The sequence below is a fragment of the Pseudoalteromonas tetraodonis genome (assembly GCF_002310835.1).
Taxonomy (GTDB): Bacteria; Pseudomonadota; Gammaproteobacteria; order Enterobacterales; family Alteromonadaceae; genus Pseudoalteromonas; species Pseudoalteromonas tetraodonis.
Genome location: NZ_CP011041.1, coordinates 840172 through 897842 on the forward strand (window position 1 = coordinate 840172; position 57671 = coordinate 897842).

Sequence of the window (57671 nt, forward strand, 5' to 3'; positions counted from 1 at the left end):
GCGATTAAACCGCCCCTAGTTTGAACCGATTGTAATCGGCAAAGGTCAACAGACCCTAAACGTATTAAAAGCCGAGCTTATACGCTCGGTTTTTTACAGTTTTCTAATAATTGTTGCCAAAAATCAATGCCTTTTCGGCGTGCTAAGTTTATATTATGCTCAGGAATAGATTCTGGTTCGTCATAGTTTTCAAGTGCTTCACTCATACTTGCTTCACGAATTAGGTGCAAGGTAGGAAACGGTGCTCTATTTGTGTAGTTGGCCGGATCGGTTTCATCGCTATCGGCAAATACATAATCAGGATGAAAGTTAGCAATTTGATATTTACCTTCAAAGCCTTGTGCAACCAATAGCGCATTTGCTAAATCGACTAAATCTAAAAAGTCTTCAAAGTCACTAAAACCGTTATCGAACATGATTAGCGTGGTTTCTCGTTCGCTCTCGCGGTCAAGCTCGATACATTGCTCAAGCATATCCATTACAGCATCATCGATAGTCTTAGCGTTACTTACAATGTAATGAATACAGTTGTTTTCGACTTCTTTACGGGCAAACGGGCAAAAGTTATATTTTACAATAACGGATGAAACCCATTCTCGGGTTTGGCTAATAGCTATGTTAGTCACTGTTTTGGCTCTAAGTATTGATTAATAATAGTGAGTGTTTTTTTTATGGCGCCTTGGTTTTTAGTAACACATTGCGCAGCTTTTGTGCCGAGCGTTTGGCATGCCTTTTTATTTTGGCTAAAAGTAATGAGTTGTTGTGCCAGTTCATCTGTATTTTCTACCACGCATGCCCCTTTAAGCTTTGTTAACTCAGGATAGACATGATCAAAGTTATACGTGTGAGGGCCTGTTATTACACCGACCGAAAATGCGGCTGACTCAAGCGGGTTATGACCACCACGACGAATCAAACTACCGCCAATATAACTAACACTAGCCGCGCCGTATAAACACTGTAATTCACCTAGCGTATCGGCAAGTAAAACGTGTTCGTTTTGGTAATTATTTTGGCTACGACGACTAAAGCTTAAAGTACTTTGTGTGAGTAGTTCAGCCACTTTATCAAATTGCTCGGGGTGTCGCGGGGCAATAATCAATAAAGCATCAGGCTGCTTTTTTAACAACTGCTGGTGGGCATCGAGTATTAATTCATGCTCTATAGGGTGAGTAGAACCTGCCACCCATATAAAACGTTCTTGGCTATTATAGTACTGTTTGAGCGCGCTCACCTTTGTTAGTTGCTCTTGAGTAGGGCTAATATCAAACTTGATTGAACCTGTAACATGGCTTTTTGAAGGCTCAAGCCCAAGTGCAATAAAACGCTCTGCATCTGTTTTGTTATGACTGGCTAACGCAGTAATAGAGTGCATAATACGGTGAGTTAACTGCGCAACCTTTTGATAACCCTGCTGCGACTTTTCAGAAAGTCTCGCATTAACAACCAATACCGGGATTTTTTTGTTATGCGCATTAGCCATAATATTTGGCCACAATTCAGTTTCTAAAATACACAGTAACTGCGGTTTTACGCGTTTTAAAAATCGAGCAGTGGCAAAAGGAAAATCGATAGGTAAATAACTAGTAGTGACGGTATCTTTAAATTGTGCTGTTATTTGTGCGCGGCCAGTCGGGGTATTACAAGTGATCAGAATATTGAGCTGCGGGTGCTCATTTTGCAACGCTTTAATTAATGGCGTAGCTGCTAATACCTCTCCTACAGAAGCACAATGAATAACAACAGGTTTAGTGTTATTAGAAAATAAACAGCGGCGTACAAAACCAAAACGTTCTCTAAAATGCGCGCGATAACCCGAATTTTTTTTACCACGTAATACATATAAATAAAATATGATTAAAGGGCTAATAATGATTAGTGCAAGTGAATAAAAAGTGCGTGCCATACTGAGCTTTGTTTAAGGTAATTGTAGCTAGTTTATCGTGAAACGGCTTATTTCTAAACATACAAAGTATAAAAGTTGGTTTGAGTTCATTTACTAGGGTATAAACTAAATCAATGTCATTCAAATCACGCTATTGCATCAGTTTCATGATTTTAGGAAATGCTTATGGTTACTTTTATAACAAAAACGATTTCCATGCAGTAAGCCTTTGATTTTAGTTTCTGTGAAACATCTAATTTAGTTATATAGAGGTGATTTGGCTATAAAATTATGGAATAATGAAATTAATTTTTCCTGCCATTTCAGTTCCAAGAGGAATATCTCATGTCAATTATAGATTCAGTGGCAACCAGCTACCTAGAAAGTTTAAACCGTCATCAAGTATTGTTTGAAACAATGGAGGCGTATCATCAAGAGGTAATGCAGTTGCTAGAAGCATGTCATAGTGCTTTACAAGCTGGTGGTAAGGTTGTTTGGTTTGGTAATGGCGGCAGTGCTGCCGATGCTCAGCATTTAGCTGCAGAGTTTGTGGTGCGTTATAAATTAGAGCGAGGTCCATTAGCGTCTATTGCTTTGACCACAGACACGTCTATTTTAACAGCGCACAGCAACGATTATCATTTTGATACTGTGTTTGAGCGCCAAGTACAGGCGCTATGTAAGCCTGAGGATATCGTGATTGGTTTAACTACATCAGGTACCAGTAAAAATATTAATTTAGCATTAGAAGCTGCTAACAAAATAGGGGCATTCACGGTTGCACTTACTGGCCGTGACGGCGGGCAAGTAAAAGATATTGCAAAGTTACCTATTATTATTAAAAACGACGAAACCGCGCGTATTCAAGAAGCACACATGTTTATTGGCCATTGGTTATGTGAAGCCATGGATATGGTTGTTGCGGAGCAGCAGTAATGGATTTATCTTTACTAAAGAACTTATCAGCAGCACGTATTTTAGTGGTGGGCGACGTGATGCTCGATCGCTATTGGTATGGTGATTCAGGGCGTATCTCACCAGAAGCGCCAGTACCCGTTGTTAAAGTAAGTAAATTTGAAGACAAGGCTGGCGGTGCGGCTAATGTGGCTAAAAATATAGCCCGTTTAGATGGTAAAGTGGGGTTGTTAGGCCTTATTGGCGAGGATGAAAGTGGGCAAATTTTAGAAAATATTTTAGAAGGTGAAAAAATAAATTCACAGCTTGTCAGCGTGTGTGATTTACCGACTATTTCTAAAATGCGTGTAATTAGCCGTCATCAGCAAGTGGTACGTTTAGATTTAGAAGAAACTTTTAACGAATCACATAGCCAGCTTTTATTGAATCGATTAGAGCTTGTGCTAAATGATTACGATTTTATAGTGTTTTCTGATTACAACAAAGGCTCGCTATCGCTGATAAAAGAGATGATAAGTGTGGCCAAAAAAGCAGGTAAAACGGTACTTGTTGATCCTAAATCATCAGATTTACAGTTATATCGCGGTGCTGATTATATAACACCTAATTTAAATGAATTTAAATTAGCAGGCGGGCAAGTGGGCTCAGAAGAGACGCTTGCAAGTAGTGCACGAAACCTCATTAGTGATGCGGGTATAACGGCGATGTTACTTACCCGTTCAGAGCAAGGTATGTCGCTTATAAATGCCACTGAAAAATATGATTTTGCAGCTCAAGAGCTTGAGGTCAGTGACGTAACTGGCGCTGGGGATACTGTTATTGCAACCCTTGCCGTTATGTTAGGTGCGGGCATGACTGCCAAAGATGCAGTCGAAATTGCAAACTTAGCAGCCGGTATTGCGGTGAGTAAATTGGGCGCGGCTACGGTTTCTCCAGAAGAGTTGAGTCGAAAGCTGGGGCAATACTTACAGGCAACTGGCGAGCATTATCAAACCCCGTTTGATGACGTATTGCAGCATATTGAATTTGCTAAGCAAAATGGTGAAACGATTGTATTTACTAATGGTTGCTTTGATATTTTGCATGCAGGGCATGTGCGGTATTTAGCGCAAGCTAAAGCCCGTGGGGACAGATTAGTGGTTGGTTTAAACAATGATGAATCTATTGCTCGTTTGAAAGGCCCAGAACGCCCAATAAACCCATTAGATGAGCGCGCCATGGTCCTCAGTGCACTTGCCTCCGTTGATTGGGTTATCCCGTTTGGAAGTGCTGATGAAAATGACACGCCGGCAAAACTTATCGAGCAAATAAGCCCTGATATTCTTGTCAAAGGCGGCGACTATACGGTAGAACAAATAGCCGGTGCTGAGCATGTGCTGCGCCATGGCGGAAAAGTCGAAGTGCTTGAGTTTTTAGATGGCTGTTCAACATCAAAAGTGATTAGCAAAATAAAAAGCTAGTTCGCTAATCAATAAAGGGGATAAACTGCAGTTTATCCCCTTTTTTAATGTTATTAATGAAACTAAAAGTTGTATTCGAACTTAGCAAATGCAGACGTATCGTTTTCTGCTCCATCGTTATTAGAGGCAAGTCCGCCAAGGGTTAAGCGCCCCCCCATGGCAAGCATTCTGTAACGTACTTCAAGCTGTTTAGAGCTAAATGCTGTTTTGGTAATCGAGTTACCTAAGTCTGGGTTATTTGGGTATCTATCACGGTTGTCGCTGTTGTAGTCAATATCACGTAATTTTACTTGCCAGTCAGTTCCGCTTGAGAGTTGCCCAAGTACGGTTAACACTAGCGATTGCGCATCATTATCATAGGTAGAGCCGATAGGGCGACCATGGTAACGATACCCTGATTGGTAATCAGTGTGCTCATAATAGCAGTTTTCGGTCGTTGACCCCGCAGAGCAAGACACACCTGTATCAATATATTCTAAGTTGACTAGTAAATTCTGCTCGTAAACGCGATGTGTTGTTTGTAAGCCAAATAAGTACGCTCTATCAGCTGGTTTAAACTGTGAGCTCGCATCTTCACCAATCGTGCTGGCATAAACGGCATAAGGTTGGTTAAATAATGTGTCTGACCAACGAATATCAATACCTGCTAATTGATTACCTATTTTTGATTCTAACTGGCTATCACAATTAGTAGTGCCATCAACACATTTTGTATCACCGGTAATCATATCAATAAAGTCACTAGCCGAGCTTGGTTGTCCTTTCCCTGCCCATTGTGCTGACCAGCTTAATGCTATTTCTAATTGTTGAACGGGGCGAAAGTTAACACGAGTGCTCCATAATAACGCATCAGGAATAACGCGGTTTGATTCAAGTTTAGCCATTTGTGCAGTAAAGCTCCACTGACCAATCCAACTCAGCCAAGGTGTTTCAAATGCACTGCTTTGTTCTCTGCTGATACTTATTGCAGGAAGTGGTTTGGCGTTACCAGACATAATTAGACTGTTATCAACGCCTGGTCCCCAAAACTGTTCAACCGCACCGGCTCTAAATATCCAATTACCCAAACGATACGCTAAATAGCTATCATCAAGTGAGGTATCATTGCAGTCAGTCAGTGCTTGCTCATTGTTAACTATATCGTCTGTTGTTTTACCGTTGACTAAGCAGTTTTTGCCATCACTGCGGTGATTAAGCGCAATTTTAGCTGCAAAGTTATGTCCTAGGTAAGCATAGGCTGCTGTTAATTCTGACTCTTGGGTATTCGTTGCACCAAAGCTGGTGGTCGCTAATGGGTCTGAGCTGGCAAATGCAGAAAGTTGAACACTATGTGAACCACTGTTTTCTGACTTATAACGATGTTTTACACGCAATAACGCATCTTGTAAGCGAGGTGATAATTGCTCTAGTCCGGCATTATCGATATCAGCAATAAAGCTTTTCCACATTAACGGGTAAGTCGTTACCGGGGCTAAAATAACACCTGCATCGGCAAGTTGCTGGATATCAGCTCTTAACCCAAAATCATCAGGTTTAACCCAGGGTTCAGCATAAACAGGGGTACTCATTGCACAAAAAAGCGAAGAAAGTATAAAAATTTTGTTTCGCAAAGCTCAGATCCTTGTGATTGAAATTGCCGGTAAGTTTAGCAATCTAAGCATCTTATTGCAGTAATTAAATCTAAATTGGTATGTTAAATCATATAGAAAAATGCTTACCATCTATCGCTAAAAAGTTGCCATTGGTATACTGCAGGTCAAATAAGCCAGTGAGATTGTAATGAGCAAAAAACGACTTTTATTTATTCCTGTGTCATCACCAGAAGGTATTGGTGAATATATGCGCTCATTACAGCTGGCTCAAACTTTAAAGGCTGAGTATGGCAAGCAGTTAGATATTCATTTTATCTTAAATAAGCATACGGCTTATGCTAAAAGCTGCCCGTTTTCTAGCTTACTCTTAAACCAATCGGCAACAAAAGAAAATACGCACGTATGTCAGTTTATTGATCAATACAAACCAGATGCGGTGCTTTTTGATTGCGCAGGACGCGCTGAGCAAATGAAAGCGGCAAAAAAAGTGGGTGCTAAAGTTGTTTTTATTTCGCAGCATGCAAAAAAGCGGGCAAAAGGTTTAAAGCTTAATAGGACTGGTCTTATTGATACTCATTGGGTTGTACAACCGGATTACTGTATTGAACCTCTTTCGTGGTATGAAAAGCTAAAATTGAGCATGTTGCCTTTGGCCTATCCTGCTAATGTTGGGCCATTTACAGTATTTGCATCAGCGCAACAAAAATGCGATGCACTAAACCGTTATCACTTGAAAGAAAAAGAATTCTTTATTGTTAACGCGGGCTCTGGTGGTCATACAGTTAATGGCGTGAATTGCGCAGATATATATTTTCAAGCAGGGCTTGTTATTGCTAAACAAACAGGCTTGAAAGGTGTGGTGGTATTTGGCCCTAACTACACTAAGTTGTTACCTAAAACCGATGAGTTAATTTGTTTGCCAAGCCAAGAGGGAACTGAATTTTTAGCCTTACTCAGTCAGGCTAAAATTGCATTACTGAGCGCGGGTGATACTTTACTACAAGCTATTGCTTTGCAAACCCCAACCATTGCTTGTGCTATTTCAAAAGATCAGAGTGATCGAGTCGCACGTTGTGCAGCCACTGGCGTTGTTAAACAAGCTGAGCTTGATATTTTAGACATCACTCAAAAAGTGCAAGGGCTACTTACTGAGCCAAATTATAACAATACACTCAGCCAATATATGTTGTTAGAAAATGTACATAGCTTTGATGTTATAACGAATGGTGTAAAAGTACTGTTGCAGGGGAATAAGCTATGAATATTGTCATTGTAATTGACTCTCTTGTTGGTGGTGGCGCTGAAAAGGTAATGCTTACATTAGCGCAAGAGATGGTATTAAAAGACCACAATGTGACTATCTTGTCATTGGCGCAAAATATTGAATATGACATTCCAACCACTTTGAACGTTGAAAGTTTATTTTCAGGTCGAGCAACAAAAGTAGATCGATTTTGGCAGATAAAAAAGAATATCAGAGTGTTAGAGACATGGTTTGAGCAAAAGTTACGGCAACTTGGGTCTATTGATATAGTACTTTCTAATTTAGATCGTAGTAATAACTTATTAGCGCAGAGTAAAATAAAAAATATCCATTTTGTTGTTCATAACTCAGTTAATGCAGAGCTCGCTAGGCAAAAAAAACTAGGCCCGCTTTCATACTTATATCTTAAAAAGAGTAAACAAAATCTTAATGGTAAATCACTGATCTGCGTGTCCAAAGGGGTTGAAGAAGAAATACAACAAGGCAGCTTAATAACCCCAAGTGCTATTACCACTATTTATAATCCATTCAATTTTAAAACAATCAATGATAAAGCTAATGAGGTGAATACAAATATACCCGATTCTCCCTATCTTATTCATGTGGGACGTTTAGCTAAACAAAAACGCCATGATATTTTATTTTCTGCATTTGCCAAGTTAGATAAAAAATACAAATTAGTGCTGTTATGTAACAAAAAAGAAAAGGCATTAAAGTTAGCCAAAGAATATGGTATTGAAAATCAGCTTATTGTTCCGGGATTTGTACAAAACCCATATAACTGGATAAAGCAGGCAAAAGCTTTATTGTTAAGTTCAGACTTTGAAGGGTTTGGTAATGTGCTAGTCGAGGCTTTAGCAGTAGGTACGCCTGCTGTCAGTACTGAGTGCCCTCATGGTCCAAGTGAAATACTTACGGGTGAACTAAGTAAATATCTAGTACCTATTGGCCAAGGTGAGCTCCTAGCGCTCGCAGTTAAGCAAGTGCTCGCAGATAACCCAAATGTAACCAACGCAGCTATTTTAGAAAAGGTGTGTGCCGATAGAGTAACAGAGCAATACTTAGCGTTAGCAAACTAGTTTTTATTAGGTTAACCCATTATGGTAGTGTTTATTTAAACTTTGCCAATCGTTTTCTTGCCAATGAAAGCTGCTATTGCGGCTTTGCTCTTTTAAAAATGAGCGCTGTAGGCGAGACATGTTGCTTTGTTGCCATTTTTTATCGGGTGTTTTTATTTCGCCGCGGTCAAAATCGATAATAAAAACGTTGCCACTGTCATCAAATAAAATATTATTAATATTTAAATCAGCGTGATACACCCCTTTATTATGAAATAACGCAATTGTGCTGGCTATTTTTTTTATTTCAATATCATTCAATGCGCGTTCAATCAGTATATCTAATACGCTTTTAGCGCCGCTAACTGCTTCAGTAATAATATCACCTCGGTAAATAAAACCATGGCGGCTCACTTTAGCGGCAATAGGTTTTGGTACATTTAAACCTAGCTCTATTAATTGTGTCATCAAGCTAAACTCTTTATAAACACGGGTATGTTCAAGCCCCCAGTACAAATACTGATCACTGAGTAGCTTTCCTATCAGGCCGCCACGCCAATAATGGCGCAACACAGCCGTTAAATCTGCGTGTTTAAAAAACCATGCGGTTGCACGTCCCTTTTTAGCGCCAACAATTTTTTGCTGTTGCTGCCAAAAGTCGGGGCTAAACCAATCTAGCGATATCTGCGTGCTATATTGAGGATGGCTTAAAATGACATGGTTATTTTTGATGTGTTGATTAAACATAGCTCATAGGATTCGCTTTAATATGTGCATATATTAACGTGTTTTCAGGCTAAGGATAAGTACTTGCAATGACGCGATTATAATTTAAGATCAGGTTTTATTATTTTACCTCCAAGGAAACGTGTGACTTCAGCGCCTACTTACACTTCAATTTGTATTTTACGTCTTTCTGCTATTGGTGATGTATGCCATGCAGTAAGTGCGGTACAAGCTATTCAAAAAGCACACCCAAATGCCAAAATTACATGGGTGATAGGGAAGGTCGAGGCGAAGCTGTTAGCTGACTTACCAGGCGTTGAGCTTGTTGTATTTGATAAAAAACAAGGTAAAGCGGCACTGAAACAGTTAAAGCAAACCTTTAAAGGGCAGTGTTTTGACGTACTGCTTAATATGCAAGTGGCTTTAAGAGCAGGTTTTGTTGCTCGCTGTATTCCTGCCAAAGTTAAAATTGGTTTTGACTGGGCTCGTTCAAAAGAGCTACATAGTTTATTTATTAATAAACGCATTAAAGCCCAATCTCAGGCGCATGTTTTAGAGGGATTTAAAGGCTTTGCCCAAGCGATTGGTGTTGATGATTATGTCCCTGTATGGAATATGCCCTTTACCAACAAAGATCAAGCTAAAGCTGATGAGCTGTTAGGTGACGATTATTTATCAAATAAGCTATTTGTTATTTCGCCAGCAGCAAGTAAAGCACAGCGTAACTGGTTAGCCGAACGCTATGCTGCGCTTGCGGATTATGCACATACACAGGGGTTTAAAATAGTATTAACTGGTGGACCGACTGAACTGGAAATTAATTTAGCAAATAACATCATTAAACACTCTGATTCACCCATTCTGAACTTGGTGGGTAAAACAAAACTCAAAGAATTATTGTGCGTACTTAAGCGTGCAGACTTAGTACTGGCACCTGACACTGGCCCAGCTCATATGGCGGTGACTGTGGGCACACCGGTTATTGGCTTATATGCGCATTCAAACCCAGCGCGAACGGGGCCTTATTTATACCAAGACTACGTGGTTGAGGTTTACCATCAAAACTTAGTAAAGCAAACAGGTAAAATCGCCGAGCAATTGCCTTGGGGTACTCGTGTTAAAGGCGATGATTTAATGAGTCAAATAACCACCGATGCAGTAAAAAAAATGTTTGATCATGTTGTTAAAAAAGAGTCGCTGTTATGAATCAAGAAAACACTAACAAGGCGCTTTTTTTAGATCGTGATGGCGTAGTAAATGTTGACCATGGTTATGTGTTTAAAAGCGAAGAGTTTGAATTTATAGACGGTGTGTTTTCAACATGCAAAGCGTTTTATGATGCGGGCTATAAAATAATTATAGTGACTAATCAGTCAGGCATTGGCCGTGGTTATTATTCTGAGAGCGAATTTTTAGCGCTTAGCGAGTGGATGAAAGCGCAGTTTAGCGCACATCAAATTGAAATTACGGACGTTTATTTTTGTCCTCATCATCCTAAAAACGCATTACCAGATTATTTAAAAGAGTGCGATTGCAGAAAACCAGCGCCTGGCATGTTACTTCAAGGAATAGAAGATCATCATATCAACCCTGCACTTAGTGTGATGGTGGGTGACAAATTAGGTGACATGCACGCTGCCATTAGCGCTAATGTACGTACCAAAGTACTGGTACGTTCAGGGCAAAAATTTGATGACAAAGCTGTAAATTTTGCTGACTATGTTTGTGACTCAATCAACGACCTTCCGGCTTTATTTGCTGATCTAACGTAGTACACACCTCAAGCCTGTAAACTGGCAGCTTTTCCTGCCAGTTAGGTAATTTGCGACGAATGACAAACAGTGCAATTTGGCGCTTAAACTTTTACAATACCTGCATTATAAATAGCAGCAACACGTCTGCTGTTTAACCCGTTCAACCAAATGGAGATCACAGATGAGAGCATCTGCTTTTTTTAGCCAATTACAACAGCAAATCGAAGACGTTAAAGCGGAAGGTTTGTACAAGAATGAACGTGTTATCACTTCGCAGCAGCAAGCTCAAATTGAAGTGGCATCAGGCGAAAAAGTTATTAATTTTTGTGCTAACAACTACTTAGGTTTAGCTAACAGCCCAGAGCTTATTAAAGCGGCGCAACAAGGCTTAGATGACCATGGGTTTGGTGTGGCGTCTGTGCGTTTCATTTGTGGTACACAAGATATTCATAAAACGCTCGAGAAAAAAATCAGTCAATTTTTAGAAACTGAAGACACCATTTTGTACTCATCATGTTTTGATGCCAATACGGGGTTGTTTGAAACCATATTAGGTGCAGACGATGCGATTATTTCTGATTCATTAAACCATGCTTCTATTATTGATGGCGTACGTTTATGTAAAGCAAAACGTTTCCGTTATGCAAATAACGATATGGCTGATTTAGAAAAGCAATTAATTGCAGCCGATGAAGCCGGTGCTAAAACTAAATTAATTGCAACCGATGGCGTGTTCTCAATGGATGGCGTTATTTGTAACTTAGAAGCCGTATGCGACTTAGCTGATAAATACGATGCACTTGTTATGGTTGATGACTCACATGCTGTTGGTTTTGTTGGCGAAAACGGTAAAGGTACACCTGAGTACTGCAACGTGATTGATCGTGTTGATATTATTACTGGTACCTTAGGTAAAGCACTAGGTGGAGCCTCGGGTGGTTATACCTCAGGTAAAAAAGAAATTGTTGAATGGTTACGTCAGCGTTCTCGTCCTTACTTATTCTCAAATTCGTTAGCGCCTTCAATTGTAACGGCGTCAATTAAAGTGTTAGAAATGCTTGAAAATGGCGGTGAGCTTCGCGCTAAGCTATGGTCAAATGCTAAATACTTCCGTGAGCAAATGGAAGCGGCTGGTTTTACCTGTGCAGGTAAAGATCATGCGATTATTCCTGTGATGCTAGGAGACGCCAAAGTAGCGTCACTTATGGCTGATAAGTTATTGGCTGAAGGGATTTATGTAACCGGCTTTTCATTCCCTGTTGTACCAAAAGGGCAGGCGCGTATTCGTACCCAAATCTCTGCAGCGCACAGCAAAGAACAGCTTGATACAGCCATTGCAGCATTTACCCGTATTGGTAAAGAGATTGGTGTTATTTAATTTTCTTGTTAAATCGCGGCTAAAGTCGCGATTTTTTAATTGAGTGTGAATTATGAAAGCATTATCAAAGTTAAAAGCAGAGCCAGGCATTTGGATGACAGATGCACCAAAGCCTGAAGTGGGTCATAACGATCTGTTAATTAAGATTCGTAAAACGGCTATTTGTGGCACCGATGTGCATATTTATAAGTGGGATGAGTGGGCACAAAACACCATACCGACGCCTATGGTGGTTGGCCACGAATACGTGGGTGAAGTAATCGACATGGGACAAGAAGTTCGCGGTTTCGAAGTTGGCGACCGTGTATCAGGTGAAGGTCATATAACCTGTGGCCATTGTCGTAACTGTCGTGCTGGGCGCGTTCACTTATGTCGTAATACAACAGGGGTCGGTGTAAACCGCGAAGGCGCATTTGCAGAGTATTTAGTGATTCCTGCATTTAATGCGTTTAAAATCCCAGATAATATTAGCGATGAACTTGCCTCTATTTTTGACCCATTTGGCAATGCAGTACACACGGCTTTATCGTTCGATTTAGTCGGTGAAGATGTCTTGATCACCGGTGCTGGCCCAATTGGTATTATGGCTGCAGCTGTGGCTAAGCATGTGGGTGCACGCCATGTGGTTATTACTGATGTAAATGAATACCGCCTAGACTTAGCACGTAAAATGGGCGCAACGCGTGCTGTAAACGTCGCGAATGAAAAGCTTGAAGATGTAGCTAAAGAGCTGGGCATGACTGAAGGCTTTGATATTGGCCTAGAGATGTCAGGTGTACCAAGTGCATTTAATGCCATGCTAAATAACATGAATCATGGCGGCAAAATTGCCATGTTGGGAATTCCACCTTCAGATATGGCGGTCGATTGGAATCAAGTTATTTTTAAAGGCTTAGTGATCAAAGGTATTTACGGTCGTGAGATGTTTGAAACTTGGTACAAAATGGCCAGTTTGATTCAATCAGGGCTTGATTTAAAACCAATTATTACTCATCAGTATTCAATAGATGACTTCCAAGCTGGCTTTGATATGATGATTTCAGGCCAATCGGGTAAAGTAATTCTTAACTGGGATTAATTACCCCTTGTTAAGAGAATTAAAGGCGGCATTTGTCGCCTTTTTTGTAATTATAAGAGAGTACTATGGCATTTAAACATATATCAATCGCACAAACCCTTGAACTACTCGATAAAGAAGATGTAGTGATTGCTGATATTCGCGATCCTAATTCGTATCAAGCGGGTCATATTCCGGGTTCAGAGGCATTATCTAATGCGAATATTGCCCAATTTATGATGGAAAAGGAGTTTGACCAGCCGATTATTATTGTCTGTTATCACGGCATGAGCTCACAAGGCGCTGCCAGCTACTTAGTAGAGCAAGGCTTTGAAGATGTTTACAGTATGGATGGCGGTTTTACTGCATGGGAAGCCGCTTACAAGGATAAAGTAGCACGATGATAGAGCTAGGCAGCCTAACTAACCCCCGTGCTGCACAGGGCTTTATAGATTACCTAAAAAGCCAAGGGCTTTCAGGGCAAATTCGTACTGAGGATGGCCATACGCTTGTTATTAGTGTGGCACCTGAAGACTTTCATGCAGTGCAGCCTTTATGGAACGAATTTGCTAAAAACCCTAATCATGAACGTTATCAACAAGCATCATGGCAAGTAGGTACTACGCAGTCACCGTTAAAGTATCAAGGGCAGTCGCTTAATTTAGTTGCCCGTTTTAAAGCCTTAAGCTGGCTTAATCAAAGTGTTAGTATTCTCAGTATCGTTGTTTATGTTGCCTTTTTATTTGGTGCATTTGAGCCTATTTACATGGCGTTGCAGTTCAATCCTGCGTCACCACTTACCTGGTTAACACCTGCTATTGTGCATTTTAGCGCTATGCATATTGTGTTTAACTTAATCTGGTGGGTATCGCTGGGTGATAACATTGAAAAGCAATGCGGTAAGTCGAGTTTAATCGGACTTTTTTTAGTTACCGCTTTAATAAGTAATTGGGCACAATACTTAATGGTCGGTCCTAACTTTGGTGGGCTTAGCGGTGTTGTATATGGGTTGTTAGGCTTTTGTTGGATTTACAGCGCGCTTAACCCTAAACAGCCTGCACTGGTTACAACCGCGATTGTTGGTTTTATGCTGGTATGGTTAGTACTTGGTTTTGCAGATGTATTATTTGTTGGAATGGCTAATTGGGCACACTTAGGTGGGCTTGTTAGCGGTATGGCTTTTGCCTATACCGCTCAGCTTTTTAAAACAAAAAGCGCCTAGTGATATAAATATTTAGTAAATAACAGGTCTCGGATTATTTCTTGGCCTGTTTCTTCCTTAAGTAAGCTTTTTAGTTTTTCTGCGCTCTTAAGGCGAATTTGCTCACGCCCTGTTAAAGACTTTATTTTGTTTTCAGGCTCTTTTGATAATATCTCTACTAGCGCATCACGTAACAGCGGGGTGTGGTGTTCTACAATGGCAATATCGGATGTTTTATTTAGCATTAAATCTACCGTGACGCGAACGTAACCCATTTTTTTACTCGATGGACCAATGTAATTAGTAATAATGTCTGGCTCAAACCCAAAATAACCCACAGTAGACTCAGCACGTGCTGATAAGCTAGTTAGGCTGACTAAAAGAATAAAAAGGCCTGTAAATACTGTTTTTTTCATTTCAAAAGCATTTCCGTAAACTGGTTACAAATAGTTTATACTTATTAGTAAATAAGATACAGCAAGATGCTGTTATTTGTTGAGTTATGTAAAGGCACTCTGTACTCAAGTTTGGGATAGGCAATAGCGAGAGTCAAATGTTGATTAGCTTTTTATAATAACAGGGTGTGCTTGGTAGTGAGTAAATCGCCCTTTTTCAAATCTCTTAGCAATGTTATGATCTTGCTGATTTTTATCAAGTAGAGCTATTGTGATTACGTTTCCTCTTTCTTTATCTGCTGATTGGCAGAGTACTTCTCAAGTCTGTGGCTTATCTAGCGCTGAGCAAGAGTGGCTATTTGAACCGCGTTCTTTAACGGCTAAATTAAAAAGCCAGTCGCAGCGTTTTGCAGTAAAGGTGCTGAGCGAGCAAAAAGTTAACCTCTCGCAACCTCAGCAAGCTTTATTAAGTAATGAGGTGAACACCGTACTTAACCGTGAGGTTTTATTGTTGTGTGATGACAAACCGGTTGTATATGCTCAAAGCTGGTTGCCAATATCAAACAACAATACAAATAATCAGCTGCATAATATGGGTGAACGTCCGTTGGGTGATGTCATATTTCAAGACCCTGCGTTAAAGCGCGCTGATATTGAAATTGCTCGCTTTGATGATAACCACTCATTGCAATCACTGGTGAGCGAACTTAATTTACCCATACACATATTATTAGGGCGACGAAGCGTGTTCTCTTTGCATGACTACAAATTTTTAGTTTGTGAAGTTTTTTTACCAGGAGCCTATTTATACTCATGAAACTAGCCCCTTTATCAGTAAACCATGTACCGTATTACGTTCAGTTAATGCGAATAGATAAGCCCATAGGCACCTTATTATTACTTTGGCCAACTTATTGGGCGCTGTGGATAGCAAATGAAGGGATACCAAGCCTAACAAACTTCATTGTGTTTACCCTTGGGGTAATAGTTATGCGTAGCGCAGGATGCGTTATCAATGATTTTGCTGACAGGAAAATAGATGGCTCAGTAAAACGAACCTGTCAGCGCCCTTTAGCAACTGGGGCTGTGAGTAGTGGGGAAGCAGTTAGTTTGTTTTTGCTGCTGGTTAGTATCGCTTTTATTTTAGTAATAATGCTAAATACCAATACTATCTTGTTATCGTTTGGGGCGCTTGGGCTCGCGTTTTGTTATCCCTTTATGAAACGTTACACACAACTTCCACAGGTTGTATTAGGGGCTGCTTTTGGTTGGGCAATTCCTATGGCATTTATGGCATCAACAAACTCATTGCCTGTGCAAGCTTGGCTATTATTTGTCGCTAATATTTGCTGGACGGTGGCTTATGACACTATGTATGCCATGGTTGATAGAGATGATGATTTAAAAATAGGGGTTAAATCAACCGCTATTTTATTCGCCAGTTATGACCGCCACATTATAGCGCTACTTAACTTTAGCTTTTTTGCGCTGATGGTTTTAATTGGATTGATGAATCAAATAGGATTTAGTTTTTGGTTGGGATTATTTGTTGCAGCAATTTTACTGGTGTATCAACAGCGTTTGATTCATTTACGCCAGCGAGATAATTGTTTTAAAGCATTTTTAAATAATCATTACGTAGGACTGGCTATTTTTATTGGCTTATTATTTTCTTACCCCGTTTTTTCTTAACGGGGTGGGTCGATAATACCACTAATTGACGCATTTTTTCTGAACCAACCAGCAATCGAATAGCGGTTATCAAAAGCCGGAAGTACTTCATGCACAAAGCGTTCGCTTTCAAATAATACCAAAGTGCCTGCAGTGGGTTTTATAACCACTTCTATATCTTTACTTTTTGGCTTGTAAATAACCAGCTCCCCGCCTTTCTTAGGAGAGTTTAAATACAATACGGTGGTAAAAACTCGATTTGAACGACCTTTGAACGCATCTACATGTTTTTTGTAAAAATCACCCTGCGTATACTTTGCATAGTGACATTCATAATCAAACAAGCCCATGAAAAAGTTACGATTAAGGGTAGTGCGAACAGCTTCCATTATTTGTTGATAGCTAAGCTGTGCATTTGAGCTGCCATCAAACCAGTAGGTTTTATCTTTACGAACGGAATCATCAATTTGTAAATTGTTTAATCGTCCAATACCGGCAAGGCTAAAGTGAGGATTTATTCTATAGCAATCAGCCATCAACTCGGATATTAAGTCACTATCAATGGCGTTTTCAATAATGGCATAGCCATGCGTTTCAATGTGCTCTAGGTAAATTTCAGCAGCTGTAAAGTTATTCATTAACGCTAGTCATAATATAAGGGAGCGTTAGTGTAGTGAAAAAAAACTTTAATGCCACTAATTTATAGTTGTTATAAAACGCATGGAGTCATTTTTTATGCTCTTGAAACTTTCTTAATTAGCGAGAGTAGGTGGTCAACATGCTCACCTGCCTCTATCTGCTGGCTTGTTTGCACCACAAGTTGTTCATGGCTAATATCGTTATTCGTTTTAAGCTGGATTAAGTTATGGTTTTCTGCCACAGAGCTGGTGTGTTCAATACCTGCAATAGCAAAATGATCTGACTTTTCAAGTCCAGCCATTACCTGCTCAATACTACCTACTTTAATAGTTGAAACTTTATTTAACGAGTCTATTACTTCAGTAAGCATTGATTGCACTTGTTTTGACTGCGAAAAACAACTGAACATTGGATAGCTTTCGAGCTCTTTTTTACTAATATCGCTTTTATTTGCTAAAGGGTGTTGTTTTGAACAAAATAAAATAAGTTGATCAGGTAATTGTATATCGCTACCAATGCTATTGACTATTTGCGAGCATACACTAATGTCAATTTCCCCTTGAAGCAGTTTTCTATGAAGCTCAGTTTTATTTTGCAGCTGCATTTCAATTTTAATATGCGGGTACTGACTCAAAAATTCGCCGCAGGTGATTGGTACTATGCTGCTGGTTGTTGTGGTGTAGCCAATCACTAATTTTTTTTCTTCTGTGCCATTAATTGATTGAAAAGCGCGATGCTTTATTTGTTCTAGCTCATTGAGCGTATTTTTAGCAAAGTCGAGGAAAAGTTCGCCTGCTTGAGTTAACTTAACCGAGCGAGTAGAGCGGGTAACTAGTTCGTAGCCAAGCTCCGTTTCAAGAGTTTGAATGCTACGGGTTAATGCAGATGTGCTAATTTGGGTTTGTTCAGCAGCTTGCCTAAAATGACGAAGTAGGCCAAGTGCTACAAACTGTTCTAATTGTTCAAATCTCACTATATAGTCCTTTTTTATAGGTAAGCTAGGGGAATTACAGATTTAATACTGACTTTATATCCCTACAGATCAGTTGAAATAAGGTTTTTAACCACTTATTAAGATTAACTTTCTTTTAATCGTATTTAAAGAGAATAGTTGCAAAATGTTGTTATACCTTTGGGTAATGTTAAATTACTGTAGTGTTTTATTATTGACCAAATTTATGCAATTTTATAACAACTTTACTAAAGTCTCGTTTGGTTAATTGCTGTTTTTGCTTTTAGGATTAGGCTCAATAAAGTTTTTACTAACTCGGTTACTTAAAGGCTTATTTTCAATGTTTTGTAATTCAATTTCTATGGCATCACAAGAAATATGAATTTCAAATAATGAAGTAAGCAAAGATAAGCTCAAGCAGCTTAAACTGACACCAAATAAAATAATGCCCGTGGTATTAAATTCTATAAATAATGCAAACATAGATAACGTACATAATAAAAAAGAGGCCACTCCGTATACTTGCATGGTCCTTATTAGTTTTATTCGCTTTCTAAGATTAGTTATTTGCGCCACTACAACAGGACGAATAGACTCACCTTCACGGGCATTCAATTCTCGTATTAGTTGCGCAAGTACTAAAAATCGGTTTGTATAGGCAAGTAATAACAATGAGATGGCTGGAAAAAGTAAACCTGGGGTAGTTAGCGTCATAATGTGTCCTTAAATCATATTATTTGCTTTAGGTTACGCGGGCTTATTGTACACATAAAGTAAATGAGGTGGATATTGCAAAATACTAATAATAGCCAATCAAATGTAACATCATTTGATTGGGTGACGCTTTATAATGCAGAAAATAGTTTAGAGGCCAATATAATAAAAGGACTGATTCTTAATGCGGGAATTGAGTGCCAAATAAAAGGTGAAATACTGCAAGGCGCAATGGGCGAGATCCCATTTGAACAAACACAAGTAAGTGTGCAGGTTTATGCGATAAAAGAGCGCCATGCACGTGAAATATTGGTAAACTATCAGCAAGTAAAACAATCCGCTCCAGATTGGGTGTGCCCTAATTGTAATGAGCATAATGGATCAACATTTGATTTTTGTTGGTCATGTGGGACCTTAAAGAATGACAAAAGCGAATAATTTTCAGCGTATTAGAGAGTTAAATTATTTACAAAAAGCGGTATTGGCCAGTGCGTTAATAGAGCGTATGTTGCCTAATTATGGGCTATTTAGTGAGGCTACCGGCTTTGGCGATGAGGTTATTTTACGCAATGCTTTAAATGTATGTTGGGAAAAAATACTCCTTCCTAAAAGTAAAATTGATTTAGAAAAGCAAGTTGAAAAAATAGAACCTAATGTTCCTGAACTTGCCGATTTTGATATGTTTGGTACCTATCCTGCAATCGATGCTGCCACCTCATTACTGAGTTTAATGCATGGCCTTTTAGCACAAGATGAGCAAGAGTTTGTTAATGTAAGTAAAATATCACAGGCCACCGTAGCTCGCTTTATTGAGTACCAAATGACGGTTGAAGGTGATGTTGCCGATAACAAAGCGGTGCGTGAACACCCACTGATGCAATACGAAATAGAGGTATTAGGTGAACTAATTGATTTTGTAGAAGCAATGGGGCGTATCACTGCTGAAAATGTGAAAGCATTGAAAAAGCATGTCCTTGCTGATGGCCAAACAAACATTGGTTTAGCACTGTAATTTATTTGTTTTAAACACCTTGTTAGGTGGCAGGAGAATTAACAATGCGAATTTTAGGCATTGAATCGTCATGCGATGAAACTGGTATTGCTATTTATGATGACGAAAAAGGGCTGCTAGCCCATCAATTATATAGCCAAGTAAAAGTACATGCAGACTATGGTGGTGTAGTACCTGAACTTGCCTCGCGCGATCACGTACGTAAAACATTGCCGCTTATTGATGCGGCATTTGCGCAAGCGGGTTGTGGGCCTGAAGATTTAGATGGTATTGCTTATACGGCAGGGCCAGGTTTAGTAGGGGCTTTGTTAGTAGGTACCTCAATTGGTCGCTCTTTAGCATATGGCTGGGATATCCCAGCGGTGGCAGTGCACCATATGGAAGGGCATTTATTAGCGCCAATGCTTGAGGAAAACGTCCCCGAGTTCCCATTTATTGCCTTACTGGTTTCTGGCGGTCATACCATGATGGTAAAAGTTGCTGGTATTGGTCAATACGAAGTATTGGGTGAGTCGGTAGATGATGCTGCTGGTGAAGCATTTGATAAAACAGCCAAGTTACTTGGGCTTGATTATCCAGGTGGCCCTCGTTTGGCTAAAATGGCTGAACAAGGTGTTGCAAAGCGATTTGTTTTTCCGCGTCCAATGACAGACAAACCTGGCTTAGATTTTAGCTTTAGTGGCCTAAAAACCGCCGCTTCAATTGCTATTCGTGAAAACGACAGTGATGAGCAAACAAAAGCAGATATTGCTCATGCATTTCAAACGGCCGTTATTGATACTTTAGTAATTAAGTGTAAGCGCGCATTAAAACAAACCGGTATTAAGCGCTTAGTAATAGCCGGTGGCGTAAGTGCTAATACGCAATTACGTTTGCAATTAGAGCGTGTGATGCAAGGTATGAAGGGCGAAGTGTTTTACCCTCGTACTGAGTTTTGTACTGACAATGGTGCAATGATAGCGTACGCCGGTATGCAGCGTTTAAAAGCGGGGCAGTTTGCTACGCTTGATATGAAAACTAAACCGCGCTGGCCAATCGATAGCTTAGAAGCAATATAGTTAACCAGAATTCAGGTTAGTTATTACTTCTTATCATCTGTAGGGGCTTGTTTAGTCCCTACTTTTGGTTCTTCCCCTTTAAATAAACGCACAATATTAGTGCGATGCCTAATAATGATCAGTAGCGTAATAAAGGTCACCGGTAAGGTGTATAACGGTTTTATCCACCATGTGTATAAAGGGGCTAGCGTAACGGCCACTAACGCGGCAAGTGATGAGTAACGAGTAATCGCGACAATCAGCAACCAAGTACCAATCAATAACCCTCCTAAAGAAAGCCCTATCGGTAGTAACGAGCCAAATGCAGTTGCAACCGCCTTACCGCCCTTAAAACTAAAGAATAACGGGTATATATGCCCTAGGCATGCAGCAACGGCGATTAAACCAAGCTCTAATGGCTCGAGTTTTAAAAAATAAGCGCCCCAAACAGGGATTGTGCCCTTTAAAATATCGAAGACTAAAACTAAGCATGCAGGAAGTGACCCGCCTAAGCGGTAAACATTGGTTGCACCTGGATTATTGGAGCCATGCGTGCGTGGATCGGGGAGTTTGAATAGCCGCGACACTAAAATGGCCGATGAAATCGAGCCGAGCAAATAGGCTAAAACAAACATTAAAATGACTAACACGCGCTTCCTTATTTTTTAATCATTACTTTTAAGCTATTATTGGCGTCAAAATTTACGGGCTTCTTAAATTACTCGCAATTTTGTAACGATTCTATTGTAGAAGTAATTTTAGTATATTTAAACACTGATTAAAGTATATACAGTATTAATTTGATTGATACAATATGTAATTAACTCAGTGACTTGTTACAGTCATTTGGAGTATCAATGGACAAGGTATTTATATCACAATTGCATGTCGAAACGATTATCGGGGTGTATGATTTTGAAAAGAAAAGTAAACAAAGCCTGTACTTTGATATTGAAATGTTAAGCGACATCAAGCCCGCAGCGCAAAACGACGATATTAACTTGGCACTGGATTACGCTAAGGTAAGTGAGCGTGTTATCGAACACAGTACGGCTAAACCGGTAGAGCTTTTAGAAACACTGGTGGAGCAATTAGCGCAAATCATTTTAACCGAATTTAATACCCCACAAGTGACAATAAAAGTAAGTAAGCCCGCTGCAGTTGCACAAGCGCAAACCGTCGGTGTAGAAATAACGCGTAACAAGGCTCTTGCTTAAATGGCGCAAATATTTATTAGTTTAGGGTCAAATATTAATAAAGCAGAGCATATCAGGCGTGCTTTAGTGGCGTTAAATAAACACTTTAAAAATACACAACATTCTTCGGTGTTTGAAAGTGAAGCGGTGGGTTTTGCCGGTAATAACTTTTACAACTCCGTACTCGCTGCCACTACCGAAATGGCGCTTGAAGATGTGTGTGCGTTATTAAAACAAATAGAGCGCGATAATGGTCGCAAAGCAAATGATAAAAAATTTAGCCCGCGCACCTTGGATCTCGATTTACTCTTTTACGATGATGTCATTTGCGAGAGCCCAGCTCAACTACCACGTGACGAAATTACCAAAAATGCCTTTGTATTGCAGCCTTTAGCAGAGGTGGCTCCTGATTTTTATCACCCTGTAGCAAAAAAAACGATTGCCCAAATATGGAATGCATATAACAACCCTCAACAAAAACTATGGAAGGTGGAGTTTTCTAACCCATGAGTATTATAGAAATAATTGTTTTAGCCCTAATTCAGGGATTTACTGAATTTTTACCTATATCGAGTTCTGCACACTTAATTTTACCGTCGCAAATTTTAGGCTGGGAAGATCAAGGCTTGGCATTTGATGTTGCCGTTCATGTAGGAACGTTAATAGCTGTTGTTATTTATTTTCGTAAAGAAGTGGCCGATATACTCGGTGCTTGGTTTAAATCGTTTGGTGCACAAGGTACAACAGATGACAGCAAACTAGGCTGGTGGATAATTTTAGGTACTGTGCCTGCCGCTATTTTAGGGCTATTGCTAAAAGATTTTGTTGAACTGTATTTGCGCAGTGCATGGGTGATTGCAACCACAACCATCGTATTTGGTTTGTTGTTGTGGTACGCCGATGCTAAAGGTAAGCAAATAAAAACAATTTATCAGCTTAACTGGAAAACCGCACTCATCATTGGCTTTGCGCAAGCCGTTGCGATGATCCCAGGGACTTCTCGCTCAGGTATTACCATGACCGCGGGTTTAATGCTGGGTATGAATAAGCAAAGTGCAGCCCGTTTTTCGTTTTTGCTGGCTATTCCGATTATTTCAATGATGGGCCTTTATTACACAGCAGAGCTAGCGCTTGGCGATCATATTGTTGATTGGACTGCTTTATTGTTGGGTGTAGTGCTGTCGTTTTTATCAGCTTATGCCTGTATTTTTATGTTTTTAAAAGTGATTGAACGAATGGGTATGCTGCCATTTGTTATTTATCGTTTGTTATTAGGCATAGGCTTAATATTCTTTTTAATGCTATAAGCCATTAATCTTTAAAAAGCCTCCCACCTTGGGAGGCTTTTTTATTTGCGCCAAACATCGCATCGGCGCTGTCTTGTCGAAATACCAAACATCTGCTGCAAATTTACCTAGAAAGCTCAACAGACCCTGATGGTAACTTGATCTAAATTTTGGCATTATAGCGCCATTAAAGTTCGCCTTAGAGCACATTCCGCGCAGGATGAAAGGATAGTAAATGCATATACATATTTTGGGTATTTGTGGCACATTTATGGGTGGTATTGCCGCTATAGCTAAATCATTAGGTCATCACGTTACCGGGTCTGATCAAAACGTTTACCCACCAATGAGTACCCAATTAGAAGAGTTAGGAATCGAGCTAACCCAAGGCTATGATGTATCTCAACTAGAACCGGCACCCGACATAGTCGTCATAGGTAATGCTATGAGCCGAGGGAATCCGTGTGTTGAATATGTATTAGATAAAGGCTTGCCTTATACCTCAGGCCCAGAGTGGCTTAAGCATAATTTACTACAAAAATCATGGGTGCTGGCGGTGGCAGGAACCCATGGTAAAACAACGACTGCCAGTATGCTGGCATGGATATTAGAATATGCAGGTTTAAAACCAGGCTTTTTAATTGGCGGGATCGTGCAAAATTTTGGTCTTTCGGCTCGGGTTGGGCAAACGCCATTTTTTGTCATAGAAGCCGATGAATACGACACCGCCTTTTTCGATAAACGTAGTAAGTTTATTCATTATTTACCGCGAACACTCATTTTAAACAATCTTGAATTTGATCATGCTGATATTTTTGAAGATTTAAATGCGATTAAAAAACAATTTCACCATTTGATACGTACACTACCGCAAAGCGGGAAAGTATTGTGGCCAAAAGATGATGAGGCTCTGAGCGATGTTATAGCAAAAGGGCTGTGGAGCGAGAGCGAAACATTAGGCGATGATTGGGATTATCAGCTACTTAAAGCGGATGGTTCTCAATTTAATGTGTTATTAAACACGCAGCTGCAAGGTGTAGTTAACTGGCAGGCAATTGGTGAGCATAACGTTAAAAATGCCATGATGGCCATTGCAGCAGCGCGCCATGTAGGAATTGCTATTGAGCACAGTATTGCGGCTTTAGGCGAATTTATCAGCCCAAAAAGGCGTATGGAGCTTAAAGCGGATATAAATAACATTAAAGTGTATGATGATTTTGCCCATCATCCTACCGCGATACAAACAACGCTTGCGGGGCTGCGCGCAAAAGTGGGCAATGACAAAATTATTGCGATTTTAGAGCCGCGTTCTAACACCATGAAAATGGGAGTTCATCAATTTACATTGCTAGACTCATTACGCGATGCGGATGAGGTGCTACTGTTTGAACCAGAAAACTTAAGCTGGTCGCTTAAGGAGCAAGCAGAAAAAGCCGGTATGCAGTGTTTTGATTCTACAATCGCCATTATCGAAACTGTGCTTGAAAGTATTGAGCCAAATCAACATGTTTTAATTATGAGTAATGGTGGTTTTAATGGCCTTCATCAACAATTTGTTGATGGCTTGGCCAATAAATACAGCGGAGAATAATGTGCAATTTAAAGATAAAATCACCTTAGCATATAGTGGTGCATCAGGCGCTCCATATGGATTGAGGTTGCTAGAAGTGTTACTTGAGCAACAATTTCAAGTGTATGTGCTTATTTCAAGTGCCGCGCGCGTAGTTTTTGATACCGAGTCCAATATAAAGTTATCAGGGAATGAAGACAAAGCCACAGAGCAATTAAGCCTGTTATATAACGCAAAACCTGGGCAGTTAAAGGTATTTGGTAAAGATAATTGGTTTAGTCCGGTAGCTTCGGGCTCTGCAGCCCCCAAAAAAATGGTAGTATGTCCATGTAGCGCAGGCTCTGTGTCTGCCATTGCAGTCGGCGCATCAGATAATTTATTAGAGCGCGCCGCCGATGTGGTGATAAAGGAGCGAGGCCAGCTTATTTTAGTGCCACGCGAAACGCCATTTAGCGAAATTCATTTAGAAAACATGCTTAAATTATCGCGTTTAGGTGTAACAATTATGCCTGCAGCACCTGGGTTTTATCATCAACCGCAAAGCATAGAAGACTTGGTTGACTTTATGGTGGCGCGAATTTTAGATCATTTAAATATTGAACATAACCTCACAAAGCGTTGGGGTTATGGTGAGGGTAAGAAATGAATAAGCAAAATATTGCTTTAAATATTGAAGGCCTTACCAAGGTTTACAAAAATGGGGTAGAGGCAGTAAAAGGGGTTGATTTACAAGTTCACGAAGGTGACTTTTTTGCATTACTTGGCCCGAATGGGGCGGGTAAATCAACCACTATTGGGGTAATTTCTTCACTGGTTAATAAGACCAAAGGCAAAGTTGAAGTATTTGGTCACGATATTGATACCGACCTTGAGGCGGCTAAAGCGAATTTAGGCCTAGTACCACAAGAGTTTAACTTTAGTCAGTTTGAAACGCTGAGCCAAATACTCGTTAATCAAGCAGGTTACTACGGTGTACCGCGCGGCGAAGCACATAAACGTGCAGATAAATACTTGGCGCAGCTTGGATTAATCGAGAAAAAGGATAAGCAAGCGCGTACCTTATCTGGTGGTATGAAACGCCGTTTAATGATTGCACGTGCCTTAATGCATGAGCCCAAATTACTTATTTTAGATGAGCCAACAGCGGGGGTTGATATAGAGCTTCGCCGTTCAATGTGGGACTTTTTAAGGCAAATTAACGAACAAGGTGTGACCATTATTTTAACAACCCACTACCTTGAAGAAGCTGAACTGCTTTGTAAAAACATCGCCATTATTGATACTGGGCGAATTGTTGAAAACACTACGATTAAAGCCCTGCTTGCTAAATTAGACAAAGAAACCTTTGTATTGGATCTAAAACAACCGTCTAAACCCGTAACGCTAGATGGATACAAATTTACTATGGGGGATGATCACACCATTGAAGTTGAAGTGGCTAAATCTCAAGGATTAAACGCGGTGTTTACAGCATTGACTGAACAAGGTAATACCGTGCTGAGCATGCGAAACAAAGCGAATCGATTAGAAGAATTATTTGTAGGTTTATTAGAGCAAGGGCGGGGCGAATAAATGTTTAAATATGGCGTAGCCTTAAAAAGTATTTGGATTAAAGAGTGCATTCGCTTTTTGCGTATTTGGGTGCAAACCTTAGTACCGCCAGCGATCACGATGAGTTTATATTTTGTTATTTTTGGTAACCTAATTGGCTCACGTATTGGTGACATGGGCGGTTTTAGCTACATGGAGTTTATTGTCCCTGGCCTTATTATGATGTCAGTTATTACTAACTCTTATTCAAATGTTGCCTCTAGCTTTTACTCAACTAAGTTTCAAAAAAGTATTGAAGAGTTATTAGTTGCACCTGTGCCTAATTACATCATTGTACTGGGTTATATGGGCGGAGGTATGACCCGTGGCATTATGGTTGGTTTTATCGTAACGTGCGTTTCTTTATTTTTTGTTGATATACAAATACATAATATTTTTGTGATTATAGCCACTGTTATTCTCACCTCGGCGGTGTTTGCCTTGGGCGGGTTAATTAACGCTATTTATGCAAACAGCTTTGATGACATAAGTATTATCCCTACCTTTATTTTAACGCCGTTGACCTATTTAGGCGGGGTGTTTTATTCAATCACTTTACTGCCTGATTTTTGGCAAATGGTGTCGAAAATAAACCCAATTATTTATATGGTTAACGCATTTAGATATGGGTTTTTAGGTGTTTCGGATGTAGATTTATCGGTCGCAATGGGTGTGTTGTTGGTGTTTATCAGCGTCCTATTTACTTTAGCACTGACGCTAATTAAAAAAGGTGTGGGGCTAAGACACTAATGAGCGATGCAAATTCACGTAGTATTGTATCTAATCAAGCGGGACTTCATGAAAAGCTTGATGAAATAGTTAATAAACACTTACAGGCTGAGTTTAAAAAGCCAATTGCAACGCATACGCAAACCGCATTTGATGAAGTTAATGCTAAAGTGCAAGCCTTTAATGGGCCGCTTATTTTAGATTCCTGTTGTGGGGTCGGGGAGAGCACCGCTAATTTAGCAAAACGTCATCCTGAAGCGTTAGTCATAGGCATTGATAAGTCATCTCATCGACTTGATAAGCATGATGTTGAATATAAACAAAGTGAAAGTGGTCAATACATTTTAGTGCAAGCTGACTTAAATGACTTTTGGCGTTTAGCGGTGGCTGCTAATTGGCAGCCTACGCATCACTATTTGCTTTACCCTAACCCTTGGCCTAAGTCTAAACACATACAAAGGCGCTGGCATGGGGCGGCTATATTCCCGTTTATTGTAAAGTTAGGCGGTTTACTTGAGGTGCGCAGTAATTGGGATATTTATGTTAAAGAGTTTGCCAGAGCGCTTGAATTAGCGGGGAATCCATGTGAAACCGAATTGTTTGAGTCAGACGAAGCAATTACCCCTTTTGAACGTAAGTACTGGGCCAGTGGCCAGCAAAGCCACCGGCTTGTTATAAATCTTAAATAGCTAATTGTTGCTTAAAGTGAGTCACATGTGGCGTTGGTTTACCAAGGTAACTACCTTGCATCAGCGTCACATTTAGTTTATTGAGTAGCTCGGCAACCGTGTTATTTTCTACCGCTTCAACAACCAATTCAAGTTCAAGCTGCTGGGCTATATCAGCAATATAGGTGATAAATAGCGATGTATTTTCATCATTTACCAGTTGCTTGGTGATCGCACCATCGAGTTTAATACCATCTACCTCAATCTTTAACGTATTGAGCGTATTAATAAACTCATTACCCCAACAATGCATCACTATTTTTGCCCCTTTACTTTTTACCATCGCAATAAATGATTTTATTTCATAGTAGTGTGTAATGACCTGCGACTCTAATATTGAAATAGTAATGTTTTCAGGGTTGGGGTAGCGATGAAGCTCATATGCTATGTGATCATAAATAGTGGGATCTGCAATATTTTCAGCGCACACAGTTAACCCCCAGCTGATTGCTGATTTGCGAAAGCGCGAAATGCATTGAGTAAATAAGGTACGTGTTAACATCCCATCCATACGCAGCCTATTTACTGCATTAGAAAAGGTATCAGGGGTTAAAATCTCCCCATGTGAGGTCACTATTCTTGGTGAGCAGTCATACCTAATAATGGCATTGGTATTGGTATCTATAACAGGTTGAAAATAAGGAACAACGCGATGGGCATCAAACGCTTCACGAATTTCCTTTGCTATTTCTACATTGTATAAATACAGAGATTTATTGTCGTTAATCGCTTCTGAGTAGTTTACTATGGGTTGAACACCTTGCCTTGATTGTAGCAAAGCAATGTGGGCATTCTTAAGCAGTAATGACTTATTCCCTCTTGCGACTCCAGCGTTGAGCGTAATATAAATAAATGGGTCTGTAATAAAAGGTGTATTTTTATTATGGGATTGAATAATGCTGTAAAGCTCATCAAAAGGTGTTTCTTTACTGGTTAAAATGGCCAGCTTGTTGGTCGCAATACGATAAATACGTGATTGCAGACGGTTTTGCTGCTTAAAGTGACTGAGTAGTTTTTTCATCACTTCATCGGCTGTTTTTGTGCCAAAAAAACGACTGATACTATCAATTTCGTTAACCAAAATAATCGCGATTTGTAGATGATGCTCATTACTTTTTTTTAGCTGCTTTTCCAAGGCAATATGATTTTCAAACCCCGTAGCATGATCCCTCATTAGTGAGCGGCGTACCCCAAAACAATAAAGAATATAAACCAGTAACAATATGAACAGTACGCAACTAAAATGAAGCAGGGCTTGATTCAAACGTGTTATTAAAGCCGTATTGATTTTATCGACGCTAATATCAGCTGCAGTTAAATAGGTTCTGCCATTTTTTGCTATATGAGGAATATACACCGTTTTAGAATGACCACGATGCGCCGTTGACACTTCAAAAATAGGGGCCGTTGATAAAAATGCCGCCATATTAATTGGCGTCGCTTCAGGGTAAAGATCTAAATACTGGGTAACTTTACCGTTATTTTGATCATCTTGGGTGTAACTGGAGGCAGTAAAATAAATATTTTCATCAATTAATATCATTGAATATAAATAATCTATATTTAAATCATTGGCTAAAGCAGAAAGCTGTTCGGCCTTATTTTGATAGCTTGCAAAGCTAATTTCTTGCGACGTTTTGTCGTGGTAATCACTACCTAAAATATACTTTACGCTGGTGGCTGCATTTATTAAGCGATTGTCAATGCTGCGCATTACATCACTTTGAATGGCAGAGTAAGTGTAGTAACCATAAATGATTAAGCTGACCAAAAAAAAGACGGTTCCAAGCGCCAACCGTGTTAATTTTAGATTTCCTTTGAGCATGTATTATCCTTATTTTTGTTGATTTTATTATACTTAAAAATTATAAATGCCCAATATTTTAATTACCCTTTGTACTAAATTTAAAAAATAGTGAAATGTTATCTATTTAGTATTGTCTTTTATGGCTTAAAACGAGACATTTTTGTCATATTGCAGTAAAGTTAGCGCAATTTTTTAGAAATGCCGTTGCTTAAAAAACACCTTATATTAGCGTGTTTTACAAACTAACAGGTGTTTTAGTCACACACTAGGTATGAAGATGGATCAAAAGCGTTGTGCCGTCGCCTCTAAAGAAAGCCTTAAACGGATATTCACCGTTCCAGAGGCGCCAGACTCAACTTTGAGCAAAATAGAGCTTGAAATTTCGAGTAATTTAGCAGGTTTCTTAAACGAAAATATCGCGGCAATTGAAAAACCATTACATGAAATAGAAAAAGATTTTCAATCGGCGGCAATCCCTGAAGAACCGACGTTTGTGTCTTGCTATGCTCAAGATATTATGGAGCAGCTGGTTGCTCATTCTGTTCATACCGCAGCGCCAAGCTTTATTGGCCATATGACATCGGCTCTGCCTCATTTTTTACTACCGTTATCGAAATTAATGGTTGGGTTAAATCAAAACCTAGTAAAAATTGAAACCTCGAAAGCGTTTACCCCATTAGAACGTCAAGTTTTAGGGATGATGCATCATTTAGCTTATAGCCAAAGTGATGGTTTTTATTCTAAATGGATGCACAGTGCAAAAACTTCGTTAGGGGCATTTTGCTCTGGCGGCACCGTGGCAAATATTACTGCACTTTGGATAGCTCGAAACCGCTTATTAAAAGCGGATGGCAATTTTAAAGGCATTGCTGCACAAGGTTTAGTTGCAGGAATGCTTCACTATGGTCACAAAGGGCTGGCAGTTTTAATTTCTGAACGAGGTCATTATTCGCTTGGTAAATCGGTTGATTTATTAGGTATTGGTCGTGAAAATTTAATTGGTATCAAAACTTCTGCCGATAACAAAGTCGATGTTAGTGCAATGCGAGAAAAAGCGTTAGAGCTTGAAGCACAAGGCATTAAAGTGATGGCAATTGTTGGGGTCGCAGGAACCACTGAAACCGGTAATATTGACCCACTTGAAGATATGGCTAATTTAGCACAAGAGATTAATTGTCATTTTCATGTTGATGCAGCGTGGGGTGGAGCTACTTTACTGTCTAATACCCATAGGCATTTATTAAAAGGTATTGAGCATGCAGATTCAATCACCATTGATGCGCATAAGCAAATGTATGTGCCGATGGGGGCCGGTTTAGTCTTATTTAAAGACCCTGCTGCAACTGATGCCATCGAGCATCATGCTGAATATATTTTACGTAAAGGCTCTAAAGATTTAGGCAGCCATACGCTTGAGGGAAGTCGCCCTGGGATGGCGATGTTAGTGCATGCTTGCTTACGTGTTATTGGTCGTAAAGGCTATGAAATGCTTATCGATCGCAGTATTAAAAAAGCGCGTTATTTTGCTGATTTAATAAAAGCCGATGAAGACTTTGAGTTAATATCAGAGCCAGAACTTTGCTTACTGACCTATCGCTATGTACCAAAACAAATTAAACACGCGATAGCCCAAGCTGATGCACAAACCCGTTTAGACATTTTTGCCGCGCTTAATCGTTTTACTGCCAGCATGCAAAAACGCCAACGTGAATCGGGTCGCTCATTTGTATCGCGTACGCGTTTAACGCCAGTTCAATATGATAACCAACCAACCGTGGTATTTAGAGTGGTACTGGCGAACCCGCTTACCTCAGGTGTTATATTAAAAGAGATATTAGAAGAGCAGAAAGAACTGGCACAAACTGATCCGGTGTTTAAAAAGTATTTACGAAAATATATGTAACTACAATTACAAATGCAATGACAAAAAAGACGCGATTAAGCGTCTTTTTTGTTGCTGATTAAAAGCAACTCGCCTTTATAAGGTTGCTGATAATTTGTTGAGAAGGTTTGATTTTTTCCATTGCTAAAAACTCATCGGGCTGATGCGCTTGGTTAATAGAGCCTGGTCCCATTACGATGGTTTCACAACCGAGTTGCTGTATAAATGGCGCTTCGGTACAGTAGTTAACAGCCACTGCTTTTTGCCCTGCTATATTTTCGGCTAATTTGACTAACGCGCTATCTGTGCTTCCCGTAAATGCTGGAATTGGCTCATGCAAATCAATTACGCTCACAGAGTTAGGGTATTGCTGGTTTATATCGTAGGTTGCATCAAGTACCATTGCTTGAAGCTCTTGCACGCTTAAACCTGGAAGAGGGCGCATATCAATGTGCATTTCACAGCAGCCACAAATTCGGTTGGCATTGTCACCCCCATGAATATTGCCTAAGTTGAGTGTTGGATAAGGAATTTCAAAGTGGTTTATTGAATATTTATTCTTAAGTTGTTCTTTTAAGATCAGTAATTTTGTAATCACTTTATGCATTACTTCGATGGCATTAAGGCCCCGTTCGGGATCAGAGCTATGTCCTGAGCGACCAACGACTCTGATTGCTGTAGTCATATGGCCTTTATGGGTAAATACTGGTGTCATATCAGTGGGTTCACCAATAATACAGCGGCTTGGCTTTAAATTTGGGTGCTTACAAATTTGCTGTGCGCCAGCCATAGTGGTTTCTTCATCGGCGGTCGCTAATATTAAAATAGGTTGAGTTTGTTGCTTTTCATCAAGCTCACTAATAGCTTGCAGTACAAAAGCAAAAAAGCCTTTCATATCAATACTGCCTAAACCATATAATTTGTTATCAAGTTCAGTTAATTTAAATGGGTTTTGATTCCAGCGGCTATCATCAAATGGCACCGTATCGGTGTGCCCCGCAAGCATTAACCCGCCATCGCCTTGTCCGCGTTTTGCTAATAAGTTGTAGCGGCCTTTACCACCTTCTAACTCTATTATTTCACAGGTAAAACCTAAGCTTTCACACCACTGAGCGAGTAGTTCAATCACGCTTTTATTGCTCATACACAAATGCTCTTCAATAGCGCTAATAGAGGGGGCAGCAATCAATTGCTGATACATCGAGATAAATGACGGCAGAGACATAAAAAAATCCAAAATAAGTATTCAATTTAATTGCATAACAATATAAAAGTATTTATGATGAATATCAATTCACTTTTTAAGCATAAATATATTAAAGTTACACCATGAAAATAATACGACGATAGTTATCACTCATTAATTTAATCAGTTTAGCTAGGTTGCAACCTAGTGTAAGTAAATAACATGGAATGTAGTCACTAATTTTATATAAAGAGTAAATAATGAACGTAGTAATTATAGGTGCCAGCGGTTATAGCGGCGCAGAATTGGCTAGCTTAGTTGCCAAACATCCAGCATTAACATTATCAGCATGTTATGTATCAGCGCAAAGCTTAGATAAAAATAAACTGCTCAGTGAATTATACCCTGAGCACTTAGGGTTACTTGACTTACCTTTGCAACCACTTAATGAGAGTGCATTGAGTGATATAGCTCATTCAGCAGACTATGTGTGTTTATGCACTGACCATAAAGTAAGTGTTGATTTAGCCCCTCAGTTTTTAGCGATGGGCAAAAAGGTATTTGACCTTTCGGGTGGTTACCGTCTTGAAAGTAATGAAGATTACGTCACCTATTATGGTTTTGAACACCAGCATCCAGAACTTCTTAATGAAGCTGCATATGGCCTTGCAGAGTGGAATAGTGAGGCCATTGCAAAGGCGCAGTTAGTTGCTGTAGCTGGCTGCTACCCAACTGCCGCATTAAATGCATTAAAACCTCTTCAGCAAGCTGGGTTACTTAGTGATGAGCGGATTATTATTAATGCTGTATCGGGAGTAACTGGGGCTGGTCGTAAAGCCAGTATTGGCACGCATTTTTGCGAAGTATCGCTAGCTGCTTATGGTTTGTTTAACCATCGTCATGGGCCTGAGATACAGCAGTATCTTGGCCATAACGTGTTATTTACTCCTCATTTAGGTAATTTCCCGCGCGGTATTTTAGAAACCATTTATGTACAGCTAAAACCGGGTGTGACCAGTGAGCAAGTAACTAAAGCGTATCAAGTATTAGCAGATGAGCCGTTAATTCGATTGCTTGGCAGTAAAATTCCCTCCATTAAAGGGGTAGCAAAACAACCCTATGTTGATATTGCATGGCAGCAGCAAGACTCACAATTAATAGTGATGGCAGCGATTGACAATTTACTAAAAGGGGCGGCTGGTCAGGCTCTGCAATGTATTAATTTGTCAATGGGTTTGCCTCATACTACAGGTTTAGTAGGAGCGTTTAAATGAGCAGTAAAACGTGGGTTATTAAACTCGGTGGCGCAGTACTCAATACTGAAAATGCCGCTAAAGCGCTTTTTGAGGTTCTTAATGAACAACATGATGCACAATTTGTCATTGTTCATGGCGGTGGCTCATTAGTTGACCATTGGCTAGCAGAAGCCGGTTTTGCCAGTGCTAAACACCAAGGTTTGCGTATCAGCCCTAAAGAACAGATGCCTTATATTGTAGGAGCATTAGCGGGAGCAGCAAACAAACAATTAATGGCGCAAGCAATGACTGCTGGGCACAAACCCGTTGGCTTGAGTTTATATGAAGCTGGAATAACAGCATCACAAAAATTAAAAGCGCTAGGGCAAGTAGGTCAATGCCATAGTAATGATGATTCTATTATTAATGAATTACTCAGTGGCGGGCGTTTACCTATAGTCAGCTCCATCGGTTTTGATGAGCAAGGGCTTTGGTACAACGTTAATGCTGACGAAGCAGCAGCCGCGATTGCGAGTAATTTAAACGCCGAACTTATTTTTATGACAGATGTAGAAGCGGTGCTTGATGTGAATAAGCATCCACTACATCAACTTGACACAAAACACATTGATACTTTAATTGCAGAGGGAGTAATTGTGGGCGGGATGGAGGTCAAAGTTAAGACCAGCCTTCACGCTGCCCAACATTTACGACGCGGTGTGTACATTTCCAGCTGGCAAAAGCCAGAAAATTTAACGGCTTTGCTGCAAGGCGAGCACGTCGGAACTAAAGTGACACCATAGGTTGAATATGTTTAAAGATTTTATAACGGGTCTAGAATTAGACCAACAAGGCGCCCTTAATTTATTAAAATTAGCGCAAGATATTAAAGAAAGCCCTGCAAAGTACAGCCAAGTGTTAGCTGGTAAGTCAGTGGTTACTCTCTTCGAAAAGCAAAGTTTACGTACGCGTTTATCGTTTGATATTGGTATAAACCGTTTAGGCGGTCATGCGGTTTATCTTGATCAACAAAACGGCGCGATGGGAGCTCGTGAATCAATAAAAGATTTTGCCTTGAATATTTCAACTTGGGCTGATGGTATCGTTGCCCGGGTTAATCAGCACAGTACGTTAACTACCTTAGGTGAGTATTCGTCTGTTCCGGTGGTTAATAGTTTGTGTGATTTATATCACCCATGCCAAGCCTTAGCTGATTTTTTAACGCTTCAAGAAGTGCACGGTGATGTTAGTCAGCTAAAGTTGGCTTATTTAGGTGAAGGTAATAACGTAACGCATTCACTGATGCTACTCGCAGCAACTTTAGGTACTGATTTTGTTGCTGTGACGCCAAAAGGCAGTTCGCCCGATTCGCAAATTCTTAAAAAAGCGGAGCAAATTGCCGCAATGAATGGGGCGTCTGTGATGGTAAGTGACAGAGTTGAGGCTGCGGTAGGTGCTAACGCAGTTTACGCTGATACCTGGGTTTCTATGGGAGACACCACACCGCTTGAGCAAGTGAAAGAAAAATACATGCCTTATCAATTAAATCAGGCATTACTTAAAAAAACTGGGGCTACCACGGTATTACATTGCCAACCGGCACACCGTGAGTTTGAAATTACCTCTGAGGTAATGGATGGCCCCGCATCAAAAATTATTCAACAAGCAGAAAATCGTATGCATGCGCAAAATGCTCTGCTTGTTACATTATTAAATCCAAATTTTGTTAAGGAACACCTATGAGTTCAATTAAAAAAGTCGTTTTAGCCTATTCAGGTGGTCTTGATACATCGGCTATTGTGCCATGGTTAAAAGAAAACTACGGCTGTGAAGTTATTGCCTTTGTTGCCGATGTTGGCCAGGGCGCAGAAGAACTTGAAGGCGTAGAAGCAAAAGCCATTGCATCGGGGGCATCTGAATGTTACGTAGTTGATTTGAAAGATGAAATGGTAAGTGATTACATTTACCCAACACTTAAAACAGGCTCTATATACGAAGGAACCTACTTGCTAGGTACTTCTATGGCACGTCCAATCATCGCCAAAGCCCAAGTTGAAATTGCCCGTAAAGTGGGTGCAGATGCACTTTCTCATGGCTGTACGGGTAAAGGTAACGACCAAGTACGTTTTGAGTCATGTTTTGCAGCACTGGCTCCTGATTTAAAAGTGATTGCGCCATGGCGTGAGTGGGATTTATCAAGTCGTGAATCATTGCTTGATTACCTAGCCGAGCGTGATATTCCGTGTTCTGCATCAGCAACTAAAATTTACAGTCGTGATGCTAACGCATGGCATATCTCCCACGAAGGCGGCGAGCTTGAAGACCCTTGGTGTGAGCCAAGTGAGCAAGTATGGACATGGACTAATTCACCAGAGCAAGCGCCCGATAAAGCTGAGCATGTCACTTTATCAGTTGTAGAAGGTGAAGTGGTTGCTGTAAACGGCGAACAATTAAAGCCTTACGACTGTTTAGTTAAACTAAACGACATTGCAGCTCCGCATGGTATTGGTCGTGTTGATATTGTAGAAAACCGTTTAGTGGGCATGAAATCACGCGGTTGTTACGAAACACCAGGCGGTACAGTGATCATGGCTGCGCTTCAAGCAATTGATGAGCTCGTTCTTGATAAGTCAAGCCGTAAATGGAAAGAGATACTCGGTGGTGAATTTTCGCATTTAGTCTACGACGGTCGTTGGTTTACGCCGCTTAAAGATTCTATTTTAGCCGGTGCAGAAGCGCTTTCTACGTTAGCGACAGGTGAAGTGGTACTTAAACTTTATAAAGGGCAAGTAACAGCGGTTCAGAAAAAATCACCTAACAGTTTATACAGCGAAGATTTTGCTACTTTTGGTGAAGACGATGTTTATGACCAATCGCACGCAGAAGGCTTTATTCGTTTATTCTCACTATCAAGCAGAATTTCAGCATTAGCTAAAAAGTAATTTTTTAAGCCCCTTGGAATTAAGGGGCTATTATCGGGTTTGGAGAGATTTCATGGCATTATGGGGCGGGCGTTTTTCTACGGGTCCAGATGAAGCGTTTAAACAATTTAACGATTCACTTCCCTTCGATTATCAATTAGCAGAGCAAGATATTATTGGCTCTGTTGCATGGGCTGGCGCACTTGAACAAGTGAACGTGTTATCTAATGACGAACACCAAAAGCTGGTATCGGCATTATATGAATTACTTGAAGAGGTAAAAGCAGATCCACAAGCTGTTGCCACCTCAGGTGCTGAGGATATTCACTCGCATGTTGAAGCCGCGCTAATTGAAAAAGTGGGTGATTTAGCTAAAAAATTACACACTGGACGCAGTCGTAACGACCAAGTTGCTACCGACTTTAGATTATGGTGTCGCGATACCGCCGATCACATTTTAAAAGCGATTGCACAATTAAAAGCTGAATTTGTTGCCCTTGCTGAGCGTGAGTTAGGCACAATATTGCCAGGCTACACCCACTTACAGCGTGCACAGCCCGTGTTATTTAGCCATTGGTGTATGGCTTATGTAGAAATGTTAGAGCGTGATGAAAGCCGGTTGCAAGATGCCCAAGCACGAATGAACTATTGCCCATTAGGCAGTGGCGCTCTTGCGGGAACTGCCTATCCTATTGACCGTCATGCACTTGCGCAAGGGTTAGGGTTTATAGGCGCGACCAAAAATAGTCTTGATGGTGTATCTGATCGTGATTTTGTGGTTGAGCTATTAAGCTGTGCGTCTATCTCTATGATCCACTTATCGCGCATGTCTGAAGACTTGATTTTTTATAACTCAGGAGAAGCTGGGTTTATCGAACTGGCTGATAATGTTACATCGGGCTCATCTTTGATGCCGCAGAAAAAGAACCCTGATGCACTAGAGCTTATTCGTGGCAAAACAGGACGGGTGTTTGGTGCGTTTAGTGCAATGATGATGACTCTAAAAGCACTGCCGCTTGCCTACAATAAAGACATGCAAGAAGACAAAGAAGGCATTTTTGACGCTATGCCAACGTGGCTTGCGTGTATTCATATGGCGCAAGCGTGTATTAAGGGTGTAACAGTTAAAGCAGACAAAACTTTAGCAGCGGCAAAAGGTGGCCACGCGAATGCAACCGAGCTTGCTGATTATTTGGTAGCCAAAGGTGTGCCGTTCAGAGAAGGGCATCATATTGTTGGGGTATTGGTGCAATTAGCCATTAGTGAAGGTAAAACGTTAGAGGAGCTTTCACTTGAGCAGTATAAATCAGTAAACCCAGTGTTTGAAGATGACGTGTATCCGGTACTTGAAATTGATGCTTGTATTAAAGCACGTCAAGCACTTGGCGGAACCTCATTAGAACAAGTAAGTAAAGCGGTTAAAGACGCGAAAAAAAAACAGCAAATAACAGTTCGTGATGCAAACCTAGATGACGTGGAAGTAATCGCTAAACTCGTGCAACATTGGGCAACAGTCGGCGAAAACTTACCGCGCGCTAAAAGTGACATGGTGCACTCAATTAATGAATTTGCCGTGACAGAGATTAATGGGCAGGTATCAGGTTGTGCTTCATTATACATTTACGACACCGGATTAGCTGAAATACGCTCTTTAGGTATTGACCCTAAAAGCGGGGTAACAGGGCAAGGGCGAGAGCTGGTAGAACATTTATTAGTAAAAGCCAAAAAATTGGCACTCAATCGTGTCATCGTTCTGACTCGTGTACCTGACTTTTTCGAAAATCAGCGGTTTAGTTTCTGTAATAAAGAGAGCCTACCTGAAAAAGTCATGAAAGATTGTGAGTTATGTTTACGTAAAGAAAACTGTGATGAAGTCGCAATGGAATATATGTTAAAGCCAAGTAATAGCATGGAGATCCCTTGTAAAAACGTGGCTTGAGCAATCCCTAGGATAAAAAACGCACGGTGACCCCGATGCGTTTTTTTTTGAGTAAAATAAAGTGATGTTTTAAATTAATATGCTATGAATTTAAAGTTGGCATATCGGTTGCATTTATAGTTCTGTAGTGTGTTGTTGAGTCAATTAATCAACGAAGGCAATACGTTACAGAAGTTATTTAGTAACTGCTCCAGATGGTGTGATTTAAATTTGCGCCAATAATAAAAATTTAATACTCATAAGGATTAATCACATGCAAATTTCAGCTAATAGCCAAGTACAAATGCAAGCATATAATAAAACGCAACAATTAAAGCCTGCAATGGAACAAACTGCTAGCCCTAAAACCCTACAATCTGATACAGTTAGTATATCTCAAGAGGCAATGAGTGCTGCTGGTGCAGAACTTCGTCGTGGCGGCGGTATTGTACCTATCAAACCTAAATAATTAATTAAGGTTTTAAATGTTTTTAACTGAGTTTTTTGGTTTTTTCTCGCTTTCAGCGTTTACAATGTGGGGCTTTTTAATGGCATTTTTTTTTAATGTCTTTGTCTATACTTTAAACGTAAAAAGAAATACAACTTTATTACTCAGTTCATTTATTATGATGGTTTCTTATACTCTTTCAGACTATTTTTTTACTTGGCTATCAATTAAAACTGCGGTTTTATTAGATTGGGCTATCTATGATATTTTTACCATTCTTTGCTTGCTAATAGCTATGGCTATGTTAAGAAAAACGACACCCTCTTTTTTGTATTTAATTGTGGGTCTTGCAATAAATTCACTTTTCTTTTCCCTCATGTACTTAGATTTGAATGTATATCAAAATAAAGAACCTTGGCTTTTTTGGGATATCTACACCTTCAGTGTAAACATTATTGATCTGATTATGATTGTCGCTTTAATAGTAGACCGTGATTTCCTTGGCTTACACACCCTTAAAAGTAAACTCATTTCATTATTCAAAACGACTGAGCTTAACAAAATCCAATAAATGTATTATGTAGACTTATTTTTAGCAGATTATATCGATGCATTTATACAGTGGGGCTTTTTAATGGCCATGTTGTACGCTTTGGTATCGAGTATAAATACGCTAAATAAATCTTTGGTCTATTTAGCCACAATCATGTTCTTTTCTTACCTTATTGGTGATTTCCTTTTAGTTTTCAAAAACGTTTACCTTAACTGGATTTTTTTTGATTTCGCTACAGTTTGTATTATTTTTATAATAACAAAAGCTTCAAGCTTTGAAAGCGATGTGGCTAAAAACTATATTGTTAGTGGCTTATTGATTAATGCTTGTTTAACGTATGCTATTTACATAGATCTTTATATAAACTGGAACTCAGATCCTTGGTGGTTGTGGAGCCTGTACTCTATGGGGGTTAATGTTGTTGATTTACTAATGATTATTACTATTTTTATCAATAAAGACTTTTTAGGGCTAATGAAACTTAAAGGTCGTTTATTTAGATCACGCGCTGAGTTTAAAAGCCCATAATGACAGATTTATTATGGCTACTTGTTAAAGTTGGCGAGAATTTAGGTAATTTTATTTTGTGGCTATTTTTAATCGCTTTTCTATATAATCTTTCTTCGAGCATTAATAAACAAGATAAAAGCTTGCTGCATATTTCATTGATAATGATGATTTCTTATTTTCTAAGTGCATTTTTAAGCCTCGAAACTTCAACTTATAAAGATTATTTCATATTTGATCTCACAACTATTTTTACACTTTTTTTGTGGCGAAAAATCACGTTGCAAAATACACCTATTGCTTTTTATTACTTAATTCTGGGGTTGGGTGTTAATACCTGTTTATTTTTGGGGATGCATTATGATGTTCAAGTTAAAGGAAACATTGATTATTGGTGGTTTTGGGCTGCATATGGGTTTGGCGTTATTCTATTTGATCTTATAATGGCATTGGCACTATTTATCAATAAAGATTTTTTGGGCTTAGTGAGGCTTAAGAACGTTCTGTTTCCATCAAGAGCGAAGCTACCTAGCGTAATGTAACGATACGCTAGGTGTTGTGTTTAATGCTTAGTTTTCCCAAGCCTTGACTGCAGGGCTTTCATTACTATGGTGTCAACAAACTCACTCACATCCCCGTTATGGCGTGCTACTTCTTTTACTAGTGTTGATGATATAAAGGTATTGCGCTCGGCGGGCGTTAAAAATACGCTTTCTAAATCAGGGTTTAAACGGCGATTCATATTCGCGAGCTGAAACTCGTAATCAAAATCAGAAACCGCTCTTATGCCTCTGATCAGTACATTAGCATTATGGTCACGGGCTAAATCGGCGAGTAGCCCTGAAAAGCCAATGACTTTTACATTATCTAAATGGCTTAAAATCTCATTTGCTAAATCAACGCGTTCTTCTAAAGTAAAACACGGTTTTTTACTTGGGTTATGAGCAATAGCCACAATAACGGTATCGAACATTTTAGCCGCACGCTGAATTAAATCAGTGTGGCCGTTGGTAAGAGGGTCAAATGTGCCTGGGTAGATTGCGGTCACTTTCATAATATTTACTGTGTTATTATTTTTAGCCGTAGTGTAGCAGTGTTTAGTGTGCAAAGCAGCCTTGTGAGTAAATTGTATATAACTGCAGCTGCGCAGTGTTACAAATGCAATGATTTGTTTATACTAGGCGGATTATTTTAATGCAGCATCGTATTTTCGAAAATTGAGTAATGAGTATATGAATACCAAGGATAAAATAATTCAAACCAGTATTTCATTGTTTAACGAACATGGTGAAAGAGCAATATCTACTAATCATATCGCATCGAGTTTAGGTATGAGTCCGGGTAATCTGTACTACCACTTTAAAAATAAAGAAGACATTATTCGCCATATATTTGCACTTTATCGTGACCATTTAAGTACTCATTTTAAGCCGGTCGATCAAGGCGACGATGCTTTTGAACACCTAGGTCCTTATTTAGATTCGCTATTTGAATTGATGTGGCGCTATCATTTTTTTTACGACAACCTTGGCGATATTCTCGCTCGCGATAGTCATTTAAAACAGGGTTACATTGATTTTCAGCAAGAGTTACTTGAGCAGGTGCGTAACATCATTTTGGCCTTACGCGACAGCGAAATTATTGCTATTGATGAACAAGATGCTATCGAACTTGCTCATACGTTAAAATTAACGGTCAGCTTTTGGACACCCTATATGAAAGCAAGAAGGCTTAGTGGTGTGCTGGTTGAGCAAGATATTTACCCTGGTATTGTAAAAGTACTGACTTTATTTAAAGCCTACAGCACCGAAAAAAGCGCAAATAAAATTAATCAGTTAAGAGACAAGTACGCACTTTTAGCAAATGCTGCTCCCCAGAATCCTTAAGCCCGTTAAGTTGGTTAGTTCCTAGGCGCTAAATTTTTTGCTATAATCCGCCGCGCCCAATACCTGGGTGCGCGAATTCCCGCAGTCTAAGAGTTAAACTATGCTTAAATTTATCGTCAAACTTCACCCTGAAATAGCCATTAAAAGCCGTTCAGTCCGTAAACGCTTTACTAAAGTGTTAGAAAATAACATTAAAATTGTATTGCGTCGTGTTGACGAAAAAGTACAGGTACGTAATAACTGGGATAACATTTCAGTTGTAACAAAACTTGACGATGCTCAAACTCGCCTTGATTTTATCGACAGCTTACAACGTATACCTGGTATCGTGCAGTTTATTGAAGTGACTGAAACAGACTTTAAAACGATTGATGACATTTATCAAAAAACTATTGAGCTAGTTGGTCACACTATTATTGGTAAAACCTTTTGTGTCCGTGCTAAGCGCATAGGTCAACATGATTTTACTTCAACTGAGCTAGAGCGTTACGTTGGTGGCGGGCTTAATCAACATGTTGAAGGGGCTCGAGTAAAGCTAAGTCGCCCAGAAGTAACGATTCGTTTAGAAATTAAAGACGAAAAAGCCTACATAGTAACGCAAACGCATTTAGGAATGGCGGGCTTTCCACTGCCAACACAAGACGATGTATTATCGCTTATGTCTGGTGGGTTTGATTCTGGCGTTGCCAGTTATCAAATGATCCGTAAAGGTGCTCGCACGCACTTTTTATTCTTTAATTTAGGTGGCGCTGCTCATGAAATTGGGGTTAAACAAGCGAGTTACTATCTATGGAAACAATACAGCTCTACTCACAAAGTTAAGTTTATTACTGTTGATTTTGAGCCAGTGGTTGCTGAAATCTTAGAAAACGTTGAGAACAGCCAAATGGGCGTTGTCCTTAAACGTATGATGATGCGAGCGGGTAGTGCCGTTGCTGAAAAACTAAATATTCAAGCATTGGTTACGGGTGAAAGTATAGGTCAGGTGTCTAGTCAAACCTTAGCTAACTTAAGTGTGATTGACCGCGTAACCGAAACGCTCATTTTACGCCCACTTATCCAACATGATAAGCAAGAAATCATCAATATAGCGCGCCAAATAGGCACTGCAGAAATGGCAGAGACGATGCCTGAATACTGCGGTGTGATCTCTAAAAAGCCGACAGTTAAAGCCAAAATTGAAGTAATTAAAGCAGAAGAAGAAAAGTTTGACTTTGATGTGTTAGATACCGTTATTGATAACGCCCGTGTTATGGATGTGCGCGATATTGATGTTGAGGCTAAGCAAGAGCTTAAAGAGGCAGAATCAGTTACAGAGTTACCTGAAGGAGCGGTTGTTGTTGATATTCGCTCGCCTGAAGAAGAAGATGCGGCGCCGCTGGAAATTGAAGGTATTGAAGTTATCCACTTACCGTTTTTCCGCTTAGCAACAAAGTTTGGCGATTTACCTAAAGGTAAAGATTATTACTTATATTGCCAAAAAGGAGTAATGAGCCAATTACAAGCGCTTATTCTTCACGAAGAAGGCTTTAACACCGTAAAAGTATATCGTCCTTGATGGCTTAAGATATTGGGTCTGTTGACCTTTGCGGATTATAATTTGTTCAAACTAGGGGCGGTTTAATCGCGGCGCGAGGTTTGTAACCTAGTGGGCTAAGTAAAAATCGAGCAACAAAGAGTAAATCGCCCCTAGGCAGAACCCTTCGGGCAGCGCCTGTTTGGCATTGATGCTGCGTTATCGCCTATTTATGGGGAATAACCACACCACATAGGCTCTGCCTTACCTAAATACCAAACAGACTGCTGCAAATTTAACCTTGAAAGGTCAACAGACCCTAAATGCGCGGATTTATTCCGCGCTTTTTTTTGCCAGAATTTCAGCAAGTAAAGCGTCGTTATACGGGGTCGCAATATTATGTCGCTTGCCTTGCTCACTAATATAACCACAAATTGCCATGATCTCAGTTTGTCTATTATGCATTACATCTTGATGCATCGAAGAGTAATTTTCGGCAGTTAAACTCATTACTTTGTAAGCCCGCTCTAGGGCATCTATAAGCTTAATATTGAGTTTTAGCGCGGTTGCAATGTGGCATGCCTCAGCTAATAAATTAATAATTGCACTACTGTATTGCGGTGCACGTAACTGACCATTTTTTATATTGTGGTGAGCGGTTAATGGATTTATTGCAATATTAACCAGTAGCTTTTCAAACCGTAGTTGTTCAATATTGTTACTGACAATTAACTGCGGAATAGTGTGTAATTGCGCACTAAGCTGTTGAATATTTTGAATAGCTAGTTGATTACAGCCCCCTAATACACTTTGCCCGTTTCCGGTATGTTGCACAATATTAGGGTTTGACTTAAATCCAGCCATGCTGGTGGTTAAAAAGTACAACGACTGCTGCTTTGTTAGCTGTTCATTTAATTGTTCAACATTACCCATGCCATTATGACTCAGTATAATATGGGTATTATTGCCTAGATAAGGTTTTACTTGAGCATAGGCTTGTTGCACTGCAAACGCTTTTACCGTGAATAAAACAATATCAAATTCAGGAGTTTGAGATAACTGCTCTTGTGAGATAAAAGTGGCGTTAATTTTTTCAGACGCAGCGTTACTGTGGCTGTAAAAGCGAGTATTAACTGTGCCTTTTCGAGTAAGTATATATATAGCGTGATGCTTGGCTAAAAAATGGCTAAATAACAAGCCAATAGCGCCATCACCTACAACAAGTATGTTAGCCATAATGCTTCTTTTTACGCAGTGTTAACAGGGCTTTAGCTAAAAAGTAGCTCGCTGCACCAATAAAATCGGCAACAAAATCGGCCAGTGATGCTTGTCTGTAAGGAAGGCTATCTTGCATAATTTCTATTGCTGCACCGTAACCAGCGAGTAATAGTATTTGTGCATATAATGGGAGTTTAAACGCTTTATCCATAATAATGGCAAGTAAAAAGAAGATACCAAAATGCGCTACTTTATCAACATGCGGAAATAAGTTTGCCGCGCCCTTTACCTCTTTAGCAAATAAGAAGGTAAACGCAACAATACTAATTAAAAAAATTGCTTGGTAAACACGCCTTGTCACGAAAATTCCTAAAATCGTATAAAAAAGAAGCCTCAGTATATCAAACTAATTTAGTATCGCACCTGAACAAAATGCAGAAAAATGTAAAGATTTATCATTTTAACGTTATAATTGCGGCATAAAATTAAGATTAGATAGTTAGGAGAACGCTATGCCTTCATTTGATATTGTATCTGAAGTAGAAATGAACGAAGCAAAAAATGCGGTTGATAACGCCAACCGTGAACTAGAAACGCGATTTGATTTTAGAGGCGTTGATGCATCAATAGAGCTAAACGATAAAACAATTAAATTAAAAGCTGAAGCAGATGCTCAGGTAATGCAGTTATTTGATATTTTAGCGAGTAAAATCTCTAAACGTGGGATGGATGTTGCAAGCTTAGAGCTACAAGATATTTCTCGTGCGGGCAAAAATGTTTTTCGTAACGTTGCACTTAAACAGGGTATCGAAAAAGACATGGCTAAAAAAGTAGTAAAAGCCATCAAAGACTCTAAAGTAAAAGTACAAGCGGCCATTCAAGGTGAAGAAGTTCGCGTAACAGGTAAAAAGCGTGATGACTTACAAGCGGCTATGCAAGTTGTACGCACTGCTGATTTAGGTCAACCATTTCAGTTTAAAAACTTCCGCGATTAATTTATTGCCTCGAGCTCGGCACTATAGGCGCTTAGCTCAAAGCAACATGTATTTAGCCAAACACGTTATATTGTTTGGCTTTTTATTTTTGGATCTATGATAATTATCGAACTCCGAACTCCGAACTCCGAACTCCGAACTCCGAACTCCGAACTCCGAACTCCGAACCCCGTATCCTGAATCTTGAACCTTTGGATTTGTAGATGTTTAGACGTCCGTTGACTTTTTTTAGTAAACAGATAACAATAGCAGTCTATTTTCAAGGTGCTTACTAAACACTTCAATGGTGTGATTTTTTTAGTAGGATAATCGGGAAGTTGGTGCGTTTTCATTGATGAAGTCAATCCCAACACTGCCCCCGCAACGGTAAAGTTATGCTGTATTAAATTATGGTAACTGAGTCCGGAGACCGGCCTTGATTTAATCTTACTTACTAACATCTTTGCGGTGGGCAAAGATAGGGGACATGATGCTAAATAAAACCGCACTGGGTATGGCCATTTCGGCTGCACTCTCTTTTTCTGTATCTGCTGCAGAACAATCAATCGAAACAATAACAGTAACCGCTAATAAGTTTGAACAACCTATAAATGATGTATTAGCAAGTGTGGCAGTTATCGAGCGCGCTGATATTGAAAAAGCGAATTATCGAGACTTACCTGCAATATTAAATACTATTGCTGGGATAGATATTGTTCGTAATGGTGGGTTAGGTCAAAAAGCAGATATATTTGTTCGCGGGGCCAGTGCTAAATATACCTTAGTATTGGTTGATGGCGTAAGAGTGAGCGATGCAAGTTCAGGTAGTGTATCGCTGACGAATATTCCAGTTAACAGTATCGAGCGTGTTGAAATTATAAAAGGTGCCAGAGCGGCTATTTATGGCTCAGACGCGGTAGCCGGAGTAATTAATATTATCACCCGTAAAGCCTCAAATAACTCGCTTTCGGCTACTTTAGGCAGCCATAGCTACAGTAATTATCAGCTTGCTGGTGGGCTTGTAAAAGAGGCGCTTAGCTTTAATTATAATTTAGGCTACGAAGAGACGGATGGTTTTGATGTTACTGGCAAAGATCCAGCGGCTGAGTACACAAAAGATCATGATGATGATGGCTACAAAAATAAAAACATTGGCTTTAATTTAGCTTATGAGCTTGCTGAACTAGGCCAATTGAGCCTGCAATCTCAGTATAGTGAAGGCGAAGCACAATATGATAATGCAAGGGGTAACGATGCCTACGACTTTGAAAATTACACCGCTAAGCTAGGCTGGAACAAAGCCTCAGATATATATAGCCAAAGTACTTCGGTGAGCGTTTCGCAAGAAGAAAATACCCAAACAGGTACCGATGTGCAGCAAGTGTATAGCACAGAGCGTGTTGAGTTTGAATATCGAGGGCTTTATACCCTTACTGAAGAACTTGATATATCGGGTGGCTTTAATTATTTATCTGAGGATTTATCAAACTCGTCAGCAACGTCATCAGAAGAAAAACGCGATAATAAGGCGTTGTTTATAGGCGCGTTTTATAGCCATAACAAATGGTTAGCAAATGCGGTTGTTAGAACCGATGATTATGACTTCCATGGCCGTGCAAACACTTACAGTACAGGACTTGGTTACAAAGCAAATAACTATGTAACACTACGTTTAAATCACGGTACTGCATTTAGAGCTCCTTCGTTAATTAATGCGTTTGTGACTAACAGCCCGTACTATTTACCAAACAATAATATTAAACCTGAAGAAGCCTTAAATAATGAGCTTGGTATAACTTTAGAAACCCAATGGGGCCGTTATGATATTGCTATTTTCGATAACCGTATCAATAATTTGATTAGTAATAATTATGATGCAGACTCAGGTAAATATATTGCCACTAACATAGATAAAGTATCTATGCAGGGATTTGAGCTGTCGGCAGAGTTTTCAGCGCTAGGCTTTGAACACTCGGTTAATTTTAGCTTTTTAGACGCTACAGATGAAAAAACGAATACCGATTTACCACGTAGACCTTCTGAATCGTTTAATTATCAACTCGCTAAAACATGGGGTGATTTTGATGCCAGCTTGGATATGCAATATCGCTCATCGCGTCCTTCGATTGCGTATTATGACTCGGAGCTCGCTGCTTATACGGTATTTAATATAGCAGCCAATTACCAGTTGCTAGATAATTTGTCGTTAGCTGCTCGAATAGAGAATATTACTGATGAAGAATATTTTACTGCTGCGACGGGCTTTGCTGCCAGTGGTAAGCTATTAGGTTATAACAGCGCAGGAAGAACTTTCTTTGTAGGGGCAAATTATCAGTTTTAGTCACTTATCCTAGTTGCCAAGGAACAAATAGCCCAGCTTATTGCTGGGCTATTTATTAAAAGCACTTTATTCCGATAAAAACTCGCTAAATTCGGTTTCAAACTTATGTAATTTGGGTGCAATTAAAATACTGCAATAGCCCTGCTCAGGATTTTCATTGTAATAGTCCTGATGGTAGTGCTCTGCGGGGTAAAAAGTGGTTGCTGGGCTCACCTCGGTTACTATAGGTTCGCTAACATGAGTTTGCAGCTCTGCAATAACGGCCTGTGTTTGTACTTGTTGTTGCTCATTATGATAATACACAACGCTGCGGTACTGAGTGCCTATATCGTTACCTTGGCGATTTAGTTGTGTGGCATCGTGTAGGGTAAAAAACATCGCGAGTAAGGTTTCAAAGCTGATAACACTGGCATCAAATTCAACCTTAATTACCTCTGCATGGCCACTGTTGCCAGTGCAAATAGTTTTGTAGGTTGGGTTATCAGTATGTCCACCAGTATAACCAGAGCAAACACTGAGTACACCTTTTACACGCCTAAATGCTGCATCAATACACCAAAAACAGCCGCCGCCGAGTGTTGCTACTTGTGTGGTCGAACTCATAAGTACTTCCTCAATTGTTAGGGATATGTGCACTGAATAAAGCGCCGTAACAGCTAGTTACGACGCTCTGAGTGACTTAGATCTCTTTAAGCGGTTTTTCAGCGGCTTGCTTATCAAGTTTTTGTTGTAAAAACTCAGGTGATTGTGTGTTTCGTGCTAGTGCGTAATAAGCGGCTGGCACCACAAACAGAGTTAGTATGGTTGCCACCGTTACGCCAGTAAATACCACCACACCAATTACCATTCTACTTTCCGAGCCTGGACCGGAAGCCAACACCAAAGGTACGGCACTCATAACCGTTGTTAGGGAAGTCATAATAATAGGGCGCAAACGCTGTGTAGCCGCTTGTAAAATAGCCTCACTAAATTCTACGCCTTTATCACGTAACTGGTTGGTAAATTCAACGATCAGTATACCGTTTTTAGCACTTAACCCAATGAGCATAACAATGCCTATTTGGCTGTATATATTAAGCGTTAACCCCATACTCCACAGCCCAAACATGGCACCCATTAAACCAAGTGGCACAGTTAACATAATAACAAATGGATGCATAAAACTTTCAAACTGAGCTGCCAGTACTAAAAAGGTCACGGTTAATGCCAGCACAAACACATAGGTCATGGCTGAGGCACCTTCATAAAACAATTGCGACTCACCTTTATAGTCAATGGCACCATCAATGTCGTTTTCCTCTGTGGCAACCTTGTTTAAAAAGTTTAGTGCTTGTTCTAGCGTGTAACCATCAGCGAGGTTGGCACTTAAAGTAATTGCACGCATTCGGTTATAGCGATTTAAACGCGAGGCGGTGGCTTCTTCTTTTAAGCTAATAAGGCTATCAAGAGGAACAAGTTCTCCGCTACGTGATTTTAGGTAAATATTTGAAATATCAGTCGGGTTGGCAAAGTCTTGTTTTGTGCCCTTTAAAATTACATCGTATTCTTCACCGCGGTCAATAAAGGTGGTTACACGGCGTTGGCCAAGCATGGTTTCAAGTGTACGACCCACATCAGAGACTGATACGCCTAAATCAGCGGCTTTATTTTTATCAATACTGACTAAAAACTGAGGGAAGGTTTCTTTATAATCATGATCAATACGCACTAATCCAGGGTTTTTCTCAGCGCGTTTAATAATTCTATCTCGCCAATCGGCAAGTTGAGCATAATCATTACCTTGCAAAACAAATTCAATAGGGCGAGATGAACCACCTCCGCCAATACCACGGCGCATAATAGCAAATGCACGAACGTCGGTGACCTCTTGCATTTTGCCGCTTATTTCATCCATGACTTCCCATGTTGAGCGTTTGCGCTTATCCCAGTCAGCCATGCCAACAATAGCCACGCCGCCACTGCCACCCCAACCTGGGACTCGAACAAGCACTCGACTTAGTTCGCCAGATTCAGAATAAGGCATCAAGCGCTCTTCAATTTTTGCCATATTAGCTGCGTTATTTTCATAACTTGCCCCTTCAGGGCCATTCATAAGCACAAAGAAGGTGCCACGATCTTCTTTTGGCGTGAGCTCTGAGGGTATTTGTAAAAATAATGAATAACTAACAAACCCAGCCAAAACTAAGCTCAGCATTAAGCCCCATTTACGGGTCATGTTTGACGCTAAAGCGTTACGGTATCCATTTTCTAATTTAGTAAAAAAACGGTCCATAACTTGGCTAAACTTACTTTCTTTTTCAGAGGCCTTTAACACTTTTGAACACAGCGCCGGAGAGAGTGTCAACGCAGTGATACTAGAGAAAAACACGGCAGCACTTACTGCCATAGCAAACTCTGTAAATAGTGCGCCAATTCGTCCTTCCATAAACACTAATGGTACAAACACGGATATAAGCACTAAGGTGGTGGCTATAATTGCAAAGCCCACCTCACGTGCGCCGCGATAAGCTGCCAATAAAGGCGGTTCACCAAGTTCAATACGGCGGTGAATATTCTCTAGCATTACAATGGCATCATCGACCACTAAGCCTATTGCTAACACCAGTGCTAGTAGAGTTAATAAGTTAATTGAATAACCCATTGCTAATAAAAACATGAAACTACTGACTAGGGCGACTGGTACTGTGACCGCGGGAATAAGAGTGGCGCGAATGTTACCTAAAAATATAAAGATAATAAGCACGACTAACCCCATAGAAATTGCTAAAGTTTTATAAACCTCATTAATTGACTCTTTAATAAATACCGAAGAATCATAACTGTCTTCTATGGTGGTGCCTTCAGGTAAATTACGTTTTATTTTTTCCAGTTCACTGCGGGCGTTATCAACCACAGTTAGGGTATTGGCTTTGGCTTGTTTAACAATACCCATACCAATCATATTACGGCCATTACCTCGGAATAAACTTTCATCATCGGCGGCTTCTAGTTTTACGTCAGCCACTTCGCCTAGACGCACTAAATAACCATCTTCACCTCGTTTAATAACTAGGTTTTGAAAATCACGTTGGTTTTTATAGCTGCGGGCAGTGCGAACGGTAAAATCACGATCAACTGATTCAATTTCACCGGCCGGAAGTTCTACATTTTCACTACGCAGTGTTTGCTCAATATCACTGGAGGTAATACCACGGGCGGCCATCGCTTGGCGGTTAAGCCATACTTTCATGGCATACTTTCGCTCCCCCCCAATGCGCACATTCGATACGCCATCAACAACGGCTAATCGATCTACAATAAAACGCTGTGCATAATCAGAAAGTTGCAATGAATCCATGGTTTCGCTGTTAAGTACAAACCACGCGATAGGGCTTTCGTCACTATTTGATTTTGATACTTCAGGAGGACGCACTTGTTCGGGTAGGCTATCAAGTGCACGCGCTACACGTTCACGCACATCGTTGGAGGCATCGTCTATGTCACGGCTAATATTAAACTCAATGGTAATGTTTGAGCGGCCATTACGACTCGATGAGTTAATACTTTTAATACCTTCAATGCCCGAAATACGATTTTCAATAACTTGCGTTATTTTTGTTTCAATAATTTCGGCAGATGCACCGGTATATTCAGTACTAATATTTACAATCGGTGTTTCAATATCTGGATACTCTCGCAAAGGCAACATGCTAAAAGCAACTAAGCCAAATGTGAGTAACAGTAAGTTAATAACAATCGCAAAAACGGGGCGTTTGACGCTAGTATCGGTAATTTTCACGTGTTACCCCTTAACGCTTACTTTACTACCTGAGCGAATTTTAATTATTCCCTCGGTAACAATTTGCTCGCCATTACTTAACCCTTTGTCTATCGCAACCCAGCCATTATTTCTACTTACAACATGTACTTCTTTACGGTTTGCTATGCCATCTTCAATTTGAAAAACGTAATGCTTATCTTGCAGAGGAATAATGGCCTTTTCAGGCACCATCAGCGCTTGGTTACTGCTCAGTTCTAAAGCGGTATTAAGCAACATGCCTGGGCGAAGTAAACCTGATTTATTAGCAAAACTTGCTGTTACTTCTACACTGCGAGTGATTGAGTCGATACGTGAGCTTATATGGGTTACTTTACCGCTGAAGGTTTGATCAGGGTAAGCATCGTTTTGAGTGCGAACAATCATTCCGTTTTTCAATTGAGCTAAATACTTTTCAGGCACTTTAAAATCAACTTTTATAATACTAATGTCATCGAGGGTTGTGATCACAGTACTATTATTAATATACGCACCCACCGATATTTCGCGTTTCCCCAGTAACCCAGAAAAAGGCGCGGTGATGGCCATTTCATTGAGTTTGGTTTTAGCACTTTCAAGTTGTGCTTCGCTGGCATCAACGCGAGCGAGTTGTTCTTCAAGCAATGACTTGGCCGTCGCTTGCGAGCGAGAAAGCTCGGTCAGTCTGGCTAATTGACGTTTTTCTTCTTGTAAATTAATGCTAAGTTCTTTTACTGCAAATTGTTCTTGTTGGTTTTGCAGTTGTACTAATTTTTGTCCTTTGCTGACCAAGTCGCCATCTTCAAAGTAAATGCTAGTGACATAATCGTTTTGAGCGCTTTTAATGTAGATAGCCTGATTAGCACGAGCACTGCCAATGGCTTCAATCATAATTGCGTTTTCTTGCGATCTTACCGTGTGGGCAGAGACTTGCGTTGTCATTGGCGAGTAATTGGCTTGCTCGCCCTGTGATGCGGGAAAATACAAATAAACGCTAAAAATTATTAGTAACGAAATAATAAATGGAAATAAGGCTTTACCTGATTGTTTAGAGTGCATTGTTTTCATACCTGAAAATAGATTATAAGTATTGTACGAAATCAGGACAAAAAAAGGCGGTTATGTATCTCATTAATTTGTGCGTTAAGCGTAAAAATAACTGATACTTAGTCATTGCGCATATTTAACAGTAATAATGGGAGTTAATTGATGAGCTTTAAAACATCATGCAAACGCTGTTTAACGCTGAGAAAGTTAGTATTGTGGGCTATTATTATGTTTATATTTTATATGGCGTTTTTTCAGTATGGCTAATATAAATAAACAAATACTAAATTACCGAGCGCAAGGCGCTAAAAATGGAATTGAAATATTAATGGTAGGCAGCATTGGCTTGATTATTATCATGCTGTTTAATTTATTACGCCCAGGCGAAATAAGTATTATCGAAATTTTTTTAGTAAGTTTATGTATTGCTGCAATTTTAATTGGCTTTTTTAAAACACAAGAACCTTTTTATAGTATTATTTTAACTGAGCAGCAATTAATATATCAGCATAAGTATGGACAATGGCATTTACACCCAGAGAATTTGCACCATTGTGGTATACCTAAGGTTGATAATGGCATTGATTACCTTGAGCTTAATGCGATTGGTATTAAGTTAAATGATATAGATTCATTCTTGTCTGCTTTAGCTCCAAGAATTGCGGGTAAATTGTTGATAGAGCAGCGACATTTCTTTATGCAAGTTGTTCAAAAAAATTGCAAAAATGGGCATTGCCCATCAGAATGGTTAGTTGAAGATAATAAATATAGGTCAAAAAAAGGAATTGACTATAATGGGCTCATAGCGATGTTTGCTAATAGGGCTAAACATCTTCAGCTTTTAACAGGGTATGACTTACTGTTACCAGCGAGTGTAATAGAAAGTGATATTTGGGAATTTAGCGCAAATTTAAATAAATGGAAGCGCGATCCCTCTCAGTTTATAAAGTCGCAGTGTGAATAATAATATAAGCACTCACTGCGGGATTAGGAATAACTATGAGCCAAGACAGATCTTTCATTAAAAGTGGTCGAAACACCATAATACATAAAGACAGAAAACTAGATTTAGTGATTGTTAATGGTGAGACTCACCCTAAAATTAAAGTAACAGGCAATGGTCTTGAGCCATTTAAAGAAGAACTGCCAAAAAACCGCCGAGATGCAAAAGAGCGTTACCTCGACGTTGTTTATATTACTAGTGCTGATGTATTTAGCGAAGAAAAACAATTGTTGTTTATTCAATCCTTAGATGGCCGCGAATATAAAGTAGATTACAGTAAAGTTGGCACTAAATTATTTGTTCGCATTCATCAAGATAGCTATTTATAATTTATAATGGCATTTTTTTTGCTTAATATTTTTATTAGATAATTTTAAGACAAAAAGGTGCTGAGTATGAGAGCAATTTCGTTAATACCACTTATGTCATGCTTGCTTTTGGCTGCATGCGGAGGGGGAGGCGGTGCTGATAACAGTGATATAAAAACATCAGTATTTGCAGGTAACGATCTTCAAGTTGTAGAAAAATCAGAGTTTACTATTTCTGCAAAAGGCTCTCCTGCAGATGGTATATTTACTTGGCAGCGTGTAAGTGGCCCTATTATAGATGTGTTTCCGCTTGAAGGGGCTGAACAAACCATTACTGCACCAGATGTAAAGTCTGACAGTGAACTGGTATTAAGAGTTAGTTATCAAACCTCAGATGGCAGTTTAGTGAATGACGACTTGAGTGTTTTCATTGCCTCTAATAATCAGCTTCCTCTTGCTGTTGTTACTCAAGTTGCTCCTGCAAACTTGCCCTCAGTTTATAAGGATACTGTAACCCTTAGTGGTTTAACTTCCACAGACCCCGATGAAAATGGCGAAATTAGCAGTTATTTGTGGCAATTATTGTCAGGGCCGGATTTAACAATTGATAGCTATACCAATCCAACGCTTAGTTTTTCTCATCCATTATTAGAAAATAACACCAACTTAAAATGGCAGCTCACCGTAACAGATGATGAGGGCGGAGTATCTGCATCACAATTTGATATGACCCTTAATAAAACAGCCCAGGTAATTATTGCCGATGCAGGCGCTAATCAAACAGTAGAAGAGTTTGATAAGGTTATTTTAGATGCCACAGCCAGTGAAGCGGCAACTCAATCTTATCAATGTAAGTGGCAACAACTTACCGGTAATGCAGAAACCCTGATTGAATCACAGTCATGTACTGCCAGCTTTTTTGCCTCTGATATTGATTTAAATGCAACGCTTAGCTTTGAAGTACAAGTTATGGACTTAAAAGGGCGCACCGACACAGATACCGTATTTATTGATGTAACACCCAAAGCGCTAGGGTTAATAAATGATACAGGAGTAGGAGAGTGTTATAACAATACTCAGCGAATTAATTGTAATAATGATGAATTTCCAGCTCAAGATGCTGATCTTGGGCGCGATAGTTTTGCCAATCGTTTAGGTAAAGTGGGTAAAGGGAATCTGGCTTTTGATTACACCAAACTTAATGAGTTTGCCGATGAGCTTCTCGATGATGCGCAAAACTTTAGCTGTATTCGTGATAATACTACCGGCCTTGTTTGGGAAGTAAAAAGCCCTTATTCCGGGGTGTTACCAAATACCACTTTACGTGATGGGCAAAACCGTTACATTTGGCAAGGAACTGTCAATAGCGGCGATGTAGCGGGTAGTGATAATACCACGTGCCCGAGCAATACTGATTGCGGATTACAAACCTATATTGATGAAGTTAATGCGCTTGATTTTTGTGGTGGTAGTAACTGGCGTTTACCCACTTATACTGAACTTTTAGGTTTAATTGATTACGGTAAACAAGGGCAAAACGTATTGATAGATACTGCATTTTTTCCTAATACACCATCGACTAACACCGAAGGGCATTTACGCTATTGGACCTCACAGACCGCGGTTGATGGTGCCAGTTTATCTCAGGCTTACATTATCGATATGATGGATGGCAACGACTTAGCCTATCCAAAAGATAATGCCGCTTATGTGCGCTTAGTTAGAAATCGTTAAGGTTATTATTATGAAATTAATTAAAGTCTCTATGTTATTAGCCTTGGGATTATGCCAGTCACTTGCAGCGCAGCAGTGTTATGAAGAGGTAGCGACTAGCGATGATACCGACCGATTTGTGATTAATATTGATGGCACTGTGTCAGATACTAAAACAGGGCTAATGTGGCAGCGCTGTAACTATGGTCAAGTTTATAATAGCGAAACAACTAGCTGCGATGGCGATACTCAACCATTAAATTGGCAAGCTTCACTTAAAGGCGCACTTAATGACACCACGGCAAATTATAACGACTGGCAAGTGCCGAGTATTAAAGAGTTAGCTAGTATAGTAGATCACCGTTGTACCGATCCAAGTATTAATGCGGGTATTTTTTTAGCAACGCAGTCGCAAAATTATTGGTCTAATACCTCGGGTATTAGCAATATAAACTCGGCATGGGTTTATCAATTTTCCAGTGGTTTAAATAGCTTACATGCTAAAACAAGTAACGTATATTTACGCCTAGTACGCTATGAGAAGTAGTTAATTAATATATTAGCGAATCTAAAAATGCTTTTTTATTTACGGTTAGCCTTTTTATTTACACTATTTTAATAATAAAGCCTGGTTGTAGTTGTCACCCAGGCTATTTTTTTGCCATTATAGGCCGTGAATTAACGACCAAGGACTATAAAGGTGTATTTAAGCTATTTTGGTTTACAAGAAAAGCCATTCTCAATTTCGCCTAATCCCCACTACTTATTTTTAAGTGAACGCCACAAAGAAGCATTAGCGCACCTTACCTATGGACTAGGTGAAGACGGTGGCTTTGTGCTGTTAACTGGTGAAGTGGGGACGGGTAAAACCACCATAACACGTAGTATGTTAGAGCGACTGCCTGAAAATACCCAAGTAGCCATGATCCATAATCCTGCGTTATCAGAACTTGAACTGTTAGCCAGTATTTGCGATGAATTACAAATAACTTACGACGCCAAAAATGCCACGCTGAAAAGTCTAACGGATGTGATTAAAAAGCACCTTGAGTTTAATAATAAAGCGGGGGGGCATACTATTTTAATTATTGATGAAGCACAGCTACTTGCCCCCGATGTGCTTGAACAACTTCGGTTATTAACCAATATCGAAACCGACCATAAAAAGTTATTACAAATAGTATTAGTAGGGCAGCCTGAGTTACAGGTACTTCTAAAGCGAAATGAGTTAAGACAGCTGGCACAGCGTATTACTGCTAGGTATCACTTGTTAGCGCTAACACCAGGGCAAACCATTGCTTATATTCAACACCGGTTGCATATTGCAGGTTGTGACAAGAAAATATTTTCAATGGAAGCGATGCAAATGGTGCATCAGCTAACTGGCGGTGTGCCACGATTAATGAATCTGGTGTGTGAACGCGCATTAGTAGGGGCATTTTCCAAACAGCAAGAAATTGTTGGCAGTGATATTGTTAAGCAAGCGGCGAGTGAATCTTTACCTATCGACTTTATTGCCACAAATAATAAGGTGAGTAAAACAGGTTCTATTTGGCCTTATAGTGCTGCTGCGTTAATGCTTTTTTGTGCAGGAATTGGCCTGTCATTTATTCTTTAGTTAGGT

The 57671-nt window shown here is 39.8% G+C and carries 59 protein-coding genes and 1 riboswitch; of the genes, 42 read left to right on the forward strand and 17 right to left on the reverse strand.

Annotated features, from left to right (window positions below; translation table 11 throughout):
- Positions 1 to 77: 77 nt before the first annotated feature.
- Both PTET_RS03910 and waaA read right to left on the reverse strand, forming a co-directional pair.
- Entirely contained in the window at positions 78 to 626 is a 549-nt protein-coding gene (locus PTET_RS03910; RefSeq protein ID WP_096038233.1) for a DUF1415 domain-containing protein, read from the reverse strand.
- A complete protein-coding gene (gene waaA / locus PTET_RS03915) occupies positions 623 to 1906 on the reverse strand; it encodes a lipid IV(A) 3-deoxy-D-manno-octulosonic acid transferase (protein ID WP_096038234.1) in 1284 nt (427 codons plus the stop codon). Before waaA ends, PTET_RS03910 begins: the two co-directional genes overlap by 4 nt.
- Before the next feature lie 324 nt (positions 1907 to 2230).
- Here waaA and PTET_RS03920 point away from each other — a divergent pair, with 324 nt between their 5' ends.
- Both PTET_RS03920 and hldE read left to right on the forward strand, forming a co-directional pair.
- On the forward strand, positions 2231 to 2821 hold the full coding sequence (locus PTET_RS03920; RefSeq protein WP_024601842.1) for a D-sedoheptulose-7-phosphate isomerase: 591 nt from the start codon (positions 2231 to 2233) through the stop codon (positions 2819 to 2821).
- A complete protein-coding gene (hldE, locus tag PTET_RS03925) occupies positions 2821 to 4260 on the forward strand; it encodes a bifunctional D-glycero-beta-D-manno-heptose-7-phosphate kinase/D-glycero-beta-D-manno-heptose 1-phosphate adenylyltransferase HldE (protein ID WP_028835522.1) in 1440 nt (479 codons plus the stop codon). The genes PTET_RS03920 and hldE overlap by 1 nt, the downstream gene beginning before the upstream one ends.
- Positions 4261 to 4322: 62 nt before the next feature.
- On the opposite strand, the gene PTET_RS03930 is transcribed toward hldE, so the two are convergent.
- Positions 4323 to 5870 carry a capsule assembly Wzi family protein gene (locus PTET_RS03930; RefSeq protein WP_096038235.1) on the reverse strand — a complete coding sequence of 516 codons (1548 nt, stop codon included), beginning with the start codon at positions 5868 to 5870 and terminating at the stop codon, positions 4323 to 4325.
- Between the two features lie 169 nt (positions 5871 to 6039).
- On the opposite strand from PTET_RS03930, the gene PTET_RS03935 reads away from it, so the two are divergent.
- Positions 6040 to 7113 carry a hypothetical protein gene (locus PTET_RS03935; protein ID WP_013464281.1) on the forward strand — a complete coding sequence of 358 codons (1074 nt, stop codon included), beginning with the start codon at positions 6040 to 6042 and terminating at the stop codon, positions 7111 to 7113.
- On the forward strand, positions 7110 to 8195 hold the full coding sequence (locus tag PTET_RS03940) for a glycosyltransferase (RefSeq protein WP_013464282.1): 1086 nt from the start codon (positions 7110 to 7112) through the stop codon (positions 8193 to 8195). The genes PTET_RS03935 and PTET_RS03940 overlap by 4 nt, the downstream gene beginning before the upstream one ends.
- A gap of 6 nt (positions 8196 to 8201) precedes the next feature.
- On the opposite strand, the gene PTET_RS03945 is transcribed toward PTET_RS03940, so the two are convergent.
- Positions 8202 to 8921 carry a 3-deoxy-D-manno-octulosonic acid kinase gene (locus tag PTET_RS03945; protein WP_013464283.1) on the reverse strand — a complete coding sequence of 240 codons (720 nt, stop codon included), beginning with the start codon at positions 8919 to 8921 and terminating at the stop codon, positions 8202 to 8204.
- A gap of 123 nt (positions 8922 to 9044) precedes the next feature.
- Here PTET_RS03945 and PTET_RS03950 point away from each other — a divergent pair, with 123 nt between their 5' ends.
- The 6 genes from PTET_RS03950 (at position 9045) to glpG (ending at position 14311) form a co-directional block, all read left to right on the forward strand.
- Entirely contained in the window at positions 9045 to 10106 is a 1062-nt protein-coding gene (locus tag PTET_RS03950) for a glycosyltransferase family 9 protein (RefSeq protein WP_096038236.1), read from the forward strand.
- The gene (gene gmhB, locus PTET_RS03955; RefSeq protein ID WP_024601849.1) at positions 10103 to 10672 is read left to right on the forward strand and encodes a D-glycero-beta-D-manno-heptose 1,7-bisphosphate 7-phosphatase; all 570 of its coding nucleotides are present in this window, start codon (positions 10103 to 10105) and stop codon (positions 10670 to 10672) included. Before PTET_RS03950 ends, gmhB begins: the two co-directional genes overlap by 4 nt.
- A gap of 163 nt (positions 10673 to 10835) precedes the next feature.
- Complete coding sequence (locus tag PTET_RS03960; RefSeq protein WP_096038237.1) at positions 10836 to 12032, forward strand: glycine C-acetyltransferase; 1197 nt, start codon at positions 10836 to 10838, stop codon at positions 12030 to 12032.
- A gap of 52 nt (positions 12033 to 12084) precedes the next feature.
- Positions 12085 to 13110 (forward strand): L-threonine 3-dehydrogenase, encoded by a 1026-nt coding sequence (gene tdh / locus PTET_RS03965; protein ID WP_010390995.1) that lies wholly within the window; start codon positions 12085 to 12087, stop codon positions 13108 to 13110.
- Between the two features lie 65 nt (positions 13111 to 13175).
- Positions 13176 to 13493, forward strand: a complete 318-nt coding sequence (gene glpE / locus PTET_RS03970; RefSeq protein ID WP_033104018.1) for a thiosulfate sulfurtransferase GlpE — start codon at positions 13176 to 13178, stop codon at positions 13491 to 13493.
- Positions 13490 to 14311 carry a rhomboid family intramembrane serine protease GlpG gene (glpG, locus tag PTET_RS03975; RefSeq protein ID WP_033104019.1) on the forward strand — a complete coding sequence of 274 codons (822 nt, stop codon included), beginning with the start codon at positions 13490 to 13492 and terminating at the stop codon, positions 14309 to 14311. Before glpE ends, glpG begins: the two co-directional genes overlap by 4 nt.
- On the opposite strand, the gene PTET_RS03980 is transcribed toward glpG, so the two are convergent.
- The gene (locus PTET_RS03980; protein WP_008115596.1) at positions 14308 to 14706 is read right to left on the reverse strand and encodes a flagellar basal body-associated protein FliL; all 399 of its coding nucleotides are present in this window, start codon (positions 14704 to 14706) and stop codon (positions 14308 to 14310) included. The two genes, glpG and PTET_RS03980, sit on opposite strands and share 4 nt — an antisense overlap.
- A gap of 250 nt (positions 14707 to 14956) precedes the next feature.
- On the opposite strand from PTET_RS03980, the gene PTET_RS03985 reads away from it, so the two are divergent.
- Together PTET_RS03985 and ubiA are read left to right on the forward strand one after the other, a co-directional pair.
- Positions 14957 to 15502, forward strand: a complete 546-nt coding sequence (locus PTET_RS03985; protein WP_033104020.1) for a chorismate--pyruvate lyase family protein — start codon at positions 14957 to 14959, stop codon at positions 15500 to 15502.
- A complete protein-coding gene (ubiA, locus tag PTET_RS03990) occupies positions 15499 to 16377 on the forward strand; it encodes a 4-hydroxybenzoate octaprenyltransferase (protein ID WP_033104021.1) in 879 nt (292 codons plus the stop codon). Before PTET_RS03985 ends, ubiA begins: the two co-directional genes overlap by 4 nt.
- Here ubiA and PTET_RS03995 read toward each other — a convergent pair.
- The 3 genes from PTET_RS03995 to PTET_RS04005 all read right to left on the reverse strand — a co-directional run bounded on the left by PTET_RS03995 (position 16374) and on the right by PTET_RS04005 (position 18661).
- On the reverse strand, positions 16374 to 16994 hold the full coding sequence (locus tag PTET_RS03995; RefSeq protein WP_008468193.1) for a 2OG-Fe(II) oxygenase: 621 nt from the start codon (positions 16992 to 16994) through the stop codon (positions 16374 to 16376). The genes ubiA and PTET_RS03995 overlap by 4 nt on opposite strands.
- A gap of 95 nt (positions 16995 to 17089) precedes the next feature.
- Positions 17090 to 17968, reverse strand: coding sequence for a LysR family transcriptional regulator (locus tag PTET_RS04000; RefSeq protein ID WP_096038238.1), 879 nt, complete (start codon positions 17966 to 17968; stop codon positions 17090 to 17092).
- Positions 17969 to 18211: 243 nt separating this feature from the next.
- Positions 18212 to 18661, reverse strand: coding sequence for a DUF2721 domain-containing protein (locus tag PTET_RS04005; protein WP_008466063.1), 450 nt, complete (start codon positions 18659 to 18661; stop codon positions 18212 to 18214).
- Between the two features lie 75 nt (positions 18662 to 18736).
- Here PTET_RS04005 and PTET_RS04010 point away from each other — a divergent pair, with 75 nt between their 5' ends.
- Genes PTET_RS04010 through tsaD form a run of 3 tightly spaced genes read left to right on the forward strand, consistent with a single transcriptional unit; the run spans position 18737 to position 20731 of the window.
- On the forward strand, positions 18737 to 19099 hold the full coding sequence (locus PTET_RS04010) for a putative signal transducing protein (protein ID WP_008466062.1): 363 nt from the start codon (positions 18737 to 18739) through the stop codon (positions 19097 to 19099).
- Complete coding sequence (locus PTET_RS04015; RefSeq protein ID WP_008115608.1) at positions 19083 to 19673, forward strand: YjaG family protein; 591 nt, start codon at positions 19083 to 19085, stop codon at positions 19671 to 19673. Before PTET_RS04010 ends, PTET_RS04015 begins: the two co-directional genes overlap by 17 nt.
- 44 nt (positions 19674 to 19717) lie before the next feature.
- Positions 19718 to 20731 (forward strand): tRNA (adenosine(37)-N6)-threonylcarbamoyltransferase complex transferase subunit TsaD, encoded by a 1014-nt coding sequence (tsaD, locus tag PTET_RS04020; RefSeq protein WP_008466060.1) that lies wholly within the window; start codon positions 19718 to 19720, stop codon positions 20729 to 20731.
- Between the two features lie 23 nt (positions 20732 to 20754).
- On the opposite strand, the gene plsY is transcribed toward tsaD, so the two are convergent.
- Positions 20755 to 21360, reverse strand: a complete 606-nt coding sequence (gene plsY / locus PTET_RS04025) for a glycerol-3-phosphate 1-O-acyltransferase PlsY (RefSeq protein ID WP_096038239.1) — start codon at positions 21358 to 21360, stop codon at positions 20755 to 20757.
- 207 nt (positions 21361 to 21567) lie between these two features.
- Between plsY and folB the strand changes: the two genes are divergently transcribed.
- The 8 genes from folB (at position 21568) to trmB (ending at position 27770) form a co-directional block, all read left to right on the forward strand.
- Positions 21568 to 21927 carry a dihydroneopterin aldolase gene (gene folB, locus PTET_RS04030; RefSeq protein WP_013464292.1) on the forward strand — a complete coding sequence of 120 codons (360 nt, stop codon included), beginning with the start codon at positions 21568 to 21570 and terminating at the stop codon, positions 21925 to 21927.
- Positions 21928 to 22416 carry a 2-amino-4-hydroxy-6-hydroxymethyldihydropteridine diphosphokinase gene (gene folK / locus PTET_RS04035; RefSeq protein ID WP_013464293.1) on the forward strand — a complete coding sequence of 163 codons (489 nt, stop codon included), beginning with the start codon at positions 21928 to 21930 and terminating at the stop codon, positions 22414 to 22416.
- Complete coding sequence (locus PTET_RS04040; RefSeq protein ID WP_024601856.1) at positions 22413 to 23213, forward strand: undecaprenyl-diphosphate phosphatase; 801 nt, start codon at positions 22413 to 22415, stop codon at positions 23211 to 23213. The genes folK and PTET_RS04040 overlap by 4 nt, the downstream gene beginning before the upstream one ends.
- Before the next feature lie 214 nt (positions 23214 to 23427).
- Positions 23428 to 24783 carry a UDP-N-acetylmuramate:L-alanyl-gamma-D-glutamyl-meso-diaminopimelate ligase gene (mpl, locus tag PTET_RS04045; RefSeq protein ID WP_013464295.1) on the forward strand — a complete coding sequence of 452 codons (1356 nt, stop codon included), beginning with the start codon at positions 23428 to 23430 and terminating at the stop codon, positions 24781 to 24783.
- A gap of 1 nt (position 24784) precedes the next feature.
- Positions 24785 to 25408, forward strand: a complete 624-nt coding sequence (locus PTET_RS04050; protein ID WP_013464296.1) for a flavin prenyltransferase UbiX — start codon at positions 24785 to 24787, stop codon at positions 25406 to 25408.
- Complete coding sequence (locus PTET_RS04055; RefSeq protein ID WP_013464297.1) at positions 25405 to 26334, forward strand: ABC transporter ATP-binding protein; 930 nt, start codon at positions 25405 to 25407, stop codon at positions 26332 to 26334. Before PTET_RS04050 ends, PTET_RS04055 begins: the two co-directional genes overlap by 4 nt.
- Positions 26335 to 27102 carry an ABC transporter permease gene (locus tag PTET_RS04060; RefSeq protein ID WP_096038240.1) on the forward strand — a complete coding sequence of 256 codons (768 nt, stop codon included), beginning with the start codon at positions 26335 to 26337 and terminating at the stop codon, positions 27100 to 27102.
- Complete coding sequence (gene trmB / locus PTET_RS04065) at positions 27102 to 27770, forward strand: tRNA (guanine(46)-N(7))-methyltransferase TrmB (protein WP_013464298.1); 669 nt, start codon at positions 27102 to 27104, stop codon at positions 27768 to 27770. The genes PTET_RS04060 and trmB overlap by 1 nt, the downstream gene beginning before the upstream one ends.
- Here trmB and PTET_RS04070 read toward each other — a convergent pair.
- The gene (locus PTET_RS04070; RefSeq protein ID WP_013464299.1) at positions 27763 to 29634 is read right to left on the reverse strand and encodes a GGDEF domain-containing protein; all 1872 of its coding nucleotides are present in this window, start codon (positions 29632 to 29634) and stop codon (positions 27763 to 27765) included. The two genes, trmB and PTET_RS04070, sit on opposite strands and share 8 nt — an antisense overlap.
- 259 nt (positions 29635 to 29893) lie before the next feature.
- Between PTET_RS04070 and panP the strand changes: the two genes are divergently transcribed.
- Positions 29894 to 31519, forward strand: a complete 1626-nt coding sequence (gene panP / locus PTET_RS04075) for a pyridoxal-dependent aspartate 1-decarboxylase PanP (RefSeq protein ID WP_096038241.1) — start codon at positions 29894 to 29896, stop codon at positions 31517 to 31519.
- Positions 31520 to 31577: 58 nt separating this feature from the next.
- Here the strand turns inward: panP and argE are convergent, their stop codons facing one another.
- Complete coding sequence (argE, locus tag PTET_RS04080) at positions 31578 to 32723, reverse strand: acetylornithine deacetylase (RefSeq protein WP_096038242.1); 1146 nt, start codon at positions 32721 to 32723, stop codon at positions 31578 to 31580.
- Positions 32724 to 32944: 221 nt separating this feature from the next.
- On the opposite strand from argE, the gene argC reads away from it, so the two are divergent.
- From argC to PTET_RS04125, 9 genes are all read left to right on the forward strand, one after another.
- Positions 32945 to 33958 carry an N-acetyl-gamma-glutamyl-phosphate reductase gene (gene argC, locus PTET_RS04085; protein WP_096038243.1) on the forward strand — a complete coding sequence of 338 codons (1014 nt, stop codon included), beginning with the start codon at positions 32945 to 32947 and terminating at the stop codon, positions 33956 to 33958.
- Positions 33955 to 34722, forward strand: coding sequence for an acetylglutamate kinase (gene argB, locus PTET_RS04090; RefSeq protein ID WP_096038244.1), 768 nt, complete (start codon positions 33955 to 33957; stop codon positions 34720 to 34722). The genes argC and argB overlap by 4 nt, the downstream gene beginning before the upstream one ends.
- A 7-nt stretch (positions 34723 to 34729) precedes the next feature.
- A complete protein-coding gene (locus PTET_RS04095; protein WP_016900252.1) occupies positions 34730 to 35662 on the forward strand; it encodes an ornithine carbamoyltransferase in 933 nt (310 codons plus the stop codon).
- Positions 35659 to 36861 (forward strand): argininosuccinate synthase, encoded by a 1203-nt coding sequence (locus tag PTET_RS04100; RefSeq protein WP_096038245.1) that lies wholly within the window; start codon positions 35659 to 35661, stop codon positions 36859 to 36861. The genes PTET_RS04095 and PTET_RS04100 overlap by 4 nt, the downstream gene beginning before the upstream one ends.
- A 52-nt stretch (positions 36862 to 36913) precedes the next feature.
- Complete coding sequence (argH, locus tag PTET_RS04105) at positions 36914 to 38779, forward strand: argininosuccinate lyase (protein ID WP_013464306.1); 1866 nt, start codon at positions 36914 to 36916, stop codon at positions 38777 to 38779.
- A gap of 253 nt (positions 38780 to 39032) precedes the next feature.
- Positions 39033 to 39227, forward strand: a complete 195-nt coding sequence (locus PTET_RS04110) for a hypothetical protein (RefSeq protein ID WP_013464307.1) — start codon at positions 39033 to 39035, stop codon at positions 39225 to 39227.
- Positions 39228 to 39243: 16 nt separating this feature from the next.
- Positions 39244 to 39777: a hypothetical protein gene (locus tag PTET_RS04115; RefSeq protein WP_013464308.1), complete on the forward strand. Its 534-nt coding sequence runs from the start codon at positions 39244 to 39246 to the stop codon at positions 39775 to 39777.
- A gap of 267 nt (positions 39778 to 40044) precedes the next feature.
- Positions 40045 to 40287: a hypothetical protein gene (locus PTET_RS19150; protein ID WP_244186370.1), complete on the forward strand. Its 243-nt coding sequence runs from the start codon at positions 40045 to 40047 to the stop codon at positions 40285 to 40287.
- Positions 40287 to 40808 carry a hypothetical protein gene (locus tag PTET_RS04125; protein ID WP_013464310.1) on the forward strand — a complete coding sequence of 174 codons (522 nt, stop codon included), beginning with the start codon at positions 40287 to 40289 and terminating at the stop codon, positions 40806 to 40808. The genes PTET_RS19150 and PTET_RS04125 overlap by 1 nt, the downstream gene beginning before the upstream one ends.
- Before the next feature lie 20 nt (positions 40809 to 40828).
- On the opposite strand, the gene coaD is transcribed toward PTET_RS04125, so the two are convergent.
- Positions 40829 to 41320: a pantetheine-phosphate adenylyltransferase gene (gene coaD, locus PTET_RS04130; RefSeq protein WP_024601870.1), complete on the reverse strand. Its 492-nt coding sequence runs from the start codon at positions 41318 to 41320 to the stop codon at positions 40829 to 40831.
- A gap of 178 nt (positions 41321 to 41498) precedes the next feature.
- Between coaD and PTET_RS04135 the strand changes: the two genes are divergently transcribed.
- Both PTET_RS04135 and thiI read left to right on the forward strand, forming a co-directional pair.
- Positions 41499 to 42152 carry a TetR/AcrR family transcriptional regulator gene (locus PTET_RS04135; protein ID WP_013464311.1) on the forward strand — a complete coding sequence of 218 codons (654 nt, stop codon included), beginning with the start codon at positions 41499 to 41501 and terminating at the stop codon, positions 42150 to 42152.
- A gap of 100 nt (positions 42153 to 42252) precedes the next feature.
- A complete protein-coding gene (thiI, locus tag PTET_RS04140) occupies positions 42253 to 43710 on the forward strand; it encodes a tRNA uracil 4-sulfurtransferase ThiI (RefSeq protein WP_013464312.1) in 1458 nt (485 codons plus the stop codon).
- Between the two features lie 291 nt (positions 43711 to 44001).
- Here the strand turns inward: thiI and PTET_RS04145 are convergent, their stop codons facing one another.
- Positions 44002 to 44904 (reverse strand): ketopantoate reductase family protein, encoded by a 903-nt coding sequence (locus PTET_RS04145; RefSeq protein WP_096038246.1) that lies wholly within the window; start codon positions 44902 to 44904, stop codon positions 44002 to 44004.
- A complete protein-coding gene (locus tag PTET_RS04150) occupies positions 44897 to 45247 on the reverse strand; it encodes a VanZ family protein (protein ID WP_008466003.1) in 351 nt (116 codons plus the stop codon). The genes PTET_RS04145 and PTET_RS04150 overlap by 8 nt, the downstream gene beginning before the upstream one ends.
- A gap of 151 nt (positions 45248 to 45398) precedes the next feature.
- Here PTET_RS04150 and PTET_RS04155 point away from each other — a divergent pair, with 151 nt between their 5' ends.
- Together PTET_RS04155 and PTET_RS04160 are read left to right on the forward strand one after the other, a co-directional pair.
- Positions 45399 to 45881, forward strand: coding sequence for a YajQ family cyclic di-GMP-binding protein (locus PTET_RS04155; protein WP_013464315.1), 483 nt, complete (start codon positions 45399 to 45401; stop codon positions 45879 to 45881).
- A 266-nt stretch (positions 45882 to 46147) separates the two neighbouring features.
- Positions 46148 to 46313: riboswitch (cobalamin riboswitch) on the forward strand.
- A 37-nt stretch (positions 46314 to 46350) separates the two neighbouring features.
- Entirely contained in the window at positions 46351 to 48201 is a 1851-nt protein-coding gene (locus PTET_RS04160) for a TonB-dependent receptor domain-containing protein (protein ID WP_096038247.1), read from the forward strand.
- A gap of 66 nt (positions 48202 to 48267) precedes the next feature.
- Here PTET_RS04160 and msrA read toward each other — a convergent pair whose 3' ends face one another.
- The 3 genes from msrA to PTET_RS04175 all read right to left on the reverse strand — a co-directional run bounded on the left by msrA (position 48268) and on the right by PTET_RS04175 (position 53035).
- Complete coding sequence (msrA, locus tag PTET_RS04165) at positions 48268 to 48804, reverse strand: peptide-methionine (S)-S-oxide reductase MsrA (protein WP_096038248.1); 537 nt, start codon at positions 48802 to 48804, stop codon at positions 48268 to 48270.
- A gap of 76 nt (positions 48805 to 48880) precedes the next feature.
- A complete protein-coding gene (locus PTET_RS04170; protein WP_013464318.1) occupies positions 48881 to 51979 on the reverse strand; it encodes an efflux RND transporter permease subunit in 3099 nt (1032 codons plus the stop codon).
- Between the two features lie 3 nt (positions 51980 to 51982).
- Positions 51983 to 53035 (reverse strand): efflux RND transporter periplasmic adaptor subunit, encoded by a 1053-nt coding sequence (locus PTET_RS04175; RefSeq protein ID WP_096038249.1) that lies wholly within the window; start codon positions 53033 to 53035, stop codon positions 51983 to 51985.
- A 247-nt stretch (positions 53036 to 53282) separates the two neighbouring features.
- Between PTET_RS04175 and PTET_RS04180 the strand changes: the two genes are divergently transcribed.
- The 5 genes from PTET_RS04180 (at position 53283) to PTET_RS04200 (ending at position 57665) form a co-directional block, all read left to right on the forward strand.
- Entirely contained in the window at positions 53283 to 53987 is a 705-nt protein-coding gene (locus PTET_RS04180; RefSeq protein ID WP_033104044.1) for a DUF2982 domain-containing protein, read from the forward strand.
- Between the two features lie 35 nt (positions 53988 to 54022).
- The gene (locus tag PTET_RS04185) at positions 54023 to 54355 is read left to right on the forward strand and encodes a hypothetical protein (protein WP_013464320.1); all 333 of its coding nucleotides are present in this window, start codon (positions 54023 to 54025) and stop codon (positions 54353 to 54355) included.
- Between the two features lie 66 nt (positions 54356 to 54421).
- Positions 54422 to 56068, forward strand: a complete 1647-nt coding sequence (locus PTET_RS04190) for an Lcl C-terminal domain-containing protein (protein WP_096038250.1) — start codon at positions 54422 to 54424, stop codon at positions 56066 to 56068.
- Positions 56069 to 56078: 10 nt separating this feature from the next.
- Positions 56079 to 56594 (forward strand): Lcl C-terminal domain-containing protein, encoded by a 516-nt coding sequence (locus PTET_RS04195; RefSeq protein WP_016899354.1) that lies wholly within the window; start codon positions 56079 to 56081, stop codon positions 56592 to 56594.
- Between the two features lie 153 nt (positions 56595 to 56747).
- The gene (locus PTET_RS04200; protein ID WP_096038251.1) at positions 56748 to 57665 is read left to right on the forward strand and encodes an ExeA family protein; all 918 of its coding nucleotides are present in this window, start codon (positions 56748 to 56750) and stop codon (positions 57663 to 57665) included.
- Positions 57666 to 57671: the final 6 nt, after the last annotated feature.

What these genes read in the sequence shown, in the direction of transcription:
- waaA (WP_096038234.1), bottom strand. Translation starts at nt 1,906, where the DNA reads ATGGCACGCACTTTTTATTCACTTGCACTAATCATTATTAGCCCTTTA.
- PTET_RS03920 (WP_024601842.1), top strand. Translation starts at nt 2,231, where the DNA reads ATGTCAATTATAGATTCAGTGGCAACCAGCTACCTAGAAAGTTTAAAC.
- hldE (WP_028835522.1), top strand. Translation starts at nt 2,821, where the DNA reads ATGGATTTATCTTTACTAAAGAACTTATCAGCAGCACGTATTTTAGTG.
- PTET_RS03935 (WP_013464281.1), top strand. Translation starts at nt 6,040, where the DNA reads ATGAGCAAAAAACGACTTTTATTTATTCCTGTGTCATCACCAGAAGGT.
- PTET_RS03940 (WP_013464282.1), top strand. Translation starts at nt 7,110, where the DNA reads ATGAATATTGTCATTGTAATTGACTCTCTTGTTGGTGGTGGCGCTGAA.
- PTET_RS03945 (WP_013464283.1), bottom strand. Translation starts at nt 8,921, where the DNA reads ATGTTTAATCAACACATCAAAAATAACCATGTCATTTTAAGCCATCCT.
- gmhB (WP_024601849.1), top strand. Translation starts at nt 10,103, where the DNA reads ATGAATCAAGAAAACACTAACAAGGCGCTTTTTTTAGATCGTGATGGC.
- PTET_RS03960 (WP_096038237.1), top strand. Translation starts at nt 10,836, where the DNA reads ATGAGAGCATCTGCTTTTTTTAGCCAATTACAACAGCAAATCGAAGAC.
- tdh (WP_010390995.1), top strand. Translation starts at nt 12,085, where the DNA reads ATGAAAGCATTATCAAAGTTAAAAGCAGAGCCAGGCATTTGGATGACA.
- glpE (WP_033104018.1), top strand. Translation starts at nt 13,176, where the DNA reads ATGGCATTTAAACATATATCAATCGCACAAACCCTTGAACTACTCGAT.
- glpG (WP_033104019.1), top strand. Translation starts at nt 13,490, where the DNA reads ATGATAGAGCTAGGCAGCCTAACTAACCCCCGTGCTGCACAGGGCTTT.
- PTET_RS03980 (WP_008115596.1), bottom strand. Translation starts at nt 14,706, where the DNA reads ATGAAAAAAACAGTATTTACAGGCCTTTTTATTCTTTTAGTCAGCCTA.
- ubiA (WP_033104021.1), top strand. Translation starts at nt 15,499, where the DNA reads ATGAAACTAGCCCCTTTATCAGTAAACCATGTACCGTATTACGTTCAG.
- PTET_RS03995 (WP_008468193.1), bottom strand. Translation starts at nt 16,994, where the DNA reads ATGAATAACTTTACAGCTGCTGAAATTTACCTAGAGCACATTGAAACG.
- PTET_RS04005 (WP_008466063.1), bottom strand. Translation starts at nt 18,661, where the DNA reads ATGACGCTAACTACCCCAGGTTTACTTTTTCCAGCCATCTCATTGTTA.
- PTET_RS04015 (WP_008115608.1), top strand. Translation starts at nt 19,083, where the DNA reads ATGACAAAAGCGAATAATTTTCAGCGTATTAGAGAGTTAAATTATTTA.
- tsaD (WP_008466060.1), top strand. Translation starts at nt 19,718, where the DNA reads ATGCGAATTTTAGGCATTGAATCGTCATGCGATGAAACTGGTATTGCT.
- folB (WP_013464292.1), top strand. Translation starts at nt 21,568, where the DNA reads ATGGACAAGGTATTTATATCACAATTGCATGTCGAAACGATTATCGGG.
- folK (WP_013464293.1), top strand. Translation starts at nt 21,928, where the DNA reads ATGGCGCAAATATTTATTAGTTTAGGGTCAAATATTAATAAAGCAGAG.
- PTET_RS04040 (WP_024601856.1), top strand. Translation starts at nt 22,413, where the DNA reads ATGAGTATTATAGAAATAATTGTTTTAGCCCTAATTCAGGGATTTACT.
- mpl (WP_013464295.1), top strand. Translation starts at nt 23,428, where the DNA reads ATGCATATACATATTTTGGGTATTTGTGGCACATTTATGGGTGGTATT.
- PTET_RS04055 (WP_013464297.1), top strand. Translation starts at nt 25,405, where the DNA reads ATGAATAAGCAAAATATTGCTTTAAATATTGAAGGCCTTACCAAGGTT.
- PTET_RS04060 (WP_096038240.1), top strand. Translation starts at nt 26,335, where the DNA reads ATGTTTAAATATGGCGTAGCCTTAAAAAGTATTTGGATTAAAGAGTGC.
- trmB (WP_013464298.1), top strand. Translation starts at nt 27,102, where the DNA reads ATGAGCGATGCAAATTCACGTAGTATTGTATCTAATCAAGCGGGACTT.
- PTET_RS04070 (WP_013464299.1), bottom strand. Translation starts at nt 29,634, where the DNA reads ATGCTCAAAGGAAATCTAAAATTAACACGGTTGGCGCTTGGAACCGTC.
- panP (WP_096038241.1), top strand. Translation starts at nt 29,894, where the DNA reads ATGGATCAAAAGCGTTGTGCCGTCGCCTCTAAAGAAAGCCTTAAACGG.
- argE (WP_096038242.1), bottom strand. Translation starts at nt 32,723, where the DNA reads ATGTCTCTGCCGTCATTTATCTCGATGTATCAGCAATTGATTGCTGCC.
- argC (WP_096038243.1), top strand. Translation starts at nt 32,945, where the DNA reads ATGAACGTAGTAATTATAGGTGCCAGCGGTTATAGCGGCGCAGAATTG.
- argB (WP_096038244.1), top strand. Translation starts at nt 33,955, where the DNA reads ATGAGCAGTAAAACGTGGGTTATTAAACTCGGTGGCGCAGTACTCAAT.
- PTET_RS04095 (WP_016900252.1), top strand. Translation starts at nt 34,730, where the DNA reads ATGTTTAAAGATTTTATAACGGGTCTAGAATTAGACCAACAAGGCGCC.
- PTET_RS04100 (WP_096038245.1), top strand. Translation starts at nt 35,659, where the DNA reads ATGAGTTCAATTAAAAAAGTCGTTTTAGCCTATTCAGGTGGTCTTGAT.
- argH (WP_013464306.1), top strand. Translation starts at nt 36,914, where the DNA reads ATGGCATTATGGGGCGGGCGTTTTTCTACGGGTCCAGATGAAGCGTTT.
- PTET_RS04110 (WP_013464307.1), top strand. Translation starts at nt 39,033, where the DNA reads ATGCAAATTTCAGCTAATAGCCAAGTACAAATGCAAGCATATAATAAA.
- PTET_RS04115 (WP_013464308.1), top strand. Translation starts at nt 39,244, where the DNA reads ATGTTTTTAACTGAGTTTTTTGGTTTTTTCTCGCTTTCAGCGTTTACA.
- PTET_RS04125 (WP_013464310.1), top strand. Translation starts at nt 40,287, where the DNA reads ATGACAGATTTATTATGGCTACTTGTTAAAGTTGGCGAGAATTTAGGT.
- coaD (WP_024601870.1), bottom strand. Translation starts at nt 41,320, where the DNA reads ATGAAAGTGACCGCAATCTACCCAGGCACATTTGACCCTCTTACCAAC.
- PTET_RS04135 (WP_013464311.1), top strand. Translation starts at nt 41,499, where the DNA reads ATGAATACCAAGGATAAAATAATTCAAACCAGTATTTCATTGTTTAAC.
- thiI (WP_013464312.1), top strand. Translation starts at nt 42,253, where the DNA reads ATGCTTAAATTTATCGTCAAACTTCACCCTGAAATAGCCATTAAAAGC.
- PTET_RS04145 (WP_096038246.1), bottom strand. Translation starts at nt 44,904, where the DNA reads ATGGCTAACATACTTGTTGTAGGTGATGGCGCTATTGGCTTGTTATTT.
- PTET_RS04155 (WP_013464315.1), top strand. Translation starts at nt 45,399, where the DNA reads ATGCCTTCATTTGATATTGTATCTGAAGTAGAAATGAACGAAGCAAAA.
- PTET_RS04160 (WP_096038247.1), top strand. Translation starts at nt 46,351, where the DNA reads ATGCTAAATAAAACCGCACTGGGTATGGCCATTTCGGCTGCACTCTCT.
- msrA (WP_096038248.1), bottom strand. Translation starts at nt 48,804, where the DNA reads ATGAGTTCGACCACACAAGTAGCAACACTCGGCGGCGGCTGTTTTTGG.
- PTET_RS04175 (WP_096038249.1), bottom strand. Translation starts at nt 53,035, where the DNA reads ATGCACTCTAAACAATCAGGTAAAGCCTTATTTCCATTTATTATTTCG.
- PTET_RS04180 (WP_033104044.1), top strand. Translation starts at nt 53,283, where the DNA reads ATGGCTAATATAAATAAACAAATACTAAATTACCGAGCGCAAGGCGCT.
- PTET_RS04185 (WP_013464320.1), top strand. Translation starts at nt 54,023, where the DNA reads ATGAGCCAAGACAGATCTTTCATTAAAAGTGGTCGAAACACCATAATA.
- PTET_RS04190 (WP_096038250.1), top strand. Translation starts at nt 54,422, where the DNA reads ATGAGAGCAATTTCGTTAATACCACTTATGTCATGCTTGCTTTTGGCT.
- PTET_RS04195 (WP_016899354.1), top strand. Translation starts at nt 56,079, where the DNA reads ATGAAATTAATTAAAGTCTCTATGTTATTAGCCTTGGGATTATGCCAG.